Here is a 57,303-nt window from a genome sequence, read left to right as displayed (position 1 = left end):
GACCTCGTCTGCCTCCGCACTCAGTTCGTCAAGCGAATCGCGTGGCGCAACCGGCACCGCAAGGACGAGACGGCCCGGCTTCGCCCTTGCCAGCGCTCGCAGCACGGCTTTCACGCTTCCGCCAGTGGCGATGCCGTCGTCTACGACAATGGTCGTACGGCCAGCAATCTCTGGCGGTGGATCACCGCCGCGGTAGAGCCGCCGTCGACGTTCGATTTCGGCAAGCTGGCGGGCAGTCTCAGCTTCCAGGTAGGCCGCGCCCGGCTGGATCTCGCGAATGATGTCCTCATTGAGTACGATCTGCGGATGGGCGCCGTCGACGACCGCGCCAAGCCCGAGCTCCTCATGACCCGGCGCGCCGATCTTGCGCACGAGCGCTACGTCGAGCGGGGCGTGCAGCGCTTGCGCAATCTCGAACGCGACGGGTACGCCGCCGCGCGGCAGCGCAAGCACGACCGCGTCGCTGTCTCTGAATTTCATGAGCGCTGATGCCAGCCGGCGTCCGGCGTCTCGCCGGTCGGCGAAAACCGTATCGGCGTCGATCACCTCTTCGGGGAGGGGCGACGCCAGGAATTGGCGGAACCAGCGCGTGGCATATTGCGTCACCTGCTCGAGCGCGCCGGGTTCTTCGAACAAATGCGTCGCCTTCGGCACGATCACGAGGTCCTTCTCGCAAGAGAGCTCCGCAAAAGCCGAACTGTTGAGCGGAATCACCGGCAGGTCGGCTCCGCCAACGATCAACAGGGTCGGCGCCCTAACGGCGCGCAGCGCTTTGCCGGCCAAATCCGGGCGACCGCCGCGCGAAACCACCGCAGCGACGTTTTGCCGTTCGGCAGCCGCGACCAGCGCGGCCGCTGCACCGGTGCTTGCGCCGAAATAACCAATCGGAAACTTCGTAAGCTCTGACCTGTTGCGGGTCCAGTCCGCGGCGTCTGCAAGCCGTGATGCCAACAGCGGGATGTCGAATACGTTGCCGCGGTCCCGCTCCTCCTCCGGGCTGAGGAGATCAAGCAGCAGCGTGGCAAACCCGGCCTCACGGAGAGCCGCTGCGACCTGGTTGTTGCGTGGGCTTAGACGGCCGCTACCGCTGCCATGCGCAAAAATCACGATGCCGGCCGCATCGTGAGGCACGCCCAAAATGCCCGCAAGGTGGTGCGGACCGACCAGGACTTCGCTGAGCTGTTCCCGTGCACGTGCCATGATCAGAACCCAAAGGGATAAGTATCTGCCGCGCCCGCTGTGGCTCGTGTCGCAAGCGGTGTCACCGCCTTGGTATCTGCGAACCAGACGAACGCGTCGAACTGTTCGGGTAATACCGCCTCAAAGTAGTGGCTGAGGAGCTCCGTCTCGGGTCGATAGATGACGCCGATGGCTCGCTCGAGTCTGGGACCGGTCAGCCTGTCGCGCAGCTCGCCTCGGCCGGGCGGCCGCAAATCGGTCAGTGATCGCGCCAGGCCTGTGCGGCGGAACAGGTATTCATAGCTGTCCTCGCGTGCCGGCCGAACCGACTTGATCTCCATCTCGCCGCCCCAATCGGAGGCCGCAGCCACTGTGCCGCGATCCGTGCCGAAGCCGATCAAGACAACCTCGTCGCCATAGGCGTTGCGGACGAGCTCGCCGATATTGAATTCGCCGCCCCAACCCATCGAAGTTGCCGCAGCGTTGCCGATGTGGGAGTTGTGGGCCCAGACCACCGCCTTCGCCTGCGGCCCGCGTTCCTGCATCACATATTGCAGCGTGTCGAACATGTGACGGTCGCGCAGGTTCCACGACTCGGTCGAGCCGCGATACATGATGCGGTAATACTGCTCGGCCGCGCGCACGATCCGCGCATTTTGCGCGGCACTGAAGAAGGCCTCGCCGCCGTCTTCTGGATGCGAAAGCCGGTGTGACAGAAGCTCGCGTAGTTGAACCACCACCGCGTCTTCGCAACTGTCACGGCCGGACAGCACGGCGCGTCCGTAACCGGCAGGGTCTGCCTGCCAGGGGGTCAGGCAGGAATAGCGTTCACGCGCCGCGCGGGCGCGTTCCGGGTCGATGCGTTCGAGATACGCGATGACAGCGGCAATGGAGCTGTTGAGGCTGTAGACGTCGAGCCCCCGGAACTCGATTCTCCGGTCCGCAGCGCACGCATCGTTGTGGAAATGAAGATAGTTGATGAATTGCTTCACTTCGATATTGCGCCACATCCAGGTCGGAAAACGCTCGAACGGCCGCTCCTTGGGCGGCTCAGATGACAGTTGCCGGACGAAGTGATCGAGCACTGCTGCGTCCGGCCAATCGGCCTCGACCGCGACAATGTTGAAGCCGTGGTGCTCGATTAACTGGCGGGTGATCGCGGCACGTGCCCGATAGAATTCTGACGTGCCATGTGTCGCTTCGCCGAGCATCACGATTTTCGCAGGGCCGAACCGGTCGAAATAGGACGTGAAATCGTCCTGCTCCGGTGCCGGGAGATGCTCGCCTGCCTCATGCAAGAGATCGATCAGCTCGCGATTAGTCCTCTCGCGAATTTGTTCGGCTTCCGGTGAAAGGGCCATGCGCCAGGTTCCCTAGACGGTTGCTGCGCTTGTCCAGCATCGGCGTGCCACGGCGCGGGCTTGCAGGGGATCGTCCAGAGCGCGCGCGGGAAATGCCGATCAGCGTGCCTCGTTAAGGCAACTCAAGCGCCGGTCCGACGTTCCTCCGTATCGGCGGAATCGATCGGTAAGGCGTGTCGCTGCACCCCGGAGGACCGAGCGAGCCCGCCGGTGCGACCCTTTGGCATTCCATGAGCACAGGAGTCTGCATATGGTGTTCAAGTTGACGAGCCCTGCATTCGACAACGACCAGCCGATTCCGGTCAAATACACTTGCGACGGCCAGAATGTGTCTCCGCCGCTTCAATGGTCGGATCCACCGCCGGGCACGAAGAGCTTCGCCCTTATCGTTGAGGACCCGGATGCGCCGTCCGGCACGTTTCGGCATTGGGGTATCTATAACATCATGGGCGAGCGGACGATGCTGCCGGAAGCCATCGGTCACGGGCCAAAGACGGAGCGTCTCGGGAAGGGCGTGAACGATTTCGGCGAACTAGGCTATGGTGGGCCTGCGCCGCCCAAGGGTCATGGTACGCATCACTATCACTTCAAGCTAGCGGCTTTGGATGTCGACGAGCTTTCGCGTTCGCCCAGCATGCCGGTAGCCGACATCTGGAAAGCAGCCGAGAAGCACGCGATCGGCCAGGCTGAACTCGTCGGCACGTACCGCAGGTAGTGGCGACGTGTTGCATGGAACGAGCGGGTGTCGTAGTGCGCCAGTGGCATGCCCGCTCCCGCTCGGCCCTCTGTTCCTTCTGTTTGCATCGATAGAAGGTCGTGCGATTACGTACCTTGCTGGCTTGAGTTGTCGGTCCACAGGCTTAGTGACGCAAACGCTCCTGCAGTCCTCCGACTAAATGCCTCAGCCGGTGACCGCGCTCGCATGTTGCCCGCCCGGCCGCGAAATCCCATGCAGCGCGGTAGCGGCGCCGTCACCCGGCTTGGAAACCGCGATATCGCCGAGCGCGATGATACCGACCAGCCGCTTGTTTCGAGCGAGCACCGGCAACCGCCGCACCTGAATATCGGCCATGTTGCGAGTGACCTCATCGATATCCTGGTCTTCGAAGCAGTATTTGACGTCTGCTGTCATGACGTCGCGCACCGGCGCATCCGGACCTCGGCCCATCGCTATTCCGCGGGTGGCAATATCACGGTCGGAGATCATTCCCACCAACCGACCATTTTCAGCCACGGGCAACAGCCCGATATTGAGCGTTGCCATCGCCTCGGCTGCATCCCTGATGCTGTCCTGCGGCGTGCAGAGCTGCACGTTTGTGGTCATGGCATCGCAAACTCTCATCTGGGGCCTCCACTCTTGCTGATAGGCCGCCAACGAAATTTGCAAGCGGACGTTCCCCTCTATCGACTGGAAATCTCGGTGTTGCTGACTTCTGCAGCACTCGCGAAGAACCGAGTTCATGCGGCGCTCGTGGCGGAAACCGTGGCGGCCGTTCCACGCGCGCCGCCGATTCGCAGCGCGGCCACGGTGCCCCGCGCGGAACATCGTGGTTACGAATGTGTTCAACGCTTGGACCAGAGCAAAGCGGAGCGGATGACGATGGCGGGACGGCTGAACGGCAAATCATCAATCGTGACAGGTGCGGCGACAGGAATCGGCGAAGCTATCGCCCACAAATTTGCGCGAGAAGGTGCGAAAGTCATTGTTGCCGGACTATCAGCCGATCCGGTGGAGGACGTCGTCCATGCCATCCGGGCGCGCGGCGGCGTAGCCGAACCGTTTCTTGGCGATGTTGCGGACGAGGTGGATGCGCAAGCCTGTATCGCTCTGGCGATCGACGCATTCGGCAGCCTCGACATCCTGATCAACAATGCCGGCGTCTTTCCCGAAATTGCCGAATGCCAGGATCATTCAGTCGAGATGTTCGACTACATCGTGCGTAACAATATCCGTTCTGCATTCCTGATGACAAAATTTGCGCTGCCGCATCTGAAGCGCTCGCGGGGTGTCGTGATTTCGACGGGATCGGAGGCCGGCGAAATGGGTGAGCCGACGGCGGCGCCCTACGGCGGTTCGAAGGGCTTCCTTCACGCTTTCATGCGCGGCGTGGCCTACGAACAGGGCAAATACGGCGTGCGTGCACTCTGTGTGTGCCCTGGTCCTATCGATACGGCCTGGACGCACAAGGAGACCGGACCGATGAACGCAGAGATGGAGAAGCAGACACTTGCCGGTACTGTGCTCGGTCGGCGCGGCACTCCGGAGGAGATGGCCAATGTCTTTGCGTTTGCCGCGTCGGATGAGGCGAGCTTCGTAACAGGAGCGCTTCTATTTGCTGACGGCGGCACCACGATTGCGAAGGGCGGCCCGGGGGAGATGGTGCAGAGCTTCGTGAGGGAGCAACCCAAACCGACGCTCGATCTCAGGCACTCGCACGACGGCCTCAAGGGCAAGCCTGTCGAGAACCGCATGCACTAAATGAAGCTGCGAGCAGAATGCCGGTTACTATCGAGTCGCTGCTGGTCAGAGCACCGGTACCGCCCGGAGCAGGCCCTTTCCGCCCGATTGCGTCCCCTGGCTGAGGCGAGCATCCGGATGCTCGCTGACCGCATCCGTCGGCGGAAATATGCTGTCATATATCGCGCGGGCTTCTCGAATTAAGCGAGCCCGCTCAAGCTCTGGCTTCGGAACAAGTCGAATGACTTCGCCCATGTGCACCCACAACGTTATGTTATAACGTAACATACAGCGGGTTAGGTTCTTGTCAAGTCGCGTTTGCCCGGTCGGCATCTGCCCGCAACCCGCCGCTCACCGAATGACACGAAAAGCGATTGATACTCCGCCTTCGTATCTACTCTACGCGTTGGTAGGGCATCTACGCATTCCCAAGCGGCGCGGAGTTCGTATTGCGCTCGGCATCGTGCTCGTTGTTCGCGGCAATTCTGTCGATTGACGTGCAACATGCTCGTCGATAGCGCGATGTCCGCAGTGGATATGCTGGTTGCGTCGAGTTGGCTAGCGCCGCAATGCCGTCTCGGGGATGGCCCTGCGCACCACCTCGCGCATCGCAAAGCTCGAGTGGATGCGCGCAACCCCGGGCATCCGTGAAAGATGTTGCTTGTGGATGCGCTCGAAGTCCGCGATGTCGCGTGCGATGACCTGCAAGTGATAATCGTCACTGCCCGACATCAAGTGACAGGACACGACATCCGGACAGCGGGCGATCGCCGCTTCGAACGCGGCCAGGTAATCCTCACTCTGCTTTTCCAGCGTGATGGTGACGACGACGGTCGTGACGAGCCCGAGCGCAGTCGGCTCGAGATCGGCGCGATAGCCCCGAATGATTCCACCTTCCTCGAGTTGGCGGATGCGGCGCGCGCAGGCTGTCGGCGACAGTCCGACCTTTTCGGCGAGCTCGGTCTGGCTCGCTCGGGCGTCAGTCAGGAGCTCGGTCAGAATCCGATAATCAATGCGATCCAGTTCATTCACGGTATAAGTCACTAATTAATAGGCTTATCGTGCAGAATATATGCGTAACTTGCCTCCAGCAAGCCGCAATTCGCCGAGAAGTGTTGCCAACTCAGCAGTACTTTTGTCTGCAGCCAGATGGCCTCGAATGCAGGAGCAAGCCCATGCGGATCGGTGTGCCCAAGGAAATCAAGGTCGAGGAATATCGGGTCGGCCTGACCCCGGCTTCGGTGCGGGAATATGTGACGTGGGGACACGACGTAATCGTCGAGCAGGGCGCCGGGATCGGCATTGGCGCAAGCGATGACGTCTACCGTTCGGCCGGCGCGGCGATCGTGGATACGGCCGCTGAAATCTTCGCGACCGCTGACATGGTGGTCAAGGTCAAGGAGCCGCAGCCGAGCGAATGGCGCCAGCTTCGCGAGAATCAGATCCTCTTTACCTATTTGCACCTTGCGCCGGATGCGGCGCAGACCAAGGGGCTTCTGGCATCCGGCTGCACCGCGATCGCTTACGAGACGGTGACGGACTCCCATGGAGGGCTTCCCCTGCTTGCGCCGATGAGCGAAGTGGCGGGACGGTTGGCGATCGAGGCGGCGGGCGCTGCTTTGCGGAAATCGGCGGACGGAATGGGCAAGCTGATCGGCGGGGTGCCCGGCGTTGCGCCGAGCAGGATCGCGGTGATCGGTGGTGGCGTGGTCGGCACGCACGCCGCGCGGATGGCCGCAGGGCTCGGCGCCGATATCGTTATTCTGGACCGCTCGCTGCCGCGCCTTCGCATTCTTGACGAGATGTTCCAGGGGCGCGTGCGCACGCGCTATGCAACGCTGGAAGCGATCGAAGAGGAAGTCATTGGGGCCGATGTCGTGATCGGTGCCGTGCTGGTGCCGGGCGCCAGCGCGCCGAAGCTCGTCTCGCGCGCGCACCTCGCCCGCATGAAACGCCGTGCCGTGCTGGTCGATGTCGCGATCGACCAGGGCGGCTGCTTCGAGACGTCGCGGCCGACGACCCATCAGGCGCCGACCTATCTCGTCGACGAGATCGTGCATTATTGCGTCGCCAACATGCCGGGCGCGGTGCCGGTGACGTCGAGCCATGCGCTCAACAATGCCACGCTGCCGTTCGGCCTCGCGCTGGCTGAAAAGGGCATCCGCGCGCTGATCGAGGATCCGCATCTGCGCGCCGGACTCAACGTGCACCGCGGACAGATCACCAATCGCGCGGTCGCCGACAGCCAGAATTTGCCTGCCGCGGCACCCGAAACGATTTTGGCGGCGTGACGCTGGCCGCCCGCCGGCCTCCCGGTCGCTGGCCGGCAAGGCGGTTTTCCTGCTGGTCGATGACGGTGGCGTGACGCGACAGTCGGTTTTTGCGGCGCTCACCCGGTTGCCGAGGTTCGAAGCGATCTGAGCCCCGAAATGGCGCTGGCCCTGGAGACGCTATGCGCCGGTCGCGCGGCCGCACACCATTGAACGGCTTTGCAATTCAGTCGAGCTTCCATCATATAGGCGCCTGATTTTCCGCCGCGCGCCATTTGGCGGTCAAATAAGCTCAGGGAGAAAGTCTCGTGGCATATTCCAATACCCAACTCTTCATCAACGGCAAATGGCGTCCGAGCCAGTCGGGCAGGACCATCGCCGTGCTCAATCCGGCGACCGAGGAGACGATCGGCACCGTGGCGCATGCCGACCGTGCCGACCTTGACGAGGCGCTGGAAGCCGCCGCCAAGGGTTTTAAGGTCTGGCGTGCGGTGGCGCCGTTCGACCGCTGCAAGATCATGCGCAAGGCTGCCGCGATCATGCGCGAGCGCAATGACGAGATCGCGCCGCTGTTGACGATGGAGCAGGGCAAGACGCTGGCCGAGGCCAAGATGGAGGCCATGGCCGCCGCCGACGTCATCGAGTGGTTCGCCGAAGAAGCCAAGCGCGCCTATGGCCGGGTGATCCCGGCACGCGGCCCCGGCATCTACCAGATCGCCGTCAAGGAGCCGGTCGGTCCCGTCGCGGCGTTCACGCCGTGGAATTTCCCGATCAATCAGGTGGTTCGCAAGCTCTCCGCGGGGCTCGCGGCCGGCTGTTCGATCATCGTCAAGGCGCCCGAGGAAACGCCGGCGTCGCCAGCACAACTGATCAAGGCATTCGTCGATGCGGGCGTGCCTGACGGCGTCATCAACCTTGTCTACGGCGTACCGTCAGAGATTTCGGAATATCTCATTCCGCATCCGGTGATCCGCAAGATTTCCTTCACCGGATCCACCGTCGTGGGCAAACAGCTCTCGGCCTTGGCGGGCCTGCACATGAAGCGCGCCACCATGGAATTGGGCGGCCATGCGCCGGCGATCGTGTTCAAGGATGCCGACGTCTCCTCGGCGGCGAAGATTCTGGCGGCGGCGAAATACCGCAACGCCGGCCAGGTCTGCATCTCGCCGACGCGCATGCTGGTGCAGGACGATGTGTTCCGTGAGTTCGTCGACAAATTCGTCGAAGGCGCCAAGTCGATGAAGGTCGGCAATGGTCTCGATCCCGACTCGAAGATGGGGTCGCTCGCCAATCCGCGCCGCGTCACCGCCATCGAGGGCATGGTGCAGGATGCCGTCGGCAAGGGCGCCAAGCTCGAGACCGGCGGTCACCGCGTCGGCAACAAGGGCTACTTCTTCGAGCCGACGGTCGTCAGCGACGTGCCGAAGGATGCCCGTGCCATGAACGAGGAGCCGTTCGGGCCGCTGGCGCTGATCTCGCGGTTCTCCACCTTCGACGAGGTAGCCGAGGAGGCCAACCGCTTGCCGTTCGGTCTCGCGTCCTACGCCTTTACCAGCTCGACCAAGACGGCGACTGCGATCGGCGCCGCCATCGAAGCCGGCATGGTCTCGATCAACAGTTTTGGTCTGGCCCTGCCCGAAGTGCCGTTCGGCGGCGTCAAGGATTCCGGCTACGGCTCGGAGGGCGGCACCGAGGCGATGGATGGTTATTTCAACACCAAGTTCATCACCCAGACCGGGGTGTGAACCAGACTGCGAAGCCAGTGCGGCTTGCTTCGCTCACATGATATGGCCCGACGCTTCCTTGGGAGCGTCGGGCTAATTTTTTACGATCCATGCGAGAAGCAGGACGACGAGCACGATCAGGCCCGCCGAGAGGCTCTTCCAGAATACCAGCGGATCGCGCTCGTAGAGCGAGCGCCGCGACGTGACGGCTGGCTTTGCCCACATCGCGCCGTTTTCGAGCTCGTGCGAGAATTCGATGACGTCGCCATAGCGCTGCGTGCGATCGACGTTGAGCGCCTTGCCAACCACCGCGTCCAGCCATGCCGGCAGGTCGGGGCGATAGCGCGAGAGATACGCGGGCTTGCCGAAGCGGGGCCGTGAGAACGGCTCGATCTCGCCGTAGGGATAGGCGGCAGTGAACATCCGGTACACGGTGACGCCGAGCGCATAGAGATCGGAAAATTCGTCGCCGGGCCGTCCGCCGAACAGCTCCGGCGCCATGTAGCTCGGTGTGCCCGGAATATCCTCGGCCGGGAAGTCCTCGAGCAACGGCACCCGCGCGACGCCGAGATCGACCAGCCGCAATCCGCCGCCCTTCAACAGGATCACGTTGTCGGGTTTGATGTCGCGATGAATGATGCCGGCCCGGTGCAGGGTCGCAACCGCGCGCGCCAGCTTGGTCGCGATGCCGATGCCTTCGGCCAGCGAAAGCTGTGGCGGCCGATTGAGGCGCTGTTCCAGCGTCTCGCCTTCGTACAGCGGCATTACCGAATAGAGACGGGTCTGCCGTTCGGCAGGCAGTTCGATGATCTCTCCGATCCACAGGCTACGCACGCGCGCCGCGACCCATGCCTCGCGGACGAAGGCGAGGCGATAGGAGCCCTCACTGGCCACACGTGGATGCGGAAACTTCAGTACGACGTCGCGGCCCTGCCGCTTGTCGATCGCCTTGAACAGCCGGCTGTAGCGGCCGTCCGACAGTATTTCACCGAGGGTGAAATCATCGACAACGTCGCCCGTCTCGGGCAATTCCAGGATAGGAAGCGTCGCGATCGAGTGGGTGAGCTCGTCGCGGTCGGCGGGCGGCAGGTCGACGACGTCGAGCACGAGCGCGGTCAAGTTGTCGGTTGAGCCTGCGTCCAGCGCCGCGTCGACGAGCGCGCGGGCGGATTCTTCCGGCGAGGTGCGCTCGCTCAATAGTAGCTGCAGCCGGTGATCGGCGAGTACGCCATGGACGCCGTCGCTGCAGATCAGGAGCCTGTCGTGCTGCCGCAGCCCGACGGTCGCGTAATCGAAGCGGGCAAAATCCTCGAACCCGATGGCGCGGTTGAGCAGGTGAGCCAGATCGCCGCGTCCAGCGATGTGGTCGGTGGTCAGCCGCTCCAGCCGTCCCTCGCTCAGCCGATAGGCGCGGGTGTCGCCAATGTGAATGATGTGGCAAAGCCGCCGCGACAGGATGATCGACGAGAAGGCGCAGCTCATCCCGCTGAGCCGAGGATCGGTGCGGCCTTGCGTGTAGATCCAGCTATTGGCAGCTTCCAGCGAACGCGATGCCCGGCGACGCACGCCGAGCGTTTCGGGGAGGGAATAATAGGCGTCGATGAAGCAACGAACCGCAAGCTCGGCGGCTTCGCGCCCGCCCTTGTGTCCGCCCACACCGTCGGCGACGGCGGCGACGATATCGCGGTTGGCTAGACCGGACCGACCGAGGCAGGTCCCGACGTAATCCTCATTGGCGGACCGCTTGCCGGTCTCGCTGACGAAGCCGACGCGAACCCCGAGATTTCGTTGCGAACCGATCGTCACCCGCGCGACCTGTCAGGTTAGCAGCGCGCGTCGTCAGACCCGCGCTCCCGATGCGGCGCCCCATGTGGTGCGCCAGCGTACCTTGACCATGGCAAGCCCGAGGAAACCAAGCAACGCCAGCAGGCCGAAAAACAGGAAGCCGGCGCCGAACCCGCCGGTCATTCCCTTGGCCACGCCGAGGGCCTTGGCAAGGAAGAAACCGCCGACGCCGCCGGCGCAACCGACCATGCCGGTCATCAGGCCGATCTCATGCCGGAAGCGGAGCGGGATTAGCTGAAACACGGCGCCATTACCCATGCCGAGCGCGAGGACCCCGATAGAGAACAGCAATACCGATATCCAGGCGATCCGCGGCATTTCGGTGAGCCCCCAACCAGCAGGCGCCGGCGCAGCCGGCCCCTCCGGCAGGAAGGCGATGACGAGATACGCCGCCACGACGACGCCAAAGAACATCGACAATGAGCGGATGCCTCCGATGCGGTCGGCGATCAGGCCGCCGACCGGGCGGAAGCCCGAACCGAAAGCAACGATCAAGGAAACCAACAGACCCGCCGCGACGCCTGATACGTGATACTGCACCGTGAAATACAGCGGCAACGCGTTAGCCAGCCCGACGAAGCCGCCGAAGGTGATGAAGTAGAAGAACATGAACCAGCGGCTGTCAGGATCGCGCAGCAAAGTGCCATACGCTTTCAGCGAAATCGGTTTGCGCTCTCCGGGCGCGTCCTTGGCGGCGACGACGTAGTAGGCGAGGATCAGCACCATCGGAACCAGCAGCACGCCGAACACGGCCTGCCAGCCCCAATGTTCGGCAATCGTCGGCGCGAACATCGTGTCGAGCACGACACCCATATTGCCGGCGCCAGCGATCCCCATCACCACGCCCTGATATTGCGGCGGATACCAGCGGCTCGCCTGCGGTAGCGCTACCGCGAACGAGGCGCCGCCGATGCCGAGCGCGAGACCGAAGATCTCCACCGACAGCTTGCTCGGGAGTCCGAAATAGCAAACCCATGCCGTCGCGGCGATGACGACGAGTTGCGCGACAATTCCGGTCCGTTTGGCGCCGAACAGATCGGCGAGAAGGCCCATCGGAACCCGCAGCAACGCGCCGGCCAGGACCGGAATGGCGACGAGCGTGAACTTCTCGTCGACGGCAAGGTTCATGTCATGCACGATGTAGACGATCAACGGACCGAGCGCGACCCAAGCCATGAAGCTGATGTCGAAATAGAGAAAGGCGGCGAGCAGCGTCGGCCAGTGGCCGGCCTTCTTGAATTCAGCAAACTTCATCGAGCAGCCTCGAACAGCGGCGTGTGATACCGCGCGGGCCGCGCGGGATCTCGGCACAAAGAGACGGAATTTGGGAAGCGAGTCGGCTCGTCGTTGAGACGCACTCTAGGTCTCAACGTCAGCAATTCACGTGCCAGACAGACAAGCGCGCCACTTGGCGTGTATTTGCAGTACCTTGCCAAGTGCGCCCAAACTGCCGCGAATGCGGCCGCTGCTCCGTTTATTGGCAAAACCAGCCGCTCGAACGTGCAGTGTGGTGTTTTATTATGCTGTGCGAGGTATTAACGGAAAAGCTCTCCTGAAAGCCGCCAGTCCGGTGCCGTGCTATTTCCACGGGCACATTGCCATCGAGTCACGGTGAAGTATTCGGGTTGTGCACAACGGATAACCCTTACGGGTGATTTTTTGGGCATCCATGCACGCGAAGGTGCAGCCAATTAACGATTTACCGGCTGACGCCGCGTGTTGCGCCCGAAGAATTACGGGTTCGGCGTTGGCACGTCTCTTGAATACATGAGATCTCGATCGTCATAGTCGACGATACTCTGCCCGCCGATGGGCGCTCCTCAATCATCAACAATTCTCGCCGATCGACGATGCACAGTTGCGTCGCCGAGCGGGGCCATCGGAACCTGGATCAGAAGGCAGAGCATGCTCGATAAAGTAAACAAGCCAAAGCTGGTGGTGATCGGCAACGGAATGGCCGGCATCCGCACGGTGGAATTGCTGCTCGACCGAGCGCCCCATCTCTATGACATCACCGTCTTCGGCTCCGAGCCATACGGCAATTACAATCGAATTCTGCTATCGCCCGTGCTTGCCGGCGAAAAAACCGTCGACGACATCATGCTCAACACGGAGCAGTGGTACGAGGACAACGGAATCACACTGCGCAAGGGCGAGATGATCGAGATGATCGATCGGCGTACCTGCGAAGTCGTGACGAGAGAGGGCGCGCGGGTACCTTATGATCGCCTGCTGATCGCTACCGGCTCGAACCCGATCATGTTGCCGCTTCCGGGCAAGGACCTCCGGGGCGTCATCGGCTTTCGCGACATCCAGGACGTCGAGCAAATGGTTCAGGCCTCGACGAGCTTCAAGAATGCCGTCGTGATCGGCGGCGGTCTGCTCGGCCTCGAGGCTGCCAACGGCTTGATGAAGCGCGGCATGAACGTCACCGTCGTGCATCTGCTCGACACGCTGATGGAACGCCAGCTCGATCAGGTCGCAGGTGGATTGCTGCGCAAGTCGCTGGAAGAGCGCGGCATGGTGTTCAAGATGCCGGCGCAAACGGAAGCTATTCTCGGCGAGGATCGCGTGACCGGCGTACGCTTCGCCGACGGCGAGGAGATCCCTGCGGATCTGGTCGTGATGGCGGTCGGCATCCGCCCGAATGTCGAGTTGGCGCGCAAGGCAGGGCTGTATTGCGAGCGCGGCATTGTGGTCTCCGACACCATGCAGACCTACGACGGACGAATCTATGCCGTCGGCGAATGCGTGCAGCACCGGCGCCAGACCTACGGTCTCGTGGCTCCCTTGTTCGACCAGGCCAAGGTTTGCGCCAACCACCTCGCGATGAAAGGCTTCGCTACCTATGACGGGTCGGTGGTCTCGACCAAACTGAAGGTGACCGGGATCGACCTGTTCTCCGCCGGCGACTTCGCGCCGGGTGCGGACAAGGAAGAGATCGTCATGCAGGACGCCTCCCGCGGCGTCTACAAGCGCATCATCCTGCGCGACAAGAAGATCGTCGGCGCCGTGCTCTATGGCGATACCATCGACGGCCCGTGGTACTTCCAGCATCTGCGCGACGGCACCGACGTTTCGCAGATGCGCGAGCGGCTGGTGTTCGGCGCCGCCAATCTCGGCGACGGCGGCCATAGCGGCAAGAACTCGGTAGCCGCCATGAGCGACGATGCGGAAATCTGCGGATGCAACGGCGTCTGCAAGGGGACGATCGTCAAGGCGATCAGCGAAAAGAAACTCTTCACGATCGACGACGTGCGTGCCCACACCAAGGCATCGTCATCGTGCGGCTCCTGTACCGGTCTGGTCGAGCAGGTTCTCGCTTTCACGCTCGGCGGTGACTATTCGGCGGCGCCGAAGGTCAAGCCGATGTGCGCGTGCACCGATCACAGCCACGATGATGCGCGCCGCGTCATCGTCGAGAACAGCTTGAAGACCATCCCCGATGTCATGAAGTTCATGGACTGGAAAACGCCGAACGGGTGCCACTCCTGCCGGCCTGCCCTGAACTATTATCTACTCGCGACCTGGCCGGGCGAGTATCGCGACGATCAGCAGTCGCGCTACATCAACGAGCGAGTTCACGCCAATATCCAGAAGGACGGAACGTACTCTGTCGTGCCGCGGATGTGGGGCGGCGTCACGACGCCGGATGAATTGCGCGCCATCGCCGACGTCGCCGACAAGTTCAAGATTCCGACGGTCAAGGTGACCGGCGGACAGCGCATCGATCTTCTGGGCGTGAAGAAGGAGGACCTGCCCGCGGTCTGGGCCGATCTCAACAGTGCAGGCATGGTGTCGGGCCATGCCTATGCCAAGGGATTGCGAACGGTGAAGACCTGTGTTGGATCGGAATGGTGCCGTTTCGGCACGCAAGATTCGACCGGCCTCGGCATCAAGCTCGAAAAGTTCATGTGGGGCTCGTGGACGCCGGCCAAGGTGAAGCTCGCAGTCTCCGGCTGTCCGCGCAACTGCGCGGAAGCGACCTGCAAGGACGTCGGCGTCGTCTGCGTCGATTCCGGGTTCGAGATCCATTTCGCCGGCGCTGCCGGTCTTCACATCAAGGGAACCGAATTCCTGGCGAAGGCAGCGACGGAGGAGGAGACGCTCGAAATCATCGCCGCGCTAACGCAGCTCTATCGCGAACAGGGCTGGTATCTGGAACGTATGTACAAGTGGTGCGATCGGGTCGGTCTCGATGCGATCCGCAAGCAGGTGGTCGACGATGTCGCCAACCGCAAGGCGCTGTTCAGCCGCTTCGCCTACTCGCAGCAATTTTCGCAGAGCGATCCCTGGGCGGCGCGCGCGCAGCGCGGCGTCGATCGTAACGAATTCACCCCGCTGGCGGAGCTCGAACTCGCATGACCAAATGGATCGAAATCGGGGCGTTGAACGACATTCCCGTTCTCGGCTCGCGCGTGGTGCGGACGGCGTCCGGAGACATTGCGGTATTCCGGACCAGCGAGGACGAGGTGTTCGCGCTCGACGACCGCTGTCCGCACAAGGGCGGACCCTTGTCGCAAGGCATCGTCCACAACAAGCGCGTGACCTGTCCGCTGCACAATTTCGTCATCGAACTCAAGAGCGGCATGGCGGTCGCGCCCGACGAGGGATGCACGCGCGCGCATCCGACCAAGGTGGAGAACGGCATGGTCTGGCTTAGCGTCCAAACGGCAGCGGCTGTGCCCGCCGAGTGAGGGTGATCGCCCGTGCCAGTGAAGACAACCTGTCCGTATTGCGGGGTAGGCTGCGGCGTTGTCGCTGACCGGGGTCCCGCCGGCGCCGTGACCGTCCGGGGCGATCCGCTGCATCCCGCCAATTTCGGGCGGCTGTGCGCGAAAGGCTCGGCGCTCGCCGAGACCATCGGCCTTGAGGGGCGGCTGCTCGCTCCCGTGGTCAACGGGCAAGAAACGAGCTGGGATACGGCGCTCGACCATGTCGCGGAGGGATTTGGCAGAACCATCCGCGAGCATGGACCCGATTCGATCGCGTTCTACGTCTCCGGCCAGATTCTCACCGAGGACTATTACGTCATCAACAAGCTCGCCAAGGGCTTCATCGGCACTGCGAACATCGACACCAATTCCCGGCTGTGCATGGCGTCGAGCGTGGCGGGCCACAAGCGTGCGTTCGGCAGCGATACCGTTCCGGGCTGCTATGAGGATCTCGAAACCGCCGATCTTCTTGTTCTGGTAGGCTCCAATGCCGCTTGGTGCCATCCGATCCTTTACCAGCGCATGGTGGCGGCCAAGGCCAACAATCCTGCGTGCCGCATCGTCGTGATCGACCCGCGGCGGACCGCGACATGTGATGGCGCCGATCTGCACCTGCCGCTTCGCTCGGGCAGCGACTCCGTGCTGTTCAACGGGTTGCTTGCGCATCTTGCATCGCGCAACGCCATCGATCGCGCATTCGTGGATGGCTTCACCACCGGCGCCGAAGCCGCGCTGCAGCAGGTCGCCGGCCAGACGGTTGCGCACACCGCCGACATCTGCGGTCTGTCAGAGGGCGCCGTGGCGTTGTTCTTCGACTGGTTTGCCAAAACCGACCGGGTCGTCACGCTCTATTCGCAAGGTATCAACCAGTCGAGCAGCGGCGTCGATAAGGTCAATTCGATCATCAACTGTCATTTGTTGACCGGCCGCATCGGGCGGCCCGGTATGGGGCCGTTCTCGCTGACCGGACAGCCCAACGCCATGGGCGGCCGCGAAGTCGGCGGGCTGGCCAACCAGCTTGCCGCCCATATGGAGATCGAGAACCCGCAGCACCGCGACGTCGTTCAACGCTTCTGGCAATCGCCTGTGATCGCGGACAAACTGGGCCTCAAGGCCATCGACATGTTCGACGCGATCGCCGATCGGCGCATCAAGGCGGTCTGGATCATGTCTACCAATCCTCTGGTCAGCCTGCCGGATGCCGATCGCGTGCGCCGCGCGCTCGAGGCGTGCGAGCTTGTCGTCGTCTCCGACTGCATGCGGCACACCGACACTACGCGTCATGCCCATGTATTGCTGCCTGCGCTCACCTGGGGCGAAAAGGACGGCACCGTCACTAATTCCGAACGCCGCATTTCCAGGCAGCGATCGTTCCTGCCGGCGCCCGGCGCTGCAAGGGCCGATTGGCAGGCGGTCTGCGACGTCGCCCGGCGCATGGGTTTTTCGGGGTTCGAGTATCCAAACGCTGCCGCGATCTTCCGCGAGCACGCCGGGCTTTCCAGCTTCGAGAATGACGGGACGCGCGATTTCGATCTGTCCGCGCTGAAGACGCTCGACGATCGCGCTTACGACGCGCTTACTCCGATCCAGTGGCCTGTGACGCGGGAATATCCGACCGGCACGCCGCGGATGTTCGAGACAGGCGAATTCTTCACCGCCGACCGCAAGGCCCGTTTCGTGCCGGTGACGCCGCGTGCTGCCGTGAACGCGACCAGCCGCGATTATCCGCTGGTGCTCAATACCGGGCGGGTACGCGATCAATGGCACACCATGACGCGGACCGGGAAATCGCCGCGGCTGCTGGCGCACATCTTCGAGCCGTGTGCGGAATTTCACCCCGACGATGCACGCGCAGCCGGCGTCGAGAATGGCGGCCTCGCGCGGCTGACCAGCCCGTGGGGCGAGATGGTGGCGCGCGTTGTCGTCACCGCCGAGCAGCGGCGCGGCTGCGTGTTCGTGCCGATGCACTGGAACGGCGAGTACGCCGGCGACGGCTGGGTCAACGCACTGGTCAATCCAGCGACCGATCCGATCTCCGGACAGCCGGAATCCAAGCACACGCCGGTCAGGGCGGCGGCTTACTTGCCGAAATGGCATGCCTTCATCCTCAGCCGCCGGGAGATCGAGCGTCCCGCCGCGGGTTATTGGGTCGGCGGGCTTTCAGGGACGTGCTGGCGGATGGAGCTTGCTGGTGACGAGCGGCCGCCGAGCTGGCGCGATTGGGCGCGGGCGCAACTCGGCGTCGGACACGACATCGAATGGATTGCCTATCGCGATCCGAAGGCCGGCCGTTTCCGCTACGCCGCTGTTCGCGACGGTCGGCTGGAAGGTTGCGTGTTTATCGCGCCCGATCACAGGCTGGTCTCGCGGTCGTGGCTCTCCGGCCTGTTCGCGGAACAGGAATTGTCACCGAGTGCGCGGATGTCGCTGCTGACGGGGCAGCCGCTCGATACAGGCGACGACATCGGGCCAATCGTCTGCTCGTGCTTCGGCGTCGGGCAGCATCAGATATCCGCCGAAATCCATAAAGGTGCAGCCAGCGTCGACGACGTCGGCCGGCGCCTGAAGGCCGGCACCAATTGCGGCGCCTGCAAGCCGGAGATCAGCAAGCTATTGCGCGGCATGGCCGTGCGCGATCCGCATCCGGCATGAGAGTGGCCCGATTCGTAGACCGGTTCCGATCCGTCAAACGGCTGTTGCCGGACCATCGGTCTCGGCGGCTCTTGCCGTAACGTCGCCGCTAGTTCTTGATCGCGTAGAGCGGCGTTCGCAGCGTTAGCTGATACGATGGCTTCGGCGTCCAGGCGATCTGCGCGGTGATACCGAACAGCCGATTATCGTCGTCATCCATCCGGTCGAGGTCGAAGCGCACGATCGGCTGCGTGAACGCGGGAAACGGCGTCAGGTTCAGAAGCTGCGCGCCGCCGAAGGATTGCACGCCGAAGCGGCCGGTAAGCTTCCAGTTGTTGTCCCACTGATAATAGCCGCCGACATAGCCCATAACGTCGGGACTGACACGGGCGAGCGGGGTATCGACCAGAACCCTGGTGTATTGCATCCCCGCCAGCAACCCGCGCGTCTCGTCCGCGTCCAGCGCGTAGCCCGCCTCGAGGATGGTGTTGTAGGCCGTCGTGGCCAGCGGCGCGTCCGAAATCGATCGCGTCGCGTTGGCTTGAATGGTGATGGTCGGAAACATTCCGCCGTTCTGTTGATAGAGGTCGGCCTGAAATCCGACGGTGAAGGCGTAGATCGAGAACATCGTCCAGGGATCGGTACTCGCCTGCGAGGTGGCTCCGCTGACCCCGCCATAGACCGAGAGCCGATCGTTGACATCGACGGTCAAGGGCAGGTCGACCGAGACGCTTTGGCTGGACGGCGAGGTAAGGGTTCGGAGCGAGGAAAGGTTCGCCAGCCTCGATAACAACGGAGGCGCGCTGAATCCGATCGAGAGCGAGCCGGCGGGCAGCGTCGAGTAGATGGTTCTCATATCGAGGTAGAAGTTCGGCAGAGCTGGTTTTGCCTTGCCCGCATCCTCCTCACCGTCGCCTTCGTCTTTTCCAAGCGCAAGGCCCGTAACGCAAAACCACACCAGCATGCCGAGCGCTACGCTTCTGACGGATCGCGCTGGCGCGAGTTTCAGACGGCGCGGTGCAGTGGATCTGGTAAAACTCGTGCTCAACCGGCGTTGCCCTTGACTGGACAAGCTAGATCATTTGCCCATGGCGAATACAAGCAGCGGCTGCCATCCGGGCTGCGATCTCATGGGGGGTGTGGCGCGTTTGCTCCGCCCTATCGGGAAGCCGGAACTTCGTTTGATCGGCCGAGGGCCGCAAAAAGCAGCGCGGCGACGATGCCGGACAGCAGCGAAGCCGCGAGGACGCCGAGCCGGACCTGTTTCAGCACCGCTTCGTCGTCGAAGGCCAGCGTTCCGATGAAGAGGCTCATGGTGAAACCGATGCCGGTCAGGATGGCCGTGGCATAAAACTTCGTCGTCGTGGCCCCGTCCGGCATGGCAGCGAGGCCCAGCCTGACGGCAAGCAGCGAAGCGCCGAAGACGCCGATCTGCTTGCCGATGAACAGCCCCGCGATGATTCCAAGTGGTATCGGCTCTGTCAGCTTTTCCAAGGTCAGTCCATGAAACGATACGCCTGCATTGGCGAAGGCAAAGAGCGGCACGATGGCGAAACTGACCCACGGCTTGAGTGCATGCTCGGTGTCCTCGAGCAGGCTGTGGCCATTATGCCGGGTCAGCGGCATCGCGAAGCCGACAGCGACACCGGCAAGTGTCGCATGCACGCCGGACTTGAGCACGCAGACCCAGGTGAAAAGGCCGGCGATCAGATAGAATGCGGGCCTTCGCACATCGAGCCGGTTGAGAACCACGAGCGCAGTGATGCCGAGTGCGCCGAGCCCCAGCGCTAGAACCGAAAGATCGACAGCATAGAACATCGCGATGACGATGATAGCCATTAGGTCGTCGATGATCGCGAGGGCCAGCAGAAAAGTCTTCAGCGAAGCCGGTACCTTGCGTCCCAGCATGGCGCAGACGCCGAGCGCAAAGGCAATGTCGGTGGCTGCCGGTATCGCCCAGCCGCGCAACGCCTCGGCATCGCCCCAGTTGACCGCCGCAAAAATGGCGGCCGGCGTGATAAATCCGCCGAACGCGGCGATCACGGGCAATGCCGCTTTCTTCGGGCTCGCCAGCGTACCCTCGATCGCCTCGCGTTTGATCTCGAGGCCGACCAGCAGAAAGAACACCGCCATCAAGCCGTCGTTGATCCAGTGTTCGAGCGTCTTGCTCAGTCCGATCGATCCGATCCGCACCTCGCCGGTCGTATGCAACAGCGCCTGATACTGCGAGCCGAGCGGCGAGTTAGCGACGCTGAGCGCTGCGGCGGCGGCGATACCAAGCGCGATACCGCCATAAAGGTCGGTATTGTCGGCAGTGTGAGGCGCGGCCGCCGGAGCCTTGGCCGTCATGAACCAGCCTTGCCGGCCTTCTCGATCGCAACGGACAGCGCGAGCTTGGTTTCCTCCACGATGTCCTCGACCAGTTCTTCCCGGCTGACATGGGCAGCCTGGCCAGTGAGCAATCCCTGTTCGGCGAGCATCACCACGCCGTGCAGCGAGGCCCAGATCTTCAGGGCGCTCCGCTCGCGCAACAGTTCTACAGCGGGCGCCTCCAGCGCCTCTACCAGGAGCTCGAAGGTCTCCATTGCTGCACTATGCAGCTCGCTGCCTTTCGGCGCGCATGCCATGGTTCGAGACGCAAACATCAGGCGATAGATGCCGTTGCGGCGCAGGCCGAAATCAAGCGTGAGCTGCGCGAAGCGCGACAGCTTCGACTGCTTCGAGGGCTTTTCAAGCGCTGCACGCATCATGGCACTGAACTGGCGGAACGCTTCGGCCGTCACAGCCGTCAGCAGCGTCTCGCGATCGGCAAAGTGCTTGTAAGGCGCCGGCTGCGAGACGCCGAGTTTTTTGGCCAGCGCGCTGATGCTGATCGCTTCGGGACCTCCTAGTTCCACTTCATGCAACGCGGCCTTAACCAGGGCATCACGAAGATCCCCATGGTGGTAGGCATTCAGCGCTTTACGTGCGGGTCGAGGCGGCATTCGGTTCCATGATCTATAACTTTTGCCTTGACAGCACAACGGCAACGCGAATGTAATATGATATAACTTCGCGGTGCTCCGGCGGGTCTGTGCCGCTGCGCCGACGGAAAGGTAGCGCGAGACAATACGCGCCACAAAGAGGGGAGCGCTGCGATGGCTGCAAAGCTGAAGATCCGCGTCGACCAGGACAAATGCCAAGGACACGCGCGTTGTAAATCACTGGCACCCGAACTGTTCGACCTCGACGAATTCGGCAACGCGCACGAAACAGGCGACGGTTCTGTGCCTGCGGGCCTGGAAGACAAGGCCTGGCTCGCTCAGAGTAACTGTCCGGAAATTGCCATCGAGGTGACCGAAGAATAATCCGGTCGCGGATCTTCATCCATCACGATCTGAACGAACCAAGCAGAGGAATTGCTCCGATGTCCGATTCCGCCAGCATCATGCCCGAACATCCGCCAGTCACTGACTGGATCAACGATTTCGACCATACTGACCCGGTGTGGACGGAAGATCCGTTTCCGATCTGGGAAAAGCTGCGCGCGGCTTCGCCTGTCGTTCACACCGAGCGCTTTCTCGGCTGCTACATGCCGACCACCTACCAGGCGGTAAAGGAAATCGCCTACGACACCGAGCATTTTTCTTCCCGATGTGTGATCGTGCGCGACGTCCGGCCGGAGATCACGGCCCGGGCGCCACCGATCACTTCCGACCCGCCCGAGCACAAGCCGGCCAAGCAAATTCTGCTGCCGCCTTTCACCCCGGACGCGATGAAGAAGCTGGAGCCGCGGGTACGCGCGATCTGCAACGAACTGATCGACGAGTTCATTGCCGACGGCAAATGCGACGCCGCCGCCCGCTACACCAAGCACGTTCCGGTGCGCGCCATCGCGCACATGCTCGGCATTCCCGAGAAGGACGGCGACCTCTTCATCAAATGGATTCACGGCATCCTCGAACTCGGCATCAAGGACGACAACGCGCTGATGGAGGCGGTGAAGGAGATGACCGGCTATTTCGCCGGCCACCTCGAGCAGCGCAGGAAGAATCCGACCGACGATCTGATCTCGACCTTGATGAAGGCGAAAGACAAGGATGGAAATCCGTTGGCTGACGAACACGTGCTGGGTTCGCTGCGGCTGCTGTTGATCGCCGGCATCGACACCACCTGGAGCGCGATCGGGTCCTCGCTGTGGCATCTGGCCAAGACGCCCGCGGACCGCGAGCGCCTGGTCAATGAGCCGGAGCTGATGCCGCTCGCGGTCGAGGAGCTGCTGCGCGCCTACTCGCCGGTGACGATGGCACGTGAGGTGATGAAGGAGACGACGATCAGCGGCTGCCCGGTCAAGCCCGGCAACATGGTGCTGCTGTCATTCCCGGCGGCGAACCGCGATCCCGCCATGTTCCCCGATGCCGACAAGGTCGTGATCGACCGCAAGGAGAATCGCCACGCCGCGTTCGGCCTCGGCATTCATCGCTGCGTTGGCTCCAATCTCGCCCGCATGGAAATGACGGTCGCGATCGAGGAATGGCTGAAGCGGATTCCGGATTTCAGGCTCGATCCGGCCGGCAAGATCACATGGTCGGAAGGCACCGTTCGCGGCCCGCGTCAGTTGCCGCTGCTGTTCGGGAAGGAGAATTGAGGGCCGGATAAGGCGTGACTTCACGCCTCCTGCTTGCGGGTGGGAAAGCTCTCTCCACACGAACAGCGTGATTTGCGGCGACACCCCATCCCGGCCCTCTCCCGCAAGCGGGAGAGGGAGGAGAGCGCCGATGCGGGTACTGTTCGATCTAATCTCGTTACACCGCCGGCAAGCACACGGGAGGGTCGCATGAGTCGTATGTTTGGTGCGGTGTGCCAGAACGGATATGTCGTCCGTGATATCCGAGCCGCCATGGATCACTGGGTCAATGTGATGGGCGTCGGCCCCTGGTACTACATCGACAGGGTCAAGACCGATTACTTCCGCCACCGCGGCCAGGACTCCGCCATGGAGATGAGCGTGGGCTCGCCAATTCCGGCGATCTCCAGATCGAGTTGATCCAGCAGCGCAATGGCGCGCCCTCGATGTACAAGGAGTTTCTCGAGTCCGGCCGCGAGGGCTTGCAGCACATCTCGTATTGGACCCGCGAATATCAGGCCCTCTACGACCGCGCGCTGTCGCTTGGCTATAAAGTGGGGCATGAGGGGCAGATCGGCGGCGAAAAGGGCCGCTTCGCCTATTTCGATATACAAGCCCATCAGACATCAGCGGAAGCAAGGGAAGTTTCTTCGAGCACATCCGCCGGGTTGCCGCCGATTGGGACGGCTCCGATCCGATCCGCGAAGTCGGCGGCCGCTGAGCGACGCGCGATCCGGCATCCGTGAAGTAAGTTACGACCAGAGCGCGGAAGCGTCTCGGCAATAAGAACAGCAAGCGCAAGGAGAGGCGAGTGGCAAGACTTCCCCTGATCGATCCCGCGACAACCAGTGGCGACGTGCGTGCATCCTTCGATCGGATGCCGGTCGTATTGAACATCTTCCGGATGATGGCGCATGCCGAGGCCAATTTCATTCCGGCGATGCGGTTCGCCAATTCGATCCTGCACCGCCAGAAGCTCAGCCACGTCAATCGCGAATTGCTGATCCTCCAGGTCGCGCAATGGGAGCACGGCGAATATGATGGCGGCAGCATGTTCCGATCGCGCTCGGCGTCGGCGTGACCCAGCGGCAGATCGACTGCATCGATCAGGGCAACTACGGGGACGCGGCCTTCAACGCCGCCGAACAGGCGCTGCTGGCGTTCGGCCGCGAAGTGATCGAGAACGTGCGCGTTTCAGAACCGGTCTTCGCCGCCATGCGCAAGCACTTCAGCGAACAGGAGATCGTCGAATCGATTCTTGCAATCGGTTTCTACATGACGATGGCGCGACTGACGGAAGCGACCGAGGTTGACCTCGACCCTGCCGCTGGTATGGCCGTCTTCGAGGGCGGCCAGAAGCAAACGGGCTGACATTGACCACGCCCCCGGTTACAGCGATCATCGGCCGGTCCAACGATAGCGTGGAGCACAGGGATGACGAGTGAGCCCGGTTCGAGCGGTCCGCGACCGCTAGGCGAAATTGCCAGCTATCACGCCCACATCTACTACGATCCGGCGACCACGCGGGCCGAGGCCGAGCAACTGCGCTCGTGGATCGGCGAGCGATTCTCGGTCACGCTCGGACGGTGGCACGACGTCAAGGTCGGCCCGCACGATCAGGCCATGTACCAGGTCGCCTTTGCCCGCGAGGTGTTTTCTGAACTGGTCCCTTGGCTGATGCTCAACCATGGCAAATTGAGCGTCCTGGTCCATCCGAATACGACCAATCCTCGGCGGGACCATCTCGCGGATCCGATCTGGATCGGGCCGGCGCTGGCCGTACATGGCGATAAGCTGCCAGAGCACGCCGAGATGGAAGGGGCGCCGGCACCGAATACCAATCCAATTCTCCGGCCTTGAGCGCGGCTCGGCCGGTCGGAAGCCCCGGCCCGTTTACCAATACAAGGCTTGAACCTGCGAATTCGGCCGGTCATGATGGCCGAAAGCGCCTGTCTCGATTACGCCTTACTTTGATCTGCATTATGGTGGGACTTATTCGGTGAATCCCTTAGGAATCATTCGATTCCGAAGCGCCGATCCGGGGACGAATGGATAGAGCCAAGACCAGCGCAGCCGGGCTTGCGTCAAGCCGCGGTAGCCGATTGCTCCGTGAGATGGCATTCGGCACGGCGGCGCTCGCCATGGCATTGGGGTTGGCCGCCTGGGTGACCGATTTCGACGTGGTCGGCTTGGTCAAACCCGCATCCGCGAATGTCGGCAGCACATCCTCGTTCGACGAGCGCTTCGGCTCCGCCTCGGTGCGGCGTTCGCTGGCCCTCAATTATCCCTGGCGTGCCGCCGCCCGCCCGCAGCGCGCTGACTTCGACGCGGAGTTCGCGTACATCGAAATCCTGTTGGGCGGACAATCGCGCGAGGAGCAATCGCGTGAGGAGAACGTGCAGCCTCCGCCGCCGGCCCCGACAGTCGAAGCGGCAATCCCGCTCCCGAGGTCTCGGCCGGTCCTGGCCAACCTTCAGTCGGTGAAAAGCGATCCGCAGCCGGTCTCGTCCGACAACCGCACCATGTTCGAGAAGCTCGCCGATCTGGTGCCGATGCGCTTCTCGCTGGCCTCGTTGACGCCGGGGGATGGGCTGCTCAGCGAGCGCAAGGATCTGGCGGCGCTTGGCTATGACAGTCAGACCGCCGTCTATGACATTTCGGCCCGCGCCGTTTACCTGCCGAGCGGCACCAAACTCGAGGCACACTCAGGGCTGGGCAGCCTGATGGACAATCCGGCACATGTCGATCAGCGCATGGTCGGCGCGACCCCGCCCAACATCTACGATTTGAAGCCGCGCGAGAAACTGTTTCATGGTGTCGCGGCGCTGCGCATGACGCCGATTGGCGAAAACGAAATGCACGGACGAACGGGCCTGCTCGTGCACAGTTACCTGCTCGGGCCCAACGGCGATTCCAACGGCTGCGTCTCGATCAAAGACTACGACAGATTCCTGCAGGCTTACCGGAACGGCGAGGTCAAGCGGCTCGTCGTCGTGCCGAGTCTGCGCGAAGGCCTCACCGCGTCGCGGCGTTCGCCATCTTCGTCATGACCGCCGTTGCGGGCGATGCCGCCGATTCTGACACCCCGTTGCGGGCGGTCTTCAAGATCAGCCTGAACGGCAATACGGTGTCGATCGCGACGGTCGGTCAGGCCTACCGCTTCATCACCAATCTCTCGTCGATCGAATGGATCGAATTTCGCGCGTTGCACGCCGATGCCGTGCAAGCACTGCAGGGCGCCGCTGATAACGCGATGCTGACCGTACAGGCGACCAACGCCTTGCGTGCGCTGTTCGTCCGCGCGAAGCTGTTGTGAAGGCGTACAGTTATTTCTCATGGACGCCTGAGAAATATGTCTCAAAGGAAAATCCGCACATGCCCGTAAGTCACGCCGAGATTGAAGACGATCGCCTGATCCGGGAATTGTTGCAGAACTGGGCGATCTGGCGTGATGCCGGCGACTGGGAGCGTTTCCGCACGGTCTGGCATCCGGACGGCCGCATGATGGCGACCTGGACGCAGGGCACCGGCGACGAGTTCATCGAAATCAGCAAGCAGGCCTGGGCCAAGGGCGTCAGCATCCTGCATTTTCTCGGTGGCATCTCCGTCGACTTGGCGGGAAATCGCGCGATTGCGCAGACTAAGATGACGATCTCGCAGCGTGCCGAGGTCGAGGGCGTGCTGTGCGACGTGCTCTGCACCGGGAGATTCTACGACTTTCTCGAAAAGCGGCAGGGACGCTGGGGTATCGTGCTGCGCCAGCCGATCTATGAGAAGGACCGCATGGACCCCGTCACGCCGGGCACGGTCCCGGTGCTGGACAAGGCCCTCCTCGAGCAATTCCCGCCGGGCTACCGCCATCTCGCCTATTTGCAGACCCGTATCGGCTACACGGTCAAGCGCGACATGCCCGGCCTGAAGGGACCCGAGGTCGAGGCTTTGTATGCGCGAGGCGCGGCGTGGCTGCAGGGCAGGCCGCTTAGCTGATCTCCTTGCGCACCGTCGCTGCGGCGTCGCACATCGCTTTCAATTTCCCAAACGCGACATGGCGCGGCATGTATTTCATGCCGCAATCGGGCGCGATGACCAGTCGGTCGGAGGCGACGTGCTTGAGGCCGTTGCGGATGCGGCCGGCCACCACATCGGCGGCTTCGATCTCGGGATTGCCGAGGTCGAGCACGCCGAGCATGATCTTCTTCGACGACAGATCCTTGAGCACGCCGAGATCGAGTTTCGGCTGCGCAGCCTCGATCGAAATCTGCTCGGCACTGGTATCGGCAAGTTCGGCAAGGAAGGAATAGCCGGCCGGCTTGGTCGAGCCGGGGACGACCGCGGCATAACCGAAGCACAGATGCACCACGGTCGGCACAGTGATGCCTTGCAGGGCGCGGTTGATCGCCTTCACAGCGTAGCGCCGGGCAAGGTCCGGGTTGTTGCGCACCCAGGGCTCGTCGAGCTGGATCACGTCAGCGCCGGCCTTTTGCAAATCGAGCGCTTCGGCGTTGACGGCCGCCGCGAACGCCATCGCCAGTTCTTCGTCGTCTTTATAAAATTCGTTCTTGGCCTGCTGGCTCATCGTGAACGGGCCGGGCAGGGTGATCTTGGCCGCGCGATCGGTGTTCTCTCGCAGAAATTCCATGTCGTGCAGCTCGACCGGGCCGCGGCGCTTTACCGGACCGACCACACGCGGCACCGGCGTTTCGTGTCCGCTACGCGAAGTGATCATCGCCGGATTTTCGTCATCGATGCCTTCAAGCGCGGTGGCGAAGCGATTGGAATAGCTCTCGCGGCGGATTTCGCCGTCGGTCACGATGTCGATGCCGGCGCGCTCCATGTCCCTGATCGCAACGATGGTGGCGTCGTCCTGTGCTTCTTCCAGGTGCTCCGCAGGCAGTCGCCACATCGCGTGCAGGCGCGTGCGGGGCACCACCTTCGACAACATCGCGCGATTAACCAGCCATTCCGGCTGCGGGTAGCTGCCGACGACGGTGGTCGGCAGCAGATGTTTTGGCAGGGGCATGATCGCTTCCGTTCTTTGTCCTGGCCACCGCACGACGAGATCGCCGGCCGGGTGGATCGCATCAGAATTATAGTGACAAGTTGGCGGCTCGCGCCTATATAGTTCGCATGCGAAATAAATTTCGATCCGCGGTTCAATGAACGCCCGGCGCGAGCACCGGCTGGTGTTCCTGCTCAACGTCGCGCAGCGGCGGCTGCAGCGCTGGATGGCGGCGCGCAAGCAGAACACCGGCGTAACCGCGACGCAGTCCGGTCTGCTGTTCATTCTGGGGAAGCGTGACGGCGCCCTGATGGGCGAGGCCGGTGCGGCGCTCGATCTTGGACCACCTGGCATCAGCGGATTGGTGGACCGGATGACGGCGGCGAACCTGATCGAGCGGCGGGCCGATCCGGACGACGGGCGCGCGTGGCGTCTTTGGCTGACGCCAGCCGGGCGCGCGGCAATGGCGCAGTCGAAAGCGGGGCTCGCCGAGGTCAATGCGCGGCTCACGGAAGGGTTTACCGACGCCGAGATCGATGTCGTCGCGCGCTGGCTCACCACGATGCAAAGCAGATTTCCCAGAGGAGAAGACGAATGACCGAGCATATCAAGATCGAGAAGAGCGACGGAATTTTGAACCTGACGATGGCTCGCCCCGACAAGAAGAACGCGCTGACGAATGCGATGTACGGCGCGCTTGCGGACGCGATCGAAGCCGCCGAGACGGATTCATCCGTCCGGGTGCTGCTGATCCGCGGCGAAGGCGACATGTTCACCGCCGGCAACGACGTCGGCGAATTCGCAGCGATTGCGACCGGTGCGTTTCAGGGCGAGCGGCATGTCGGCCGCTTCCTGCAGGCACTTGCACATTCGAGCCGCCCGCTGGTCGCAGCCGTTCAGGGCCGTGCCGTCGGCATCGGCACCACGATGCTGCTGCATTGCGATCTGGTCGTGCTGGCCGAGAATGCGCTGTTGTCGACCCCGTTCGTCAACCTTGCGCTGGTGCCGGAAGCAGCTTCCAGCCTGCTGATGCCGCTCCGTATCGGCTATGCCCGCGCCTTCGAGATGTTCGTGCTCGGTGAGGCGGTCGATGCCAGATCCGCATTCGCCTGGGGACTTGCCAACCGTGTGGTGCCGCTCGACAAGCTCGACGCGGAAGCGAAGGCTTTCGCGTCCCGGTTGGCGAAACAGCCGGCGGGAGCCGTCAGCACGACCAAACGCCTGATGCGCAATCCGGAACTTCTGATGGCGCAAATCAAGGCGGAGAGCGAGCAGTTCGCGGAACGCCTGAAGACCGCGGAGGCGCGTGAGGCCTTCGTTGCGTTCGCCGAGCGCCGGCCGCCGGACTTTTTGAAACTGGCCAGCTAGCCGGCGTGCAATTGCGGATCGTTTTTCCCTGCCTGCGATTGCGAGGCAATTGACCACCCGTGGCGGCCCGGCTACCTCTTTGGGCCGCCTACGGGGGAAACAAATGAACAAGAACAATGAAGCTTCCGAATTCGACTACGTTATCGTCGGCGCCGGCTCGGCCGGATGTGTGCTCGCCAATCGTTTGACGGCCGATGGCAAGCATTCCGTGTTGCTGCTGGAGGCCGGACCGAAGGACACCAATCTCTGGATCCACGTGCCGCTCGGCTACGGAAAACTGTTCAAGGAAAAATCCGTCAACTGGATGTACCAGACCGAGCCGGAACCGGGATTGAATGGCCGGCAGGTGTTCCAGCCGCGCGGAAAAGTGCTGGGCGGCTCCAGTTCGATCAACGGCCTGCTCTATGTGCGGGGCCAGCATGAGGATTATGATCGATGGCGGCAGCGCGGCAATGCCGGCTGGGGCTATGACGACGTGCTGCCCTATTTCAAGAAGGCCGAGAACCAGCAGCGCGGCGCGGACAAATATCACGGCACCGGCGGCCCGCTGCCGGTGTCCGACTGGCGGCACCACGATCCCCTGTCGGAAGCCTTTGTGACCGCTGCGGCCGAGACCGGCATTCCGACCAATCCCGATTTCAACGGCGCCACCCAGGAGGGCGCGGGCTTCTTCCAGACCACGACAAGGCGCGGGCGACGCGCCAGCACGGCGTTCTCATATCTTCGTCCCGCCAGGAAGCGGCCCAACCTGCACATCGAGACTTCCGCGCTGGCGCAGCGCATCCTGTTCGAAGGACGCCGCGCCAAAGCGATCGAATACAAGCAGGAAGACCGCGTGCGCACGGTGCGAGCGCGCAAGGAGATTCTGGTCTCCAGCGGCGCGTATAATTCGCCGCAACTACTGCAGCTCTCCGGTGTCGGACCGGCGGATCTCCTGAAGCAGCATGGCATCGAGATCGTGCTCGACGCGCCCGGCGTCGGCAACGATCTGCAGGATCACATGCAGGTCCGCCTGATCACCCGCTGTGCGCAAAAGTGCACGCTCAACGATGTCGTCAACAATCCGATCCGCCGGATGATGGCCGGCATTCAGTACGCAGCCTTGCGCAAGGGGCCGCTGACGATCGCGGCCGGCACGTCAGGCGCTTTCTTCAAGACCAGCCCGCGGCTGGCGTCGCCCGACATTCAGATTCACTTCCTGCCGTTCTCGACCGACAAGATGGGCGAGAAACTCCACGCGCTTTCCGGGTTCACTGCCTCCGTCTGCCAGTTGCGCCCGGAAAGCCGCGGCTCGCTGCGCATCAGGAGCGCGGACCCTTCGGTGCCGCCGGAAATCCGCATCAACTATCTCGCCACCGAAACCGATCGCCGCGCTTTCATCGACGGCATCCGCATCCTGCGCAAGATCCTCGCAGCCCCTGCGCTGAAGGCTTACGCGGTCGCCGAGGTCGATCCGGGTTCGAAGGTACAGAGCGACGATGAATTGCTGGACTTCTGCCGCCGCACCGGCAGCACGGTCTATCACCCGACCTCGACCTGCCGGATGGGCAGCGATCCGCTCGCTGTCGTCGATCAGCGCTTGCGCGTGCGCGGCATTGAGGGCCTTCGCGTGGTCGACGCCTCGATCATGCCGGACCTGATGTCCGGCAATACCAATGCGCCGACGATCATGATCGCGGAGAAGGCGTCGGATATGATTTTGGAGGATGCGCGGTAGGGGACAACACGAGCGGCAAACACAGCTGTCATCATCCGCCACCGGATCGCGCGAATGCGCGCCGATGACAGGCTCCGGCGGATGATCCAGTACGCCGTGAACTCTCGGTTCTAATGCAAGGCGGTGGTTACTGGATGCCCCGCCTCGCGGGGCATGACCTTCGTCATCCCCTATACTCCCGCACCCGCTTGAGCATCTGCTCGACATGGGCGATCGGCGTTTCCGGCTGGATGCCGTGGCCGAGGTTGAAGATCAGCCGTCCTTGCGCGTAGTTCGCCAGCACGTCGTCGACGGCGCGGTCGAGCGCGGCGCCGCCTGCGATCAACGCCAGCGGGTCGAGATTGCCCTGCACGGCGACGCGGTTCTGCACCCGCTCGCGGATCATGGAAGGCTCGGCCGCCCAGTCGATGCTGACGGCATTGACGCCGGTTGCTTCCACATAGGCCGGCAGCAGCGCGCCGGCGCCGCGGGGAAAGCCGATGATCTTGGCATCCGGCACTTGCGCGCGGACGCCGGCAACGATGCGCTTCGCGGGCTCGATCGACCAGCGCTCGAATTCGCGCGGCGGCAGCACGCCGGCCCAGGTGTCGAAGATCTGCAAGCAATCGGCGCCGGCCTCGAGCTGGCCGAGCAGATACTGGATCGAGTTCTCCACCAGCACGTCGATGATTTCAGCGAACGTCTCGGGATGATGATAGGCCATCATCCGCGCCGGCGCCTGATCCGGCGTGCCCTGTCCCGCAACCATGTAGGTTGCGACCGTCCAGGGCGCGCCGCAGAAGCCGATCAGCGCGATCTCGGGCGCGAGCTCGCGCTTCACGCGGCGTAGCGCTTCATAGACCGGCTCGAGCTTGCCGAAATCGGCATGGCGCGCCAGCGCCGCCACCTGTTCGGGCGTATCAAGCGGATCGAGACGCGGGCCTTCGCCGGCCTCGAAGCGCACGGAGCGGCCGAGTGCGTAGGGAATGACGAGAATGTCGGAAAAGATGATCGCCGCATCGAAGTTGAAACGGCGGATCGGCTGCAGCGTTACCTCGGCGGCATACTCCGGCGTAAAGCACAGGTCGAGAAAGCTTCCCGCCTTGGCGCGCAGCTCGCGATACTCAGACAGATAGCGACCGGCCTGCCGCATCATCCATACCGGCGGCACCTTCTGCCTGTGGCCGGACAGCACTTCGACAAGGGGTTTCACGGCGGATTTCTGAGACAAAACGTAGATTCCTGCGGGCGCGGCTGATGCGCCTCTGATACACGCAGGTTCCCTCGAGGCCAAGGACGGATACCGAGGGCGAACGTGGAACCGGCGTAAAACGGGGCCGTTATCTCATCCATGGAGGTACCTATGGCCCAGAAGTTCAATCCTGCGGCGCATGACAAGCACGCCGAAGACCCCCGCGAAGCGCTGAAGGCCGACCGGGACATCCACGAAAAGCTCGAGGCCGGTCTGGTCGATACCTTTCCGGCTTCAGATCCCGTGAGCGCTGCGCAACCGGCGCCATCGAAAGCCGATCACGAACATGAGAATCCATCGCTGTGGGACAAGGTTCGCGCCGTCTTCCGCTAATGCAAAAATGGCAACGCGAGCCAGACCGGCGTTGAGAAACGGCCTCCTTCAGGGAGGCCGTTTCGATCTGGGTGTCAATAATGCGGCGGCTTTTCGTTCAACGGCCCGGGCGCATTGCTTTCGGTCTCCCGCACCTGCTCCTTCAGTTCAGCGACTTGACGCGTCAGCCTGTCGATCTCGGTCCATTGCGCCGTGATCGTCTGGTTCAGCGTTTCGATGGTCACGTCCTGATAGGCCAGCCGCATTTCCAGCGCGTCGATACGTTCGCTCAGCGCGTTGACATCACTCATCGGAGGCGTCGTTCATTTTGTGCTCCCGCAGGCCGTGTCCCAGCGCCACGCGTTCGTCGAACACGAAACATTCGCCGCGCCAGCGGCTCTCTGTTTCAGGCATGCCTTCGAGATAACGCAGGATGCCGCCCTTGAGGTGATAGACCTCATTGAATCCGCGGGCCAGCAGATAGGCACTGGCCTTCTCGCACCGGATGCCGCCGGTGCAGAACATCGCGATCCTCTTATGCTTCGCGGGGTCGAGTTGCTTCGCGGCGAACTCCTTGAACTGCCCAAAACTCCTGAGACCGGGATCGATCGCACCCTCGAACGTGCCCATCGCCACCTCGAACGCGTTGCGGGTATCGATGACCAGCGTGTCGGGCGCTGCAATCAGCTCATTCCAATCTGACGGCTCGACATAGGTGCCGACCTGTCGCGTCGGATCGACCGCAGTATCTCCGAGCGTGACAATTTCCTTCTTGAGCCGGATCTTCAGCCGCCGAAACGGCATCTCAGCAGCGGTCGAAAACTTGAGCTCGAGATTGCTGAGCCGCCCGCCAAAAAGGGCGCCATGCTGCAACTCGCGAACGAACGCGTCGATGCTCGCATCGCCGTCTGCAACCGTGCCGTTGATGCCCTCATGCGCCAGCAGCACGCTGCCCTTGAGCCCGAGGCCTGCAGCAAACGTGCGCAGCGGCTCGCGCAACTCACGGAAGTCCGGCAGCGCGGCGAATTGATAGAAGGCGGCGACCTTGAACGGCATGGCGACCATTTATCAGGCGGGCCGGGCAGGGGAAACCCCGTAAAGCCCTGCCTATTCCGCGCATTGCCCCTGACGTCCCATTGGTATGCCAACCATTGCCCTGCCGGGGATGAATATGCCAAAGAACCGTCTGTAAACCCGCCCGATGCTCCCGCGGGATGCTCAAGAAACGCTGAAAAGAAAGCACTCGTGATGAGGAATTTCCATTTCGCCGGCCGCTCCACGGTCCATGCCCAGAATGCGATGGTGGCAACGTCGCATCCGGAGGCCGCGTTGACCGCGATCGACGTGATGCGGGCAGGCGGCACGGCGGCGGACGCCGCAGTGGCGGCCTGCGCGCTGCTCGGGGTCATCGAGCCGCAATCGACCGGCATCGGGGGCGATTGCTTCGCGCTGATCCAGCCCAAGGGCGAAGGCAAGATCGTTGCCTATAACGGCTCCGGTCGTGCGCCGATGGCGGCCAAGGCCGAATGGTACCTTGAACGCAAGATCCATTCGGTACCGCTGACCTCAGCCCATGCGGTGAGCATTCCCGGCGCGATCGACGCCTGGGAGACCATCCTGCGCGACCACGGCAAGATGGGACTCGACACGCTTCTGCAGCCGGCGATAAAGGCCGCAGAGCGAGGCTACGTCGTCGCGCCCCGTATTGCTTTCGACTGGAAGAACCAGTTCGAGAAGCTGAAGAACGGCACCAACACCGAGCGCTACTTGCTGCCGCAGGGCAAGCCGGCGGTCGCCGGCGACGTGATCCACCAGCCCGAACTCGGTAAGACCCTGCGTGCGATCGCCAAGAACGGCCGCGATGCGTTCTACACCGGCGAAATCGCCGAGGACATGGTCGAGACCTTGCGCGGCATCGGCGGCCTGCACACGATGGAGGATTTCGCCGCACATTCGACCGAGACGACATCGCCGATCGGCACGATGTATAAGGATCACGACGTCTGGCAGTGCCCGCCGAACGGTCCCGGCATCACCATGCTGGTGATGCTGAACATCCTCTCCCGCTTCGATCTGACGAAATTCGCGCCGCTCAGCGTCGAGCGTTTCCATCTCGAGGCGGAAGCCGCGCGCATTGCCTACATGATGCGTGAGCAGCATATCGCTGATCCCCAACATGTTCATGTCGACGTCGCTGGCATCCTCGCAAAGGAGTTCGCCGACGAGCACATCAGAAACATCAGGATGGACCGGCTGCTCGATCTGCCCAACGTTGCGCCGCCGATGAATCCATCCACCGTCTACATCACCGTGGTCGACAAGGATCGCAACGTCTGTTCGTTCATCAACTCGATCGCGCATTCCTTTGGTTCGGCGATCGTTTCCAACAAGACCGGCATCCTCCTGCAGAACCGAGCCGGCGGCTTCCGGATTCAGCCCGGCCATCCCAACTGCATCGCGCCGGGCAAGCGGCCGCTGCACACCATCATCCCGTCGCTCGCGACCAAAAACGGCCGCGCGGTGATGCCGTTCGGCGTGATGGGGGGCCAGTATCAGCCGGTGGGGCAGACCCACGTGCTGACCAACATTCTGGACTATGGCTGCGATGTGCAGGAAGCCATCGATATGCCGCGCGGCCTGCATTACGAGGGCGTCTACCAGCTTGAGGACAGCGTGCCGGCCGAGATCGTCGAGGGCCTGAAGAAGATCGGCCACAAGACCACCAGCGTGGTTGGTCCGCTCGGCGGCGGCCAGGCGATCTGGATCGACTGGGACAAGGGCACGCTGACCGGCGGTTCCGATCCCCGCAAGGACGGTTGCGCGCTGGGCTACTGAGCGTCTAGAAGCTCCATCTCTCCAGAAAGAGGTTCAATAGATGCGCTTCTCGCGACGCACGATCTTCCGGACCGCCTTTGCCGCCATGGCAGCCGCGGTTTCCACACCCGCTGCCATCAGGATGGCATCGGCCCAGACCGCAGGAAAACCCATGACCACAGCTTCAGGCTTGCAGATCATCGACAGCAAGGTCGGCACCGGCGCCTCGCCCAAGTCTGGCCAGACCTGCGTCATGCATTATACCGGCTGGCTCTACGAGAACGGCCAGAAGGGCAAGAAGTTCGATTCTTCCGTCGATCGTAACGAGCCGTTCGAGTTCAAGATCGGCCAGCGCCAGGTGATCGCCGGCTGGGATGAAGGCGTCGCATCGATGAATGTCGGCGGCAAGCGCACCTTGATCATTCCCCCCGCGCTTGGTTACGGCGCGCGCGGCGCCGGCGGCGTCATTCCGCCGAACGCGACGCTGATATTCGACGTCGAGTTGCTGGCGGTGAAGTAGCCGCACATTACGAGGGAGCGCATCGTGAAGGTCTCGATCCTCGACGATTATTTCGACACGCTGCGCACCCTCGACTGTTTCCGCAAGCTGGCCGAGCATGACGTTACGGTCTGGAACGATCACGTCCAAGATGTTGATGTTCTTGCCGACCGCCTGCGTGAGACTGAGGCGCTGGTCCTGATCCGGGAGCGGACGCAGATTCGCACGCCGCTGCTGGAGCGCTTGCCGAAGCTAAAACTGATCAGCCAGCGCAGCGTCTATCCGCATATCGATATCGATACCTGCACCCGGCTTGGCATCGTCGTGTCGTCGAGCCAACACGCCGATACGCCGTCCTATGCGACCGCCGAATTTACCTGGGGCTTGATCCTGGCGGCGATGCGCGCCATTCCGCAGCAGATGGGGGCGCTTAAGGCCGGCAAATGGCAGATCGGCGTCGGCCACACGCTGCGTGGCAAGACGCTCGGCATTTATGGCTATGGGCGGATCGGCGCCGTCGTCGCCGGCTACGGCAAGGCGTTCGGCATGAACGTGCTGGTATGGGCGCGCGAACCGGCCATGGCGAAAGCCCGTGCCGACGGATACGAGACCGCCGCGAGCAAGGCTGATTTCTTCGAACGATGCGACGTGCTTTCGCTGCACATGCGGCTCGTCGAAGCCACGCGCGGCATCGTGAAAGCAGAAGATCTCGCGCGCATGAAGCCGTCGGCGCTTCTGGTCAACACCAGCCGCGCGCCGCTGATCGAGCCGAACGCGCTGGTGAACGCGCTGCGGGCCGGACGTCCGGGCATGGCGGCGGTGGACGTCTACGAAAAGGAGCCGCTTCGCGACGTCAACGATCCGCTTCTGAACATGGACAACGTGGTCTGCACACCGCATCTTGGCTACGTCTCGCGCGACGAATACGAAATCCAGTTCACCGATATCTTCGATCAGATCGTTGCCTATGCCGCCGGAACACCGACGAATGTCGTCAATCCGGATGTGATGTCCAGACGGCGTTGAATAGGCCGGGTGCGCCCGGCCATGACGAAAACCGGGACGCCTATGCGCCGCCGGCTCCCTTAATCTTCTGGTTTGCGGGCCCGGTTTTCGATACCGTTCGGGACAAACGATATTTCGAGAAGGCGCCCAATGACCGGCACGCATGACCACACCCATTCGCACCATTCTCACGATCACGACGAGCGCTGGAAGCATGACGGCGTCCGCGTGATTCCCGGCAATCAGCTCGATCCCAACGTGCCTTCGACCGCAGGCATGGACCGCAAGGCCGCGATCAATTTCGCCCGCGTCGGCGCGCAGAAATTGTGGGCGGGCACGGTGACGATCCGGCCCGATGCCAAGACCGGCGCGCATCATCACGGCCATCTCGAAAGCATCATCTATGTCGTGAAGGGCAAGGCGCGGATGCGCTGGGGCGAATATCTGCAGTTCACCGCTGAAGCCGGGCCGGGCGATTTCATCTTCGTGCCGCCCTATGTGCCGCACCAGGAGATCAACGCCAGCCGCGACGAAGTGCTGGAATGCGTGCTGGTGCGTTCTGACGGCGAGGCGGTGGCGATCAATCTCGACATCGAGCCGGTGGAAAAGCCGGAGACCGTGCTCTGGGTCGATCCCGTGCACCGGGATCCCGCCGAGAAGAAGTGACGATTGCAACGTTACCTGGCATCGCCGCCGCTTGAGAGAATCCCATGACGCTAGTTCGCTACGAGAGCACGGGCCACGTCGCCACGATCACGATGGATCGTAGATCCTCGCACAACGCGCTCAACAACGCCTTGTGCGACGAACTGCGACAGGCCTGGCAGCGTTTTCACGACAGCGACGATCGCGTGGCGGTGCTCGCCTCCTCGGAGGAGGCGTATTTCTCGGTAGGCGCCGACGTGAAGGATCTCCCCGTCAACATGTGGCACGCGGTGCCTGGCTTGGGCGTTGAACTGGATAAGCCCGTCATTGCCGCAACTTCGGGCTGGGTCGTCGGCGGCGCCTTCGTGCTGGTGCAGATGGCCGACATGTGCGTGGCGTCGGAGACGACGCGCTTCATCTATCCCGAGGGCAAGATCGGCACCACGGCGGGCGGCGTCTCCTCGGTGATGGCGCGCATGCCGCACAAGATTGCGATGGAATTCCTGCTGGTCGGTGAGGAAATGTCGGCGGAGCGGGCCTATCAGATCGGCTTCGTCAACAAGGTCGCGCCGAAGGGGCAGCATGTCGTGCTCGCCTAGGAGATGGCCGCAAAAATCGCCGCCAACGCGCCGCTGGTGGTCCGGGCGCTAAAGAAGCTTGCCCGCGATGCGATGCCGAAGGGGCCGCTGGAGACGGTTGCCGAGGTGCGCCGGCTGCTCGACGTCGTGCGCGACAGCGACGACCTCAAGGAAGGCGTCAAGGCGTTCGCCGAGAAGCGCAAGCCTGACTTCAAGGGCAGGTAGCGACCATTCGCCGCCGGGTTCCGGTGAACGCGCGCCAACTCGCCGCCAGAAAAATAGTTTGAAACGAGATGTCGGACTTGTCTCCATTCGTTCGTTCTAGGTCCGAACCCCGCGAAAAGGAGCCCATCATGGCTAAAATGATCTTCGTCAATCTTCCTGTCAGCGATCTCGCCCGCTCGACTGCCTTCTACCAGGCGATCGGCGGCGAAAAGAATCCGCAGTTCTCCGATGATACGGCGTCCTGCATGGTGTTTTCCGACACGATCTACGTCATGCTGCTGACGCACGACAAATACCGCCAGTTCACCCCAAAGAAGATCGCCGACGCCAAGGCCACCAGCCAGGTTCTGATTTGCCTTTCGGCCGACAGCCGTGAGGCGGTGGACGACATGGTCAGCAAGGCGCAAGGCGCGGGCGGCGGCGCCGATCCGGGCCCGAAGCAGGATTACGGCTTCATGTACGGCCGCAGTTTTGAAGATCCCGACGGTCATCATTGGGAAGTGATGTGGATGGACGTCGCGGCCGCAACCGCTGCGCAGTCCGCCACGGCCGCCGCCTGATATCGAGTTGGGAATCGTCAGGCGCGATATCGAAAGACTGAAGCGCGCATGAAGAGCGCGGCGTAGCGGACTTCGTAGGGTGAGCAAACGGCGCAAGCGCGCCTTTGCCACCCTGCACCTCTGTTAGACCTCCTCCTCAGGAGCGCTCATCGCGCGCGTCTCGACGGATGAATGGCACCTCGTGGTTCGAGACGGCGCTAAAGCGCCTCCTCACCACGAGGGTTTAATGGTGTGGTCGAAGGTCCGGCGACGCGGAGCACTTCATCCTTGACGACGGCCGCGTGGCCAACGCGCGTTTGCGCGTACGCTGGAGCTATCAACGCAGCAATCAGGCCAACCAACCTCTGACAGCGAATAAGAGCAGTTACAGAAATTCATTTCAAAACCGATTATCCCGACATGGCACCGGGTCGCACGCGTTTCGATGTGGCAGAATTATCACTCGCGCGGCTTACTCGCCCGGCGGGTTAGTGACTGCGAAATCGAAACGCGTTCAATGCGATGGACTTAAAAATCCGGAGCCATCACACTCAATCTCTCCGCAATGTCATCTCGTCCCTCATTCTGTGACAGATCGTCCGTGAAGCCAGCAACTCGATCATTTTCTGTTCTGCCCGGTTCGATGATGCGCACGGCTATCATCGCGGCAGCCGTTTTTGCTCTCTCGCACTTCGCGATGCTGATCGGCGTCACCGCGCCGGAAAAATTCTATTTCGACGAGGTGCATTACGTCCCGGCGGCGCGGCAGATACTCGAGCCGGTGATGCGAGAGCCGATGCTCAATCCGATGCATCCACCGCTCGCCAAGCAGTTCATCGCCCTGTCGATCCATTCATTCGGCGACGGACCGCTGGGCTGGCGCTATCCCGCCGTATTGTTCGGATCGCTTGCCATTGTTGCGGTGTATCTGTGCGGTCTGGCGCTGTTCGCTGCCCAAGGTCCGGCGATTGCGGCGAGCCTGCTCGCCTTTTTCAACCAGATGCTGTTCGTGCAATCGCGGATCGCGATGCTGGATATTTTCGCGCTCGCTTTCGGCCTGTTCGCCATCGCCGCATTCATGCATGGCTTTCGAAGAGAGCGGCCGCATCTGTGGTTCGCGCTTGCCGGGATCGGCTTTGGCTTGTCGGCCGGCTGCAAATGGAGCGGGCTGTTCGCACTAGCGGTCTGCATCACCATCGTCGCCGTGATCGGCTTGATGCAAAGCTGGCGCACTCAATTCGCGGATCCCCAGCCGGAGGATTGGTACTGGCCCGATCTCTGGCCCAATTTCAAGGCCTGGCATTTCGCCGTCTGCTTCGTACTTGTTCCAGCCGTCGTTTATCTCGCCACCTTCATTCCGCTCTACGGATTGTCGGTCTCGGATATTCTGCAGGCGCAACGACGCATCTTCAGCGATAACACGACGAGTGCGATTGCAGGCCACACCTATATGAGTTCATGGCCATCCTGGCCCTTCCTGGTGCGCCCGGTCTGGTATCTCTTCGACAAGGTCGACGAAGACCATATTGCCGCCGTGGTCTTCCTCGGCAACCCGCTGATCCTGTGGCCGGCGCTGATTGCGGTTGCCGTCTGCCTGCGCGACTGGATCGTGACGCGGCGCGTCGACGCCTTCCTGATACTGGCGTTCTATTGCGGCCCATACCTCGCATGGGCGTTGCTGCCGCGAACGCTCGGCTTCATCTATTATTATCTGCCGGCCGCGACTACAGCGAGCCTTGCGCTGGTGTATGCCTTGAAACGCGGCAGCATGCCCGGTTGGCTGCTATGGGTCTATGTCGCAATCGGCTTTGCCAGCTTTATCGCAATGTTGCCGATATCGGCCGCGTTCATAGGCACTTCGATGGCGACGTTCAGCCGCCTGATGATCTTCCAGAACTGGATTTGAGGCGGCACCTCTCCCGCTTGAGGAAGGTCGGATCGCATCGCCAGATGTGATCGGGTGGGGAAACTCTATCGATTCGGACAGTGCGACTCGCGGCGAGACCCCACCGTGGCCGATGCTTCGCATCGGCCTTTCTTGAAGAGCGGCGGCTGCGGGTCGCCTATGCCCCGCAGCGAGAGAGGGAGAGCGCCTGCCGCTGGCGGCAGGCGGACCGGCTTTCAAGACCTCATCTTTCAAAACCTCACTTGGAGGCGGTCTTGCTATCCATGTTGACGACCTGAACGCGGCGGTTGGTGGGGTCCATCGGCGCGTTCGCATCCTTCGGCTTGGTCTCGCCGTAACCAACGGTCACGAGATTGGAACCGACGATGCCGTACTTCTCGGTCAGGTACTTCTTGATCGTATCAGCGCGGCGTTCGGAAAGATCCTGGTTGTAGGCCTCGCCGCCGATCGCGTCGGTATGACCGGCGACCACGAAGGTCGACCCCTTCAGGCTCGAATCGGAGAGCGCCTTGCCGAGCTCCTGCACCGCGGAAACCGAATGCTTGCTGATGTCGGCTGAATTGTAGTCGAACTGAATTTCGAGGTCGATCTTCGGCTTGCTCGCGGCAAGTTCCGCGATTTCCTGGCGCTCGCCGAGCGACAGCGAGCGGGTCTTGCGGTTGCGTAGCGTGTCGACGAAGCTGACTTCCTTGGCCTTTGCGGCAGCATCCACCGGCTGCTGCGGGCCGGCCGAGAGGCCGCGGGTCGCGCCGGGCTTCGGTTTCAGGGCATCCAGAATTTTGTCGGCTGAGACGGTGTCGCCGGCGACCGCCAGCCCCGCCGTCATCGACAGCGCGGCGCTGATAGTCATGATCGAAAGAGAGCGGGTCATTATCTTAATCCTCACTGTTAACGCCTGCAAACTGGCGTGCATGACGTTTTGATGCTGCGACGATAGAACGGGTTCAAAGCAGGCAATGTGATTCAAATCACATTGGGAAACGCTGCCGTTCCGGGCCTCATCGAACGTGCCGGAAGCCCTGATGTCGAAGTCCAGAGTGGTGACGCCGGAGGTCGCGGCGCTAGCTACGCTGTCGTCACTGAACGGTCCCAGCACGTTGCAATGACGCTTCGCCGGATAGCGGGCCGGTCCGTCACTTCCCTCCGCTGATTTCGGAAAAGAAAAAGCGGGTCGTCGCGCCAGCGCCGATCTGTGGACAACAAATCGGCCAGATGCGCGTCTAGCAAAACTACTCACAGAAAAATCTGAAGAAGAATTCGTTCGGGGCAACCAAACGGGCGGGGCGGGTGTTACAGTCAGTCAAGCGTCAGCGTGAGTATCTGGGTCATCGCACCAGCGCATCTGCCGGTTCCGGAAGTTCAATGCCAACACTGATCGGCGGGGCGATGATCGCCGCTGCAATCTTGCTGTCGACGCTGATCAGCGCGCTCGGCAGCCGCTATGTCGGGTTCGAAAGCCCGACGGAGGAGAGCGCGTGGCTGGTCGATCGCCTCACGGGCCATGTCTACAAATGCCATGCGCCGCAGCCCGGTCGCGCCTCCTGCGAGGCCGAGATCGCAACCGGCAGCGTCGGAGAGCGGCAGAAGCAGTGAGGTGAGTTCGCGCGGCGATCAGGGAACCCGGGGGCTCCCCACGCGCGCGAATCCCGCTACATTGCCGTGCGATGCCCCGCGCGACTAAACCCCATCCTCTGACCAAGCTTGAGGCCCGGCGAATCTGGCTGCACGCCCAACGGCTCGACACCAGCGAACCGTTTGGCGCCGGACCGCAGGCGGTGGCGGCTGCGGTGGACCATCTCGGCTATGTCCAGATCGATACCATCCACGTCATCGAGCGCTGCCATCACCACATTCTCTATAGCCGCATCCCGGCTTACGCCCGCGCCGACCTGCGCCAGGCGCAGAGCGTCGACAAGAGCGTGTTCGAATACTGGACCCACGCGCTGTCCTATGTGCCGGCGAAGGATTTTCGCTTCTTCGTTCCGGCGATGCGAGAGCACCGGCGCGAAGGCCACCGGTGGTTTGCTTCCGTCAAGCCGGAGGACACCCGCAAGGTGATGCGGCTGTTGCGGCGCGACGGCGCGCTCACCATCCGCGACATCGAGGATGACATTCTGGCCGAGAAGGAGCATCTCTGGCAGAGCCGAAAGCCCTCGAAACGGGCGCTGCAGCTTGCCTTCTACACCGGCGAGGTGACGATCTCCGAACGCACCGGCATGCTCAAGACCTACGAGCTGATGACGCGGCATTTCGGTTGGGACAAGCCGCCGAAGCCGGCGACCTCGGCGGAGATCACCGCCTACGTGCTGGACCGCGCGCTTCGCTCGCAAGGCGTCATCAGCCTGGATTCCGTCTGCCATCTCGATGCGCCGAGCAAGCCGGCGGTGCGGCGCTTGATCGAGGCGCGGGTGCGGCGCAAGGAACTGGTGCAGGTCGCGCTCGAAGGCGCCGGCAAGCAGGAGCACTGGACGCGGCCGGAAGTGCTGGAGGTGAATCCGCCGGCGGTTTTAGGCGATGGCCTGGTGCACATTCTCTCGCCGTTTGATCCGCTGATCATCCAGCGCAAGCGCACCGAACTGTTCTTTGACTACGGCCATCGCTTCGAGGCCTATGTGCCGAAGGAGAAGCGTCTGTTCGGCTATTTCGCGCTGCCAGTGCTGGTCGGCGAAGACATCGTCGCCGCCATCGATCTCAAAACCGATCGCCACAACAAGAAACTCCTGATGCAGAAATGGAGCTGGGTCGGCAAGGGTGCGGCGAGGGCGGCGCGCAAGGACTACAAGCGGCGCATTGAAGAAGAGCTGGATCGCTTCGAGCGCTTTCAGCTGGGGGAGTAGCGTTTGCGTTCGGGAACCCGACTCCGCCTCATCAGTTAGTTCCATGGATCACAGCCCCGGAGGGCGACATGGACAAGGACAAATCGGTTCTGGAGAAATTCACCGACACGGTGAAGGAGATTGCGAACACCGCAACGGAAGCTGCCGGCCAGGCACTGAAAGCCGACGAGCCGGGCTTGAAGGCCGATGAACGCGCGGCTGCCTATGTGCCGCTTGCTGCCGATGGTCTCGTGTCCGATCCGCTGATGGCGCCGCCGGTCGCAGCCGCGCCCGCACGGCGGAAGCGCACAACGAAACAGCGGCGCAGCGCGCCGGCGGCCAGGGCCACGAAAACCAGAGCTGCCAAGTCTCGAGCTGCCAAGACTCGAGCTGACAAGTCTCGAACTGCGGCTGCCAAGACTCGAACTGCGAAGGCTCGAACCGCCCGAGCTGCGAAGGCCGGAGCCGCCAAGACTAGAACCGCACGGGCGCGGAGCGCCAAGAAGACGGCGAAAGGGTCGGCCGCAAGGAAATCGAGCAGCCAGAAATCAAGGCCGGCGAGTAAGGCCGCGAGCAGCGCGAAGAAGGCCACCGCAAAGAAGTCTCGCAAGAAAGCTCGACGTGCTTGATGCGCGGATAGCGGGCGAGGCGAAAGCCGCATGGCCGGATGGAGGAGTGCTCCAGTCCGGCATTCGACGCGAGGCCTCTCTGAGCTTCGCTGTGCCGGCTAAGAGCGGGCCGGTCGGGAGGCATTCCCCTTGGGAAGTGATTACCTCTTAACCCGATCTTCCTTCACGAATTCATGATTAGTGACGAATATTGACATTCATCAGTCGCCATTCAATACTCTTCATCAGTGTCCGCGATGGAGAGTTCGATGTTCGCCCGATCCATTTTTTCTAGCTATTACAGGCTCTTGACGGGAGCTTTTTTGGCATTCGCGGTGTTCGTGCTGGCTGGCTGCAATGAAAAAGCAGCCGAAACGGCCGCTCTTGGGCGCCCGGTTCTGGTTGCCACCGTGCACTATGCCGCCGAGACGCCGGAACGCAGCTTCGTTGGCACGATACGTCCCCGGATTGAGACCGACATGGGTTTTCGCGTCCCCGGCAAGGTTGCCCGGCGTCTGGTCGAGGTCGGCCAGACCGTGGACGTCGGCCAGCCGCTCGCCACCCTTGATGAGGTCGATCTGAAGCTGCAGGCCGAACAGGCCGAGGCCGAATTCCGCGCCGCCACCGGCGTGCTGGCGCAGGCCAGCGCCTCCGAGCAGCGCGCCAAGGATCTGCGCGCCAAGGGCTGGACCACGGATGCGCAAATGGATCAGAGCCGCGCCGCTGCCGACGAAGCGCGGGCGCGCTTCAATCGCGCCGAGCGGCAGGTCGAACTCACCAAGAATTCGCTGTCCTATGCGACGCTGGTCGCCGATACCCGCGGCGTGGTCACCGCGACCCTGATTGAGCCCGGCCAGGTCGTCGCCGCCGGCCAGACGGCGGTGCGCGTCGCCCGCTTTGCCGAGAAGGAGGCGGTGGTCGCGATTCCCGAGACGCTGGTCGGCCGTGCCAAGTCCGGCACCGCCACCGTGACGCTGTGGTCGGATTCGGAAAAGAAATATGCCGCGAAGTTGCGCGAGATCGCGCCTTCGGCTGATCCGGCGACGCGGACCTACCTTGCCAAGTTCTCGCTGCCGGATGCCGACGACAAAGTCTCGCTTGGCATGACCGCCACGCTGACGCTGGCTGATGCCGCCAGCGAGCGCGTGGCAAAACTGCCGCTGTCGGCGCTGTTCAGCCAGGGCAGCAATCCCTCGCTCTATATCGTCGACGATTCCGGCGCGATTACGCTCAAGCCGGTCGTCGTGAAATCCTATGAGAGCAATTCCGTCGTGATCTCTGGCGGTGTTCCTGAAGGCGCCAAGGTGGTTGCGCTCGGCGTGCAGAAGCTCGATCCGGCCCAGAAGGTCCGGGTGGTCTCGTCGCTGTCGTTCTGATGCGTGGTCGGTGATAACGGATATCGTCGGAGAGAGTGACATGAAGCGCTTCAATCTTTCGGGCTGGGCGGTGAGCCATCCGACCCTGATCCTGTTCCTGATGATCGCGCTCGGCGTCGCCGGCTTCTTCTCCTATCAGCGGCTCGGCCGCGCCGAGGACCCATTCTTCACCGTGAAGGTGGTGAACGTTTCCGCGATCTGGCCGGGCGCGACCGCGCAGGAGATGCAGACGCAGGTCGCCGACCCCATCGAGAAGAAGCTGCAGGAATTGCCGTTCTTCGAGAAGGTACAGACCTATTCCAAGCCGTCGTTCACGGCAATGCAGGTCACCTTCAAGGATTCGACGCCGCCGAAGGACGTGCCCTATCTGTTTTATCTGTTGCGCAAGAAACTCGCCGACGTGCAGGGCCAGTTGCCCGCAGGGCTGCTCGGGCCGAACGTCAACGACGAATTCTCCGACGTCGATTCCATTCTCTACATGATGACCGGCGACGGTGCCGACTACGCGCAATTGAAGAAGGCCGCCGAAGGCATGCGCCAGCGCCTGTTGAAGGTTTCCGGCGTCACCAAGGTCAATCTCTACGGCACCCAGGACGAACGCATCTTCGTCGAATTCTCCCACGCCAAGCTCGCAACGCTCGGCATCACGCCGCAGGCGCTGTTCGATTCGCTCGCCAAACAGAACAACGTCACGCCCGCTGGCACGGTGGAAACCTCCTCGCAGCGCGTGCCGCTGCGCGTCACCGGCGCGCTCGACGGCGCCAAGGCTGTCGCGGAAACCCCGGTCGAAAGCAACGGCCGCGTGTTCCGGCTCGGCGATATCGCAACCGTCAGCCACGGCTTCGTTGATCCCCCGACCTTCGTCGCCCGCCAGGAAGGCAAGCCTGCGATCGGCATCGGCGTCGTCACCACCAAGGGCGCCAACATCCTGGAACTCGGCAAGGAAGTCGAGAAGGCGACTAACGATTTCATGAAAGCCGTGCCGCAGGGCATCGAGGTCGAGCAGATCGCCGACCAGCCAAAGGTGGTCGAGCGCGCCGTCGGCGAGTTCGTGCATTCCTTCATCGAGGCCCTCGCGATCGTGCTGTTCGTCTCGTTCGTCGCGCTCGGTTGGCGCACGGGCATCGTTGTCGCGATGTCGGTGCCGCTGGTGCTGGCGATTGTTTTCATCGTCATGAACGCGATGTCGATCGACCTGCACCGCATCACGCTCGGCGCGCTGATTATTGCGCTCGGCCTTCTGGTCGACGACGCCATCATCGCGGTCGAAATGATGGTGGTGAAAATGGAACAGGGCTGGGACCGCGTCCGCGCAGCGTCCTTTGCCTGGGAATCAACTGCGTTTCCGATGCTCACGGGAACGCTGGTCACGGCCGCTGGCTTCCTCCCCATCGGCTTTGCCAATTCGGCGGTCGGCGAATATGCCGGCGGCATCTTCTGGATCGTGGCGATCTCGCTGGTCGCCTCCTGGTTCGTCGCGGTGATCTTCACGCCTTATCTTGGCGTCAAGCTGTTGCCCAACATTGCCGTCCACCACAACCACGATCCGCACGCGATCTACGAGACGCGGATGTATCGAGGCTTGCGCGCCGTGGTGCACTGGTGCGTCGATCACCGGATCAAGGTCGTGGCGGCGACGGTCGGCGTGTTCGCGCTGTCGATCGTGGGCTTCGGCTACGTGCAGCAGCAGTTCTTCCCGCTTTCCGAACGGCCTGAGCTGTTCCTGCAGTTGCGCCTGCCCGAAGGCACCGCCTTCAACGTCACTGAAAAGTCCGTCAAGAAGGCCGAGGCGCTCTTGAAGGACGATAAGGATATCGCGACCTACACCGCCTATGTCGGTCAGGGTTCGCCGCGCTTCTGGCTCGGCCTCAATCCGCAACTGCCCAACGAGGCCTTTGCCGAGATCGTGATCGTCTCCAAGGACGTCGAGGCCCGTGAGCGGATCAAGGCGCGGCTGGAGAAGGCGGTCGCCGAGGGCGAACTGTCCGAAGCGCGCGTTCGCGTCGACCGCTTCAATTTCGGCCCGCCGGTCGGTTTCCCCGTCCAGTTCCGCGTGATCGGCCCCGATGCCAACACCGTGCGCGACATCGCCTACAAAGTCCGCGATGTCATGAAGCAAAATCCCAACGTCGTGGAGCCGCAACTCGACTGGAACGAGCAGTCGCCTTACCTGAAGCTTGTGGTCGATCAGGACCGGGCGAGGGCGCTCGGCCTCACCCCGCAGGACGTCTCGCAGGCGCTCGCCATGCTGATCTCCGGTGCGCCGGTCACTACCATCCGCGACGGCATCGAGAAGGTCGGCGTGGTCGCGCGCGCGGTACCGTCGGAGCGGCTGGATCTCGGCCGCGTTGGCGAGCTGACCGTGACGTCGCGCAACGGCGTCGCCGTGCCGCTGCAGCAGATTGCCAGGATCGAATATTCCCATGAGGAACCGATTATGTGGCGGCGCAACCGCGATATGGCGATTACGGTGCGGACCGACGTCGTCGACGGCGTCCAGGCGCCTGACGTCACCAACCAGATCTGGCCGAAGCTGAAGGAAATCCGTGACCATCTCGAGCCGGCCTACCGGATCGAGCCCGGCGGCGCGTTCGAGGAATCCGAAAAGGGCAACGCCTCGATCGCCCTGCTGTTTCCGCTGATGGCGCTGGTGATGCTCACCCTGCTGATGATCCAGTTGCAGAGCTTCTCGCGCCTGATCCTGGTGTTCCTGACCGCGCCGCTCGGCATCGTCGGCGCCTCGCTCGGCCTCAATATTGCCAACCAGCCGTTCGGCTTCGTGGCGCTGCTCGGACTGATCGCGCTGGCCGGCATGATCATGCGCAACGCCGTCATCCTGGTCGATCAGATCGAGGCCGACGTTTCCCAAGGCCTGACGCGGAAGGAAGCCATCGTCGAAGCCACCGTCCGGCGCGCCCGGCCTGTGGTGCTGACGGCGCTGGCGGCGATCCTGGCCATGATCCCGCTGTCGCGCTCCGCCTTCTGGGGGCCAATGGCGATCACCATCATGGGCGGCTTGTTTGTTGCAACCTTCCTGACCTTGCTGTACCTGCCGGGCCTTTACGCCCTGTGGTTCAGAAAGAGCCTGGAAGAAAGCGGTCAGGCCGAGCAGCCCGATCTTGCGGCGCAACATCAGGCCAAGGAGCATCCCAAGGGTCCGCACGCAATTCCGCTTGCCGACGCCGCAGAATAATTGAACATTGAGAGCTGACATGACGCTGATTTCGGAACACATCGAGACTGACACCCGCGAGAAGATCCTCGTGGTGGCGGAGCGTCTGTTCAGGCAGATCGGCTACCAGAAGACGACGGTCGCCGACATCGCCAAGGAACTGCGGATGAGCCCCGCCAACGTCTATCGCTTCTTCGATTCGAAGAAGGCGATCCATGAGGGCGTGGCGCGAACCCTGATGGGCGAGGTCGAGGTCGAAGCGCAAAGGATCGCGCAGGCGGCGGGGCCGGCGTCGGTACGCCTCCGCGAGCTTATGAAGACCGTCAATCGCATGAACACCGAGCGCTATGTCGGCGATTCCAAGCTGCACGAGATGGTCGAGATCGCGATGCAGGAGGACTGGGACGTCTGCGTCGCCCATATGCTGCTGATCACGGAGACCATCGGCAGCGTGATCGCCCAAGGCGCGGCCACAGGTGAATTCGAGGTCGCCGATGTGCCGCTGGCCGCGATGTGCGCCTGCACTGGCATGATGCGGTTCTTCCACCCGCAGATGATCGCCCAATGCGCCACCAAGCCCGGCCCCACGATCGACCAGATGATCGACTTCGTCATCGCGGGTCTTTCGCCGCACGCCAAGGCGAATTGAGCTCTCCGCCACTTGACTCCACCCTCATTGCGAGCGAAGCGACTTGTCCGCCGTAGCTTTAGCGAAGGCGGAAGCAATCCATTGGCTCCGCGCGGGGCGGCATGGATTGCTTCGTCGCTTTCGCTCCTCGCAATGACGGAAGAGTCCACGCGTGACCACCAAAGACCTGCATTTCTACGAGCCGAAGAACGGCCACGGCCTCAAGCACGACCCCTTCAACGCCATCATCGCGCCGCGCCCGATCGGGTGGATTTCCTCGCGCGATGGCAAGGGAAGCATCAATCTGGCGCCTTACAGCTTCTTCAACGCCTTCTGCTATCACCCGCCGATTATCGGCTTTTCCTCCACCAACTGGAAAGATAGCGCCGGCAATATCCAGGAGACCGGGGAGTTCGTCTGGAATCTCGCCACCATGGATCTGGCGAAGCAGATGAACGCGACGGCGGCCCACGTTGCCGCTGATGTCGATGAGTTCAGGCTCGCCGGCCTTACGGCCGCGTCCTGCAAGCTCGTCAACGTGCCCCGGGTGGCGGAAAGCCCTGTTGCCTTCGAATGCAAGCTGACGCAGATCATCCAGTTGCAGGGCAAGGACGGCGAAAAGGCGCAGGCTTGGCTGACGCTGGGCGAAGTCGTCGCCGTCCACATCGACAAGGCCTTCATCAAGGACGGCGTCTACTAGACCGGCCTCGCCCACCCGATCGTCCGCGCCGGCCGCCGCGGCGACTATTTCGAAATCAAGCCGGAAAACATGTTCGAGATGATCCGACCGGATTAGTCGAATGTAGTCCGGATGGAGCCAACGTGTCGCGCGAATGCGCGCCCCATGGCAACACGGAACTCCGACGCGCCGAAATGCTTATCGTCTGTATTTCGGAGATTGCCGATGATCCGCTTGTTTGCCGGCCTGATCGTGCTCGCCTGTCTTGTCCAGCCGGTCTTCGCCGGCCCTGATGCGGCCGCGATCAATAACGCGGAGTTCAGGGGCAAGCCGCCGGCCAACGACAAGATCGATCCCATTGTCGTCAAGGCTCAGGTGCTGCTGGACCGCGCCAGTTTCTCGCCTGGCGAAATCGACGGCAAGCTCGGCGAGAACGCCCAGAAAGCCTTGCGGGCGTTCGCCGAAGCCAAAGGCCTCATCGTCAACAAGCAGCCGCTGACCCCGGAGATCTGGAGCGCTTTGATCGCGACCAGCGCGGATGCCATCGTCGTTGACTACAAGATCGCAGCGGCAGACGTGAAGGGGCCGTTCCTCAAGAAGCTCCCCGCCAGGATGGAGGACATGAAACGGCTGAAGGCGCTCAGTTACACCAGCCCGCGCGAGGCCATCGCCGAAAAATTTCATATGAGCGAGGCGCTGCTCGCGGCCCTCAACCCCGGCAAGAAATTCGACGAGGCCGACCAGACGATCTCGGTGATCAATGTGATTGCGCAAGAGACGGCGCCAATTGCAACCCGTGTCGAGGTCGACAAGAGCTCCCAGACCGTCAAGGCGTTCGCGAACTCCGACCTGATCGCCTTCTTTCCTGCAACGGTCGGAAGCGAGGAAAAGCCGACCCCGAGCGGCGTGCTCAAGGTGATCTCAATAGATGCCCGCCCGCACTACCGCTACAACCCGGATTACAAATTCAAGGAAGTCAGATCCAGGCGTGCCTTCACGATCAAGCCCGGGCCCAACAATCCTGTCGGAACGCAGTGGATTGGACTTTCCGCGGAAGGCTACGGCATTCATGGCACGGCCAATCCGTCAAAAGTAAGCAAGGCGGAATCTCACGGCTGCGTGCGTCTCACCAACTGGGATGCCGACAAACTGGCCAAGCTGCTGAAGAAAGGCGTAGAGGTTGCTTTCATCGAGCGCGAGGCGGCTAACAGGAAGTGACGTCTGGCGGGAGGAGGGCTGGCACGCGGCTCTTCATGGTCGCCACCAACATCATTTGCAATGACGCATGTGAGCGGTGAATATGCGCCATGTCATTTGCCTCGCTCCAGAACAATGTCCGACAGCTCTACGAGGGTGCAACGCCGGAAGGCGTCCGTTTTCGCTACGCACTGCTAGTGTTCGACATCGTAACCGTCCTGTTCATCATCGCGACGTCGTTTTTCCCCTCCAACGACGTTACTGAAATACTCGATGTCCTGTTCGGCATCGTGATCCTGGCGGATTTCTCCGCGCGGCTGCTCGTCAGCCGGCATCGAATGCTGGAGTTCACACGCTTCTCGACATGGACGGACGTCGTCGCGATCATTTCATTCCTGGCGCCGCTGGCCGGAGAGGCCGGTGGTTTTCTGCGGATCCTGCGAACGCTGCGGCTGCTGCGCGACTACCAGATGCTGGTGCGGCTGCGCCAGGACAGTTCATTCTTCCGGCGCAACGAGGAGGTGATCTTCGCGGTGACCAATCTGGCCGTCTTCATCTTCGTGATGACCGCGATCGTCTATGAGACCCAAAAATTCCGCAACCCTCAAATCGCGAACTATGCGGACGCGCTCTATTTCACCGTCACCGCGCTGACAACGACCGGCTTTGGCGACATCACCCTGCAGGGGACTGTCGGCCGCATGATCTCGGTCGTCATCATGATTTTCGGCGTTACCCTGTTCTTCAATCTCGCCCGCGCGCTGCTCTCGCCCACTAAGGTGCGATTTCCCTGTCCCACCTGCGGATTGCAGCGCCATGACAGCGATGCGGTTCACTGCAAGGCCTGCGGTACGGTGTTGAATATTCCCGACGAAGGTTTGACGTAGCGCGGCTGCCACCGGTTCATTCGTCCGTGGCAAACGCGTCGTAGACCAGCTTTCTGAATGCTGGCGTGATGCGCCCACGTTCGTTCTGGGTCTGCTCGAGCAGGATGTAAATCATGTCCAGCTTTGGGTCGACGCCGAAATAGGTACCGCTGCCGCTATCCCATTTGAGTTCGCCAATCGAACCTGGCGGCGGCGGTTTGGCATTTCCCGGATCGGTGCGCACGGCAAAGCCATAACCGTAGCCAAAGCCATCTCCCGGAAAGTAGTAATAATCCCGCGCACGCCGGAGCCGGGCCCGATATGGTCTGACGTCATCGACTTGAATGCGGCCAAGCTAAGGTACCGCTTGCCATCGAGTTGCCCGCCGTTGAGGATCATCTGGGCAAAACGGGCATAGTCGTTCAGCGTCGAGACCAACCCGCCGCCGCCGGATTCCCATTCCGGATGGGCGCGGCGTTCAGTCTCTGCAAGTTTCAGGATGGTATCGCTTGGCAGCGGCTCCGCCATCCGCGCGCGTTCGTCGGCACTTTCCAGCACGAATTTCGTGCTGGTCATGCCAAGCGGATCAAAGATGTGCTGCTTTTCAAACTGATAGAGTGTCTGTCCGGATACGATCTCGATGATGCGTCCGAGGACGTCGGTTGAATGTCCGTAACGCCAAAGAGTGCCGGGTTGTCGTGCCAGAGGCAACCTGGCGATGCGGTCGGCAAACACCTTGTTGTCGTAACGCCCATCGAAAAGGCCTGATTCCGAATAGGCCTTCATGATCAGCTTGCCGCTAGCAGATCCATAATGGTCACCGGCCGATCTGCCGGGACAAGCGTTAGAACGTTCTTGCCGTCAGTAGTTTCAGAACCGACAAGTACCTTCGCGTCAGCGAACCCCGGAATGAATTTGGACACGGGATCGGCGGGCGAGAGCTTGCCTGCGTCGATCAACATCATCGCCGCGACACTGGTGATCGGCTTCGTCATCGAATGAAGCGCAAAGATCGTGTTTGATGTCATCGGAGCCTTGGTCTCGACATCCTGAACGCCGAAACATTTCAGATAGACCGGCCTGCCGTGTTGCTGAATCAAGACGACGGCGCCTGGCAATCGCCCCGTTGCAACTTCATTGTTGAAAAACTCGGTGATACGTTCGAGCTTGCTCGGCGATGGCGCGGAGACTTTGGCCGCTTGGTCGGCACCTGCCATGTCCGTCCAGATTGCCAATGACAGGATCGCAGCAAAAAGTCGTTTGCCGCGAGATCCCGCAGTGCAATGCAATGTCTGCCGGGTCGGTTTCTTCATTTTGATTTGCCCCGCGGACCGACTGATTTGCCGGAGAAGTTCACCAACTGTCGAATGACTAGCATGTCGCGCACCTTGTCGCCACGTGGGCAATTGCCCCCAAGCGCGATGATGGCGGAGTCTCCCGACAGACATGCATTGGACGAGTTGATGCCATTTTCGGCTGCAAGCTTGTGTAGGGGGCTGAATCGAAAAGCAGCTCTCGTAACCAGGTGCGGACTTGGTTAACCTCAAGTTGCCAGGCCGGATCAACGGCCGGCGAACAGATTGGGAGGATGCGATGACACGCCAGGAACGGCGCGATTCACCACGGCATGATCCAGAAGTCGCGATTTCACGACGAGCGCTTGTCCAGGGGTTGGCGGTATGCGCCGGTGCTACCGTCGCGGGCGCCGGCGGCGCATTGGCCCAGACCGGCCCTATGGCGCCCCCGTCAACCGTCACCAGCCCGCCGCGCGATTTTAGTCCGCGCGGTGCCCCCACCACCTATTTCTGGGACCCGGACATCATCGCCATCGACCCATCCTTCAACAATCTCGCCCAGCCCGATACGGCGATCAAGCGCCTCTATACCGGTCTGTTGTGGGCGGAGGGCCCCGCCTGGAGTTCGCAGGGGCGTTACCTCCTGTGGAGCGACATTCCAAATAACAGGCAGATTCGATGGTCGGAGGATGACGGTCACGTCAGCGTCTTCCGTGCGCCATCCAACAACAGTAACGGCAACTCGTTTGATTTTCAGGGACGCCAGCTTTCCTGCGAGCATCTCACCCGGCGCGTCGTGCGCTATGAGCATGACGGCACCGCAACCGTGCTGGCTGACTCCTATGACGGCAAGAAGCTGAACTCGCCGAACGATGTCGTCGCGCATCCGGACGGCAGCTACTGGTTCACCGATCCGCCCTACGGTGGCATGCTCTATGAGGGCGAGCCTGACGTCGCGGGTGGGCCGAGCAATGCTGCCGGCAAGCTCAACCCACGGATCGGCCAACCGGCAGGCTTCGTGCCGGGCAAGCGCGAACTGCCGACCAACTGCTATCGCATCGATCCGTCTGGCCGGGTCGACCTCGTCGTGACCGAGGAACAGGTGCCAGATCCCAACGGCCTCTGCTTCTCGCCCGACTACAAGAAGCTGTATGTCGCCTCTACCGGCAAGGGGCCGGGCGACACCGGTCCCGGCGGCAAGGGCGACATGTTCGTGTTTGACGTCGGCACCGACAATAAGCTGACCAACCACAAGCGGTTCAGCGATTTCATGGTCGACGGCGTGAAGTGCGGACCGGACGGCGTGCGCTGTGACGTCAACGGCAATGTTTGGTGCTCCAGCAATGCCGGTCGCGCCGTCGGCTACAGCGGCGTGACGGTATGGTCCCCGGAGGGCAAGCTGATCGGCCGCATCCGTTTGCCCGAAGTGTGCGGCAACATCTGCTTCGGCGGCCCCAAGCGCAACCGCCTGTTCATGGCCGCGAGCCAGTCGCTCTACGCCGTGTACACGGCAACGCAGGGTGCCGGACCGGGCTGACGCGTTCCGCCTCTCTCATGTCATTCCGGGATGCGCCCGCGAGGGCGCAGGCCCGGAATCGATCGGGCCGCAGAGATTTCTGCTAAAGGGATTCCGGGCCCTCGCTTCGCGAGCCCTGGAATGACGAAACGGCGATTCATTAAAATTCGTCGCAAATTGGCAACGTCCAGCCAACCGCTGCGGCAAAAGTTGGGCACACTTAAACTCAGCGTTTATTGCGAACGGTCCACCCTTCTTCGCCAGAAGGGAGGCTCGTCCACCAATGCCTGTTTTCAAGTATTTTACCTACGTCGGATCGGCGTTACTCGTATTGTTGTTTGTTTCAAACGCCTATCTCACCGACGACGAAAGCAATTTGCGCTTCGATGGTTCGCTGTACGGGAGCGCGCTTTACGCGCCTCGCGCGGCAGAAACCCGAGCGACCGCGGAGCTTCGCTTTACCCGCGATGTCACGCCTGCGGTTCGCGTCAGGGAAGTGTTTGCCGTGTTCGTCCCCAATGAGCGCCGCCGCAACAAGCGTGATTCATGACGCCGGGCATGCCCGCGGTTGAGACCGGTGGGCACTCCCGAGCGGCATCCATCCGGCAACATTGCCGGCCGCCAAATGCCGGACAATGCCCGCGCTCTGGGAACGGGCCCGGGCCTTCGCCGTTATCTCCAAGTTTATCAATTTCGCTTCATTCCCGATGCGAAGCGTCCCCGAAACCCGTGCATTTCAGCTAGGATGAACCCATGTTTGGCATAGGTGAGGCGCGGCGTTGCGCCCCGATCATGAGGAGGTCGCCATGAGCTTCCGCCGCGATTTCATCAGCAAGCCGATCTTCGCTTTCGCGCGTGGTGCAATGCCCACGATGTCCGACACCGAGCGCGAGGCGCTGGAGGCGGGCGACGTCTGGTGGGACGCCGATCTCTTCGCCGGCAATCCCGACTGGTCGAAATTGTTGGCTGTCGCGCCGGCGACGCTGACTGAAGAAGAAAAGGCCTTTCTCAACGGCCCCGTCGACGAGCTTTGCGCCATGCTCGACGAGTGGAAGATCAACTGGGAATGGCGCGATCTTCCGCCGGAGGTGTGGTCCTTCATCAAGCGCCACAAATTCTTCGGCATGATCATTCCGAAGGAATTTGGCGGGCTCGGCTTTTCGCCCTATGCGCATTCGGAAGTGGTGCGAAAGCTTTCATCGCGCTCACTGACCGCCGCCGTCACCGTGATGGTACCGAATTCGCTCGGCCCGGGCGAACTGTTGATGCGCTTCGGCACCAAGGAGCAGCAGGATAGATGGCTGCCGCGGCTCGCCGAAGGCGCCGACATTCCTTGCTTCGGCCTGACCAGCCCTGAAGCCGGCTCGGACGCGGCCTCGATGGTTGACACCGGCGTCATCTGCAAGGGCAGTTTCGAGGGCCGGGAAGTCATCGGCCTGCGGCTGAACTGGCACAAGCGCTACATCACGCTCGGTCCCGTCGCGACGCTGCTTGGTCTCGCCTTCAAGGCCTATGATCCCGATCATCTCGTGGGCCAGCAGGAAGAACTCGGAATTACCGTCGCCCTGATCCCGACCCATCTGCCGGGCGTCGAGATCGGCCGTCGCCATCTGCCGGCGATGCAGGTGTTTCAGAACGGCCCGAACTGGGGTCGCGACGTGTTCATTCCGATGGACTACATCATCGGCGGGCAGGAGCGGCTGGGCCAGGGCTGGAAGATGCTGATGACGGCGCTGGCCGCCGGCCGCGGCATCTCGCTGCCGTCGCTGTCGGCTGCGGGGGCGGCGTATGCCGCACGCACGACCGGTGCCTATGCCCGCATTCGCGAGCAGTTCGGTATCTCCATCGGCAAGTTCGAAGGTATCGAGGAGCCGCTCGCGCGCATCGCCGGCACCGCCTATCTGCTCGATGCCGCGCGGCGGCTGACCTGCGCCGCCCTCAACCAGGGGCATCATCCCGCCGTCATCTCCGGCATCATGAAGCTGCACGCCACCGAGCGGATGCGGATCGTGATCGACGACGCGATGGACATCCATGGCGGCAAGGCCGTGATCGACGGACCGCAGAACTACATGGGCAGCCTCTATCGCGCGGTGCCGGTCGGCATCACGGTTGAAGGCGCCAATATCCTCACGCGAAATCTCATCGTGTTTGGCCAAGGCGCGATCCGCGCTCATCCATTCCTGCTCGAGGAAATGAATGCGCTGGGTGAAGCCGACCGTGCCAAGGGCTTGGAAGCCTTCGACAAGGCGTTCTGGAGCCATGTCGGCCACAGCTTCAAGACCATGTTCCGCGCCTGGGCTAGGTGCTGGACCTTCGGCCTGTTTGCGCCGGCGCCCGATGCCGGCGAGGCAACGCGATTCTATCGCCAGCTCTCGCGCTATTCCTCGGCATTCGCACTGTGCGCCGACATGGCGCTGTTGACGCTTGGCGGCGCGCTCAAACGCAAGGAAATGCTCTCGGCCCGGTTCGGCGACATTCTGTCCGAACTCTATCTGCTATCCGCCGCGCTGAAACGCTGGC

At 62.4% G+C, this 57,303-nt stretch carries 49 protein-coding genes and 5 pseudogenes (2 of these 54 running past the window's edge); 38 read left to right on the top strand and 16 right to left on the bottom strand.

Annotated features, from left to right (window positions below; all coding sequences use genetic code 11):
* Positions 1–1,200: the 5' portion of a phosphoribosyltransferase gene (locus RX328_RS36890; protein WP_312017967.1), read on the bottom strand. 135 nt of this gene lie to the left of the window's left edge; only the first 1,200 of its 1,335 coding nucleotides appear in the window; the start codon lies at positions 1,198–1,200; the stop codon falls past the left edge of the window.
* 2 nt (positions 1,201–1,202) lie between these two features.
* A complete protein-coding gene (locus RX328_RS36885; protein WP_213249179.1) occupies positions 1,203–2,540 on the bottom strand; it encodes an erythromycin esterase family protein in 1,338 nt (445 codons plus the stop codon).
* A gap of 250 nt (positions 2,541–2,790) precedes the next feature.
* On the opposite strand from RX328_RS36885, the gene RX328_RS36880 reads away from it, so the two are divergent.
* Positions 2,791–3,255, top strand: coding sequence for a YbhB/YbcL family Raf kinase inhibitor-like protein (locus RX328_RS36880; protein ID WP_213249177.1), 465 nt, complete (start codon positions 2,791–2,793; stop codon positions 3,253–3,255).
* A 186-nt stretch (positions 3,256–3,441) separates the two neighbouring features.
* On the opposite strand, the gene RX328_RS36875 is transcribed toward RX328_RS36880, so the two are convergent.
* On the bottom strand, positions 3,442–3,882 hold the full coding sequence (locus RX328_RS36875) for a CBS domain-containing protein (protein ID WP_213249175.1): 441 nt from the start codon (positions 3,880–3,882) through the stop codon (positions 3,442–3,444).
* A gap of 78 nt (positions 3,883–3,960) precedes the next feature.
* On the opposite strand from RX328_RS36875, the gene RX328_RS36870 reads away from it, so the two are divergent.
* Positions 3,961–5,019, top strand: coding sequence for an SDR family oxidoreductase (locus tag RX328_RS36870; RefSeq protein WP_312017966.1), 1,059 nt, complete (start codon positions 3,961–3,963; stop codon positions 5,017–5,019).
* A gap of 45 nt (positions 5,020–5,064) precedes the next feature.
* Here RX328_RS36870 and RX328_RS36865 read toward each other — a convergent pair whose 3' ends face one another.
* Both RX328_RS36865 and RX328_RS36860 read right to left on the bottom strand, forming a co-directional pair.
* Positions 5,065–5,253 (bottom strand): hypothetical protein, encoded by a 189-nt coding sequence (locus tag RX328_RS36865; protein ID WP_249726187.1) that lies wholly within the window; start codon positions 5,251–5,253, stop codon positions 5,065–5,067.
* Between the two features lie 303 nt (positions 5,254–5,556).
* A complete protein-coding gene (locus tag RX328_RS36860; protein ID WP_213249173.1) occupies positions 5,557–6,030 on the bottom strand; it encodes an Lrp/AsnC family transcriptional regulator in 474 nt (157 codons plus the stop codon).
* A gap of 143 nt (positions 6,031–6,173) precedes the next feature.
* Between RX328_RS36860 and ald the strand changes: the two genes are divergently transcribed.
* Positions 6,174–7,289 (top strand): alanine dehydrogenase, encoded by a 1,116-nt coding sequence (gene ald, locus RX328_RS36855; protein WP_213249172.1) that lies wholly within the window; start codon positions 6,174–6,176, stop codon positions 7,287–7,289.
* A 287-nt stretch (positions 7,290–7,576) separates the two neighbouring features.
* A complete protein-coding gene (locus RX328_RS36850; protein WP_213249170.1) occupies positions 7,577–9,013 on the top strand; it encodes an NAD-dependent succinate-semialdehyde dehydrogenase in 1,437 nt (478 codons plus the stop codon).
* A gap of 72 nt (positions 9,014–9,085) precedes the next feature.
* On the opposite strand, the gene RX328_RS36845 is transcribed toward RX328_RS36850, so the two are convergent.
* On the bottom strand, positions 9,086–10,798 hold the full coding sequence (locus RX328_RS36845) for a protein kinase domain-containing protein (RefSeq protein ID WP_312017965.1): 1,713 nt from the start codon (positions 10,796–10,798) through the stop codon (positions 9,086–9,088).
* A 33-nt stretch (positions 10,799–10,831) separates the two neighbouring features.
* Positions 10,832–12,091, bottom strand: coding sequence for an MFS transporter (locus tag RX328_RS36840; protein ID WP_213249168.1), 1,260 nt, complete (start codon positions 12,089–12,091; stop codon positions 10,832–10,834).
* 651 nt (positions 12,092–12,742) lie between these two features.
* Here RX328_RS36840 and nirB point away from each other — a divergent pair.
* From nirB to RX328_RS36825, 3 genes are read left to right on the top strand one after another with little or no spacing between them, the layout of a single operon-like run.
* Positions 12,743–15,202 carry a nitrite reductase large subunit NirB gene (nirB, locus tag RX328_RS36835; RefSeq protein ID WP_213249166.1) on the top strand — a complete coding sequence of 820 codons (2,460 nt, stop codon included), beginning with the start codon at positions 12,743–12,745 and terminating at the stop codon, positions 15,200–15,202.
* A complete protein-coding gene (gene nirD, locus RX328_RS36830) occupies positions 15,199–15,534 on the top strand; it encodes a nitrite reductase small subunit NirD (RefSeq protein WP_213249164.1) in 336 nt (111 codons plus the stop codon). Before nirB ends, nirD begins: the two co-directional genes overlap by 4 nt.
* Positions 15,535–15,546: 12 nt before the next feature.
* Positions 15,547–18,204 carry a nitrate reductase gene (locus RX328_RS36825; RefSeq protein ID WP_213249162.1) on the top strand — a complete coding sequence of 886 codons (2,658 nt, stop codon included), beginning with the start codon at positions 15,547–15,549 and terminating at the stop codon, positions 18,202–18,204.
* An 88-nt stretch (positions 18,205–18,292) separates the two neighbouring features.
* On the opposite strand, the gene RX328_RS36820 is transcribed toward RX328_RS36825, so the two are convergent.
* The 3 genes from RX328_RS36820 to RX328_RS36810 form a co-directional block, all read right to left on the bottom strand.
* Positions 18,293–19,147: a hypothetical protein gene (locus tag RX328_RS36820; protein ID WP_213249160.1), complete on the bottom strand. Its 855-nt coding sequence runs from the start codon at positions 19,145–19,147 to the stop codon at positions 18,293–18,295.
* Between the two features lie 194 nt (positions 19,148–19,341).
* On the bottom strand, positions 19,342–20,532 hold the full coding sequence (gene nhaA / locus RX328_RS36815; protein WP_213249158.1) for a Na+/H+ antiporter NhaA: 1,191 nt from the start codon (positions 20,530–20,532) through the stop codon (positions 19,342–19,344).
* Positions 20,529–21,167, bottom strand: a complete 639-nt coding sequence (locus tag RX328_RS36810) for a TetR/AcrR family transcriptional regulator (protein WP_213249281.1) — start codon at positions 21,165–21,167, stop codon at positions 20,529–20,531. Before RX328_RS36810 ends, nhaA begins: the two co-directional genes overlap by 4 nt.
* Before the next feature lie 153 nt (positions 21,168–21,320).
* Here RX328_RS36810 and RX328_RS36805 point away from each other — a divergent pair, with 153 nt between their 5' ends.
* The 8 genes and pseudogenes from RX328_RS36805 (at position 21,321) to RX328_RS36770 (ending at position 26,776) form a co-directional block, all read left to right on the top strand.
* Complete coding sequence (locus RX328_RS36805) at positions 21,321–21,530, top strand: ferredoxin (protein ID WP_213249156.1); 210 nt, start codon at positions 21,321–21,323, stop codon at positions 21,528–21,530.
* Between the two features lie 59 nt (positions 21,531–21,589).
* Positions 21,590–22,810: a cytochrome P450 gene (locus RX328_RS36800; protein ID WP_213249154.1), complete on the top strand. Its 1,221-nt coding sequence runs from the start codon at positions 21,590–21,592 to the stop codon at positions 22,808–22,810.
* A gap of 189 nt (positions 22,811–22,999) precedes the next feature.
* Positions 23,000–23,510, top strand: a pseudogene (locus RX328_RS36795) (VOC family protein).
* Between the two features lie 90 nt (positions 23,511–23,600).
* Positions 23,601–24,160 (top strand): annotated as a pseudogene (locus RX328_RS36790) (carboxymuconolactone decarboxylase family protein).
* Positions 24,161–24,223: 63 nt separating this feature from the next.
* Positions 24,224–24,649 (top strand): DOPA 4,5-dioxygenase family protein, encoded by a 426-nt coding sequence (locus RX328_RS36785; protein ID WP_213249152.1) that lies wholly within the window; start codon positions 24,224–24,226, stop codon positions 24,647–24,649.
* Positions 24,650–24,903: 254 nt separating this feature from the next.
* Complete coding sequence (locus RX328_RS36780; protein WP_213249150.1) at positions 24,904–25,839, top strand: DUF2778 domain-containing protein; 936 nt, start codon at positions 24,904–24,906, stop codon at positions 25,837–25,839.
* A complete protein-coding gene (locus tag RX328_RS36775; protein ID WP_213249148.1) occupies positions 25,836–26,105 on the top strand; it encodes a hypothetical protein in 270 nt (89 codons plus the stop codon). Before RX328_RS36780 ends, RX328_RS36775 begins: the two co-directional genes overlap by 4 nt.
* Positions 26,106–26,164: 59 nt before the next feature.
* Complete coding sequence (locus RX328_RS36770; protein ID WP_213249146.1) at positions 26,165–26,776, top strand: nuclear transport factor 2 family protein; 612 nt, start codon at positions 26,165–26,167, stop codon at positions 26,774–26,776.
* Here the strand turns inward: RX328_RS36770 and RX328_RS36765 are convergent.
* Positions 26,769–27,809 (bottom strand): 5-methyltetrahydropteroyltriglutamate--homocysteine methyltransferase, encoded by a 1,041-nt coding sequence (locus RX328_RS36765; protein ID WP_213249144.1) that lies wholly within the window; start codon positions 27,807–27,809, stop codon positions 26,769–26,771. The two genes, RX328_RS36770 and RX328_RS36765, sit on opposite strands and share 8 nt — an antisense overlap.
* A 136-nt stretch (positions 27,810–27,945) precedes the next feature.
* On the opposite strand from RX328_RS36765, the gene RX328_RS36760 reads away from it, so the two are divergent.
* From RX328_RS36760 to RX328_RS36750, 3 genes are all read left to right on the top strand, one after another.
* Positions 27,946–28,386, top strand: a complete 441-nt coding sequence (locus tag RX328_RS36760) for a MarR family winged helix-turn-helix transcriptional regulator (RefSeq protein ID WP_213249142.1) — start codon at positions 27,946–27,948, stop codon at positions 28,384–28,386.
* Positions 28,383–29,156, top strand: a complete 774-nt coding sequence (locus RX328_RS36755; protein ID WP_213249140.1) for an enoyl-CoA hydratase — start codon at positions 28,383–28,385, stop codon at positions 29,154–29,156. The genes RX328_RS36760 and RX328_RS36755 overlap by 4 nt, the downstream gene beginning before the upstream one ends.
* A gap of 103 nt (positions 29,157–29,259) precedes the next feature.
* On the top strand, positions 29,260–30,873 hold the full coding sequence (locus tag RX328_RS36750; RefSeq protein ID WP_213249138.1) for a GMC family oxidoreductase: 1,614 nt from the start codon (positions 29,260–29,262) through the stop codon (positions 30,871–30,873).
* A gap of 163 nt (positions 30,874–31,036) precedes the next feature.
* Here RX328_RS36750 and hemE read toward each other — a convergent pair whose 3' ends face one another.
* Entirely contained in the window at positions 31,037–32,083 is a 1,047-nt protein-coding gene (hemE, locus tag RX328_RS36745) for a uroporphyrinogen decarboxylase (protein WP_213249136.1), read from the bottom strand.
* A 132-nt stretch (positions 32,084–32,215) separates the two neighbouring features.
* Between hemE and RX328_RS36740 the strand changes: the two genes are divergently transcribed.
* Positions 32,216–32,437, top strand: a complete 222-nt coding sequence (locus RX328_RS36740) for a hypothetical protein (protein WP_213249134.1) — start codon at positions 32,216–32,218, stop codon at positions 32,435–32,437.
* Positions 32,438–32,511: 74 nt separating this feature from the next.
* On the opposite strand, the gene RX328_RS36735 is transcribed toward RX328_RS36740, so the two are convergent.
* Together RX328_RS36735 and RX328_RS36730 are read right to left on the bottom strand one after the other, a co-directional pair.
* A complete protein-coding gene (locus RX328_RS36735; RefSeq protein ID WP_213249132.1) occupies positions 32,512–32,727 on the bottom strand; it encodes a SlyX family protein in 216 nt (71 codons plus the stop codon).
* Positions 32,720–33,472, bottom strand: a complete 753-nt coding sequence (locus tag RX328_RS36730) for a rhodanese-related sulfurtransferase (protein ID WP_213249130.1) — start codon at positions 33,470–33,472, stop codon at positions 32,720–32,722. Before RX328_RS36730 ends, RX328_RS36735 begins: the two co-directional genes overlap by 8 nt.
* A 192-nt stretch (positions 33,473–33,664) precedes the next feature.
* On the opposite strand from RX328_RS36730, the gene ggt reads away from it, so the two are divergent.
* The 7 genes and pseudogenes from ggt to RX328_RS36695 all read left to right on the top strand — a co-directional run bounded on the left by ggt (position 33,665) and on the right by RX328_RS36695 (position 40,627).
* Complete coding sequence (ggt, locus tag RX328_RS36725) at positions 33,665–35,251, top strand: gamma-glutamyltransferase (RefSeq protein WP_213249128.1); 1,587 nt, start codon at positions 33,665–33,667, stop codon at positions 35,249–35,251.
* A gap of 85 nt (positions 35,252–35,336) precedes the next feature.
* Positions 35,337–35,750 carry an FKBP-type peptidyl-prolyl cis-trans isomerase gene (locus RX328_RS36720; protein ID WP_249726199.1) on the top strand — a complete coding sequence of 138 codons (414 nt, stop codon included), beginning with the start codon at positions 35,337–35,339 and terminating at the stop codon, positions 35,748–35,750.
* Positions 35,751–35,774: 24 nt separating this feature from the next.
* Positions 35,775–36,755, top strand: coding sequence for a D-2-hydroxyacid dehydrogenase family protein (locus RX328_RS36715; RefSeq protein WP_213249124.1), 981 nt, complete (start codon positions 35,775–35,777; stop codon positions 36,753–36,755).
* A 129-nt stretch (positions 36,756–36,884) separates the two neighbouring features.
* On the top strand, positions 36,885–37,400 hold the full coding sequence (locus RX328_RS36710) for a cupin domain-containing protein (RefSeq protein WP_213249123.1): 516 nt from the start codon (positions 36,885–36,887) through the stop codon (positions 37,398–37,400).
* A gap of 44 nt (positions 37,401–37,444) precedes the next feature.
* Positions 37,445–38,182 (top strand): annotated as a pseudogene (locus tag RX328_RS36705) (enoyl-CoA hydratase/isomerase family protein).
* A 128-nt stretch (positions 38,183–38,310) separates the two neighbouring features.
* Positions 38,311–38,742, top strand: coding sequence for a VOC family protein (locus tag RX328_RS36700; RefSeq protein WP_213249121.1), 432 nt, complete (start codon positions 38,311–38,313; stop codon positions 38,740–38,742).
* 622 nt (positions 38,743–39,364) lie between these two features.
* A complete protein-coding gene (locus RX328_RS36695) occupies positions 39,365–40,627 on the top strand; it encodes a phospholipid carrier-dependent glycosyltransferase (protein WP_213249119.1) in 1,263 nt (420 codons plus the stop codon).
* Between the two features lie 238 nt (positions 40,628–40,865).
* Here the strand turns inward: RX328_RS36695 and RX328_RS36690 are convergent, their stop codons facing one another.
* Positions 40,866–41,498, bottom strand: coding sequence for an OmpA family protein (locus RX328_RS36690; RefSeq protein WP_213249117.1), 633 nt, complete (start codon positions 41,496–41,498; stop codon positions 40,866–40,868).
* A gap of 491 nt (positions 41,499–41,989) precedes the next feature.
* On the opposite strand from RX328_RS36690, the gene RX328_RS36685 reads away from it, so the two are divergent.
* The 9 genes and pseudogenes from RX328_RS36685 (at position 41,990) to RX328_RS36645 (ending at position 51,990) form a co-directional block, all read left to right on the top strand.
* Positions 41,990–42,220, top strand: a complete 231-nt coding sequence (locus RX328_RS36685) for a hypothetical protein (RefSeq protein ID WP_213249115.1) — start codon at positions 41,990–41,992, stop codon at positions 42,218–42,220.
* Positions 42,221–42,291: 71 nt separating this feature from the next.
* Positions 42,292–43,464, top strand: a complete 1,173-nt coding sequence (locus tag RX328_RS36680; protein ID WP_213249114.1) for a winged helix-turn-helix domain-containing protein — start codon at positions 42,292–42,294, stop codon at positions 43,462–43,464.
* Between the two features lie 68 nt (positions 43,465–43,532).
* Positions 43,533–44,072, top strand: a complete 540-nt coding sequence (locus RX328_RS36675) for a hypothetical protein (RefSeq protein ID WP_213249112.1) — start codon at positions 43,533–43,535, stop codon at positions 44,070–44,072.
* 248 nt (positions 44,073–44,320) lie between these two features.
* Positions 44,321–45,427, top strand: a complete 1,107-nt coding sequence (locus RX328_RS36670; protein ID WP_213249110.1) for an efflux RND transporter periplasmic adaptor subunit — start codon at positions 44,321–44,323, stop codon at positions 45,425–45,427.
* 40 nt (positions 45,428–45,467) lie between these two features.
* Entirely contained in the window at positions 45,468–48,620 is a 3,153-nt protein-coding gene (locus RX328_RS36665; protein ID WP_213249108.1) for an efflux RND transporter permease subunit, read from the top strand.
* Between the two features lie 19 nt (positions 48,621–48,639).
* On the top strand, positions 48,640–49,248 hold the full coding sequence (locus tag RX328_RS36660) for a TetR/AcrR family transcriptional regulator (RefSeq protein WP_213249106.1): 609 nt from the start codon (positions 48,640–48,642) through the stop codon (positions 49,246–49,248).
* Positions 49,249–49,399: 151 nt separating this feature from the next.
* A pseudogene (locus RX328_RS36655) lies at positions 49,400–50,023 on the top strand (flavin reductase family protein).
* Positions 50,024–50,131: 108 nt separating this feature from the next.
* A complete protein-coding gene (locus RX328_RS36650) occupies positions 50,132–51,124 on the top strand; it encodes a L,D-transpeptidase family protein (RefSeq protein ID WP_213249104.1) in 993 nt (330 codons plus the stop codon).
* Between the two features lie 89 nt (positions 51,125–51,213).
* Entirely contained in the window at positions 51,214–51,990 is a 777-nt protein-coding gene (locus RX328_RS36645) for a potassium channel family protein (RefSeq protein ID WP_213249102.1), read from the top strand.
* Between the two features lie 16 nt (positions 51,991–52,006).
* Here the strand turns inward: RX328_RS36645 and RX328_RS36640 are convergent.
* Positions 52,007–53,186, bottom strand: a pseudogene (locus tag RX328_RS36640) (serine hydrolase domain-containing protein).
* Positions 53,187–53,562: 376 nt separating this feature from the next.
* Between RX328_RS36640 and RX328_RS36635 the strand changes: the two are divergent.
* The 3 genes from RX328_RS36635 to RX328_RS36625 form a co-directional block, all read left to right on the top strand.
* Positions 53,563–54,801, top strand: a complete 1,239-nt coding sequence (locus RX328_RS36635; protein ID WP_213249100.1) for an SMP-30/gluconolactonase/LRE family protein — start codon at positions 53,563–53,565, stop codon at positions 54,799–54,801.
* Positions 54,802–55,063: 262 nt separating this feature from the next.
* A complete protein-coding gene (locus RX328_RS36630; RefSeq protein ID WP_213249098.1) occupies positions 55,064–55,330 on the top strand; it encodes a hypothetical protein in 267 nt (88 codons plus the stop codon).
* A gap of 256 nt (positions 55,331–55,586) precedes the next feature.
* Positions 55,587–57,303: the 5' portion of an acyl-CoA dehydrogenase gene (locus tag RX328_RS36625; RefSeq protein WP_213249096.1), read on the top strand. Its footprint extends 551 nt past the window's final position; only the first 1,717 of its 2,268 coding nucleotides appear in the window; the start codon lies at positions 55,587–55,589; its stop codon lies off the right edge, out of view.

It is taken from the genome of Bradyrhizobium sp. sBnM-33 (assembly GCF_032917945.1).
Lineage (GTDB): Bacteria > Pseudomonadota > Alphaproteobacteria > Rhizobiales > Xanthobacteraceae > Bradyrhizobium.
The sequence above is the reverse complement of the archived record's forward strand: the minus strand, read 5'-3'. Positions and strand labels throughout refer to the sequence as shown.

Coding starts and splice junctions, on each gene's coding strand:
- RX328_RS36780 (WP_213249150.1), top strand. CDS start 24,904: ATGGCATTCGGCACGGCGGCGCTCGCCATGGCATTGGGGTTGGCCGCC.
- RX328_RS36840 (WP_213249168.1), bottom strand. CDS start 12,091: ATGAAGTTTGCTGAATTCAAGAAGGCCGGCCACTGGCCGACGCTGCTC.
- nirD (WP_213249164.1), top strand. CDS start 15,199: ATGACCAAATGGATCGAAATCGGGGCGTTGAACGACATTCCCGTTCTC.
- RX328_RS36755 (WP_213249140.1), top strand. CDS start 28,383: ATGACCGAGCATATCAAGATCGAGAAGAGCGACGGAATTTTGAACCTG.
- RX328_RS36635 (WP_213249100.1), top strand. CDS start 53,563: ATGACACGCCAGGAACGGCGCGATTCACCACGGCATGATCCAGAAGTC.
- RX328_RS36700 (WP_213249121.1), top strand. CDS start 38,311: ATGGCTAAAATGATCTTCGTCAATCTTCCTGTCAGCGATCTCGCCCGC.
- RX328_RS36770 (WP_213249146.1), top strand. CDS start 26,165: ATGCCCGTAAGTCACGCCGAGATTGAAGACGATCGCCTGATCCGGGAA.
- RX328_RS36675 (WP_213249112.1), top strand. CDS start 43,533: ATGGACAAGGACAAATCGGTTCTGGAGAAATTCACCGACACGGTGAAG.
- RX328_RS36735 (WP_213249132.1), bottom strand. CDS start 32,727: ATGAGTGATGTCAACGCGCTGAGCGAACGTATCGACGCGCTGGAAATG.
- RX328_RS36880 (WP_213249177.1), top strand. CDS start 2,791: ATGGTGTTCAAGTTGACGAGCCCTGCATTCGACAACGACCAGCCGATT.
- RX328_RS36785 (WP_213249152.1), top strand. CDS start 24,224: ATGACGAGTGAGCCCGGTTCGAGCGGTCCGCGACCGCTAGGCGAAATT.
- RX328_RS36765 (WP_213249144.1), bottom strand. CDS start 27,809: ATGCCCCTGCCAAAACATCTGCTGCCGACCACCGTCGTCGGCAGCTAC.
- RX328_RS36630 (WP_213249098.1), top strand. CDS start 55,064: ATGCCTGTTTTCAAGTATTTTACCTACGTCGGATCGGCGTTACTCGTA.
- nirB (WP_213249166.1), top strand. CDS start 12,743: ATGCTCGATAAAGTAAACAAGCCAAAGCTGGTGGTGATCGGCAACGGA.
- RX328_RS36810 (WP_213249281.1), bottom strand. CDS start 21,167: ATGCCGCCTCGACCCGCACGTAAAGCGCTGAATGCCTACCACCATGGG.
- RX328_RS36665 (WP_213249108.1), top strand. CDS start 45,468: ATGAAGCGCTTCAATCTTTCGGGCTGGGCGGTGAGCCATCCGACCCTG.
- RX328_RS36805 (WP_213249156.1), top strand. CDS start 21,321: ATGGCTGCAAAGCTGAAGATCCGCGTCGACCAGGACAAATGCCAAGGA.
- RX328_RS36760 (WP_213249142.1), top strand. CDS start 27,946: ATGAACGCCCGGCGCGAGCACCGGCTGGTGTTCCTGCTCAACGTCGCG.
- RX328_RS36730 (WP_213249130.1), bottom strand. CDS start 33,472: ATGCCGTTCAAGGTCGCCGCCTTCTATCAATTCGCCGCGCTGCCGGAC.
- RX328_RS36710 (WP_213249123.1), top strand. CDS start 36,885: ATGACCGGCACGCATGACCACACCCATTCGCACCATTCTCACGATCAC.
- RX328_RS36740 (WP_213249134.1), top strand. CDS start 32,216: ATGGCCCAGAAGTTCAATCCTGCGGCGCATGACAAGCACGCCGAAGAC.
- RX328_RS36690 (WP_213249117.1), bottom strand. CDS start 41,498: ATGACCCGCTCTCTTTCGATCATGACTATCAGCGCCGCGCTGTCGATG.
- RX328_RS36875 (WP_213249175.1), bottom strand. CDS start 3,882: ATGAGAGTTTGCGATGCCATGACCACAAACGTGCAGCTCTGCACGCCG.
- RX328_RS36680 (WP_213249114.1), top strand. CDS start 42,292: ATGCCCCGCGCGACTAAACCCCATCCTCTGACCAAGCTTGAGGCCCGG.
- RX328_RS36650 (WP_213249104.1), top strand. CDS start 50,132: ATGATCCGCTTGTTTGCCGGCCTGATCGTGCTCGCCTGTCTTGTCCAG.
- ald (WP_213249172.1), top strand. CDS start 6,174: ATGCGGATCGGTGTGCCCAAGGAAATCAAGGTCGAGGAATATCGGGTC.
- RX328_RS36865 (WP_249726187.1), bottom strand. CDS start 5,253: ATGGGCGAAGTCATTCGACTTGTTCCGAAGCCAGAGCTTGAGCGGGCT.
- RX328_RS36720 (WP_249726199.1), top strand. CDS start 35,337: ATGGCAGCCGCGGTTTCCACACCCGCTGCCATCAGGATGGCATCGGCC.
- RX328_RS36820 (WP_213249160.1), bottom strand. CDS start 19,147: ATGCTGGTGTGGTTTTGCGTTACGGGCCTTGCGCTTGGAAAAGACGAA.
- RX328_RS36645 (WP_213249102.1), top strand. CDS start 51,214: ATGTCATTTGCCTCGCTCCAGAACAATGTCCGACAGCTCTACGAGGGT.
- RX328_RS36660 (WP_213249106.1), top strand. CDS start 48,640: ATGACGCTGATTTCGGAACACATCGAGACTGACACCCGCGAGAAGATC.
- RX328_RS36695 (WP_213249119.1), top strand. CDS start 39,365: ATGATGCGCACGGCTATCATCGCGGCAGCCGTTTTTGCTCTCTCGCAC.
- RX328_RS36885 (WP_213249179.1), bottom strand. CDS start 2,540: ATGGCCCTTTCACCGGAAGCCGAACAAATTCGCGAGAGGACTAATCGC.
- RX328_RS36800 (WP_213249154.1), top strand. CDS start 21,590: ATGTCCGATTCCGCCAGCATCATGCCCGAACATCCGCCAGTCACTGAC.
- RX328_RS36775 (WP_213249148.1), top strand. CDS start 25,836: ATGACCGCCGTTGCGGGCGATGCCGCCGATTCTGACACCCCGTTGCGG.
- RX328_RS36685 (WP_213249115.1), top strand. CDS start 41,990: ATGCCAACACTGATCGGCGGGGCGATGATCGCCGCTGCAATCTTGCTG.
- nhaA (WP_213249158.1), bottom strand. CDS start 20,532: ATGACGGCCAAGGCTCCGGCGGCCGCGCCTCACACTGCCGACAATACC.
- RX328_RS36750 (WP_213249138.1), top strand. CDS start 29,260: ATGAACAAGAACAATGAAGCTTCCGAATTCGACTACGTTATCGTCGGC.
- RX328_RS36670 (WP_213249110.1), top strand. CDS start 44,321: ATGTTCGCCCGATCCATTTTTTCTAGCTATTACAGGCTCTTGACGGGA.
- ggt (WP_213249128.1), top strand. CDS start 33,665: ATGAGGAATTTCCATTTCGCCGGCCGCTCCACGGTCCATGCCCAGAAT.